Source organism: Solihabitans fulvus, assembly GCF_008386585.1.
Lineage (GTDB): Bacteria > Actinomycetota > Actinomycetes > Mycobacteriales > Pseudonocardiaceae > Solihabitans > Solihabitans fulvus.
In genome coordinates, this window is the sequence record NZ_VUOB01000046.1 from 1 (window position 1) to 42,675 (window position 42,675).

At 74.3% G+C, this 42,675-nt stretch carries 6 protein-coding genes and 1 pseudogene; all 7 read right to left on the reverse strand.

Features of this window, described 5'->3' with window-relative positions; translation table 11 throughout:
• Nucleotides 1-289 precede the first annotated feature (289 nt).
• Entirely contained in the window at nucleotides 290-1,786 is a 1,497-nt protein-coding gene (locus F0L68_RS25150) for an FAD-dependent monooxygenase (protein ID WP_223199114.1), read from the reverse strand.
• Between the two features lie 17 nt (nucleotides 1,787-1,803).
• Nucleotides 1,804-2,535, reverse strand: coding sequence for an alpha/beta fold hydrolase (locus F0L68_RS45525; RefSeq protein WP_438672317.1), 732 nt, complete (start codon nucleotides 2,533-2,535; stop codon nucleotides 1,804-1,806).
• A gap of 87 nt (nucleotides 2,536-2,622) precedes the next feature.
• Nucleotides 2,623-7,260 (reverse strand): annotated as a pseudogene (locus tag F0L68_RS25155) (type I polyketide synthase); the annotation flags it as partial.
• On the reverse strand, nucleotides 7,257-17,099 hold the full coding sequence (locus F0L68_RS25160; RefSeq protein WP_438672315.1) for a type I polyketide synthase: 9,843 nt from the start codon (nucleotides 17,097-17,099) through the stop codon (nucleotides 7,257-7,259). The gene F0L68_RS25160 and the pseudogene F0L68_RS25155, both read right to left, overlap by 4 nt.
• Complete coding sequence (locus F0L68_RS25165) at nucleotides 17,096-23,398, reverse strand: type I polyketide synthase (protein ID WP_149852270.1); 6,303 nt, start codon at nucleotides 23,396-23,398, stop codon at nucleotides 17,096-17,098. Before F0L68_RS25165 ends, F0L68_RS25160 begins: the two co-directional genes overlap by 4 nt.
• Nucleotides 23,398-33,870 carry a type I polyketide synthase gene (locus F0L68_RS25170; protein ID WP_149852271.1) on the reverse strand — a complete coding sequence of 3,491 codons (10,473 nt, stop codon included), beginning with the start codon at nucleotides 33,868-33,870 and terminating at the stop codon, nucleotides 23,398-23,400. Before F0L68_RS25170 ends, F0L68_RS25165 begins: the two co-directional genes overlap by 1 nt.
• A 34-nt stretch (nucleotides 33,871-33,904) precedes the next feature.
• Nucleotides 33,905-42,675 (reverse strand): type I polyketide synthase (locus tag F0L68_RS25175; RefSeq protein WP_438672316.1); only part of this gene is annotated, 8,771 nt, incomplete at its 5' end.

Sequence of the window (42,675 nt, forward strand, 5' to 3'; positions counted from 1 at the left end):
AGTGCGGCCCGATCCGGGGCAGGTATTCGGTATTTCGTTTGTGTCTGAACCTTATCCGATCGGTTTTTCCTCTGTCAAATCGGCCGGTTCGGGTCGATCTGGGCGAGAAGTCGCCGTTCTTCATTCAGTTCAGGTAGTCATTTTTTGCCCGGGTCCGTTCCCCGCAGCCTTTCGGCTTGGGCCCGTTCCGCGCTGGCCTGGAGAAAGTTACACGCGGCCGATCACCGGGTCAAATCGGGGCGTGACCTGCGGAAACGCAGAGAAACCGCAGGTCGCCGCCGATCGAGGTCTAGCGAGGAGAGTTGGAAGTTTCTGCGATGACGCTCAGCGCGCGATCGATGCCGGTCAGTGCCTCGATCGAGGCGCCGCTGTCGGCGACGAAACCGTCCGGGCGGAGCAGCAGGAATCCCGCTCCCCCGCGTCCGGTGAAGTGCTCGTGCGCCAGCACGCCGGGAAAGCGGTCCGCCAGCGCGCGTCCCGCCCGGTCGAGGTCGCCGCCGCTGACCCCGAGGGTGAGCAACCGGAGGCCTGCGGTCGGCTCGGCCGGGTCCGGCACCCAGGTCGGGGTGCGGCTGCCGCGCTGCGGGAGCGCCCGTGACCTGCCGCGACGCTGGTCGCGCGGCGACCGCGTGCCGAACAGGACGTCGGGGTAGCGGGTGAGGCGGCCGGCCAGCATCGGCGCGTACCAGCTGCGCAGCGCGCCGGTCGCGTCGAGCAGCGCCCAGACGGCGTTGCGCACCCTGGACCCGATCGGGCCGACGACCGCCTGCTTGGCCATCCGGCTGGTCGCCTTCACGACCTGTTCGGCCGCCGCCCGCCGCTCGACGCTGTAGCTGTCCAGCACGGCCGGAGCGAACCGACCGTCGATCACCCCAGCGAGCTTCCACGCGAGGTTGCGGCCGTCCTGCACGCCCAGGTTGAGGCCCTGGCCGCCGACGGCGGAGTGCACGTGCGCCGCGTCGCCGACCAGGAACATCCTGCCCTGCCGCAGGGTCGCGGCGATGCGTTCCTGGCTGGTGAAGGTTCCCAGCGTGGTGAAGGTGGTGAACCGCAGGCCGCCGGGGCCGCGCTCGTCCAGCACCCGCTGCGCCGTCTCCTCGGTCACCGGCAAGTCGGGGGCGATCGGCCCGGACACCCGGACGCGGCCCTCCGGCAGCGGCGACAGCAGCATGACGCCGTTCGCGCGCAGGAAGTAGTGCACCTCGTTCCGGTCGAACGCCCCGGACAGCTCGCCCTCGGCCAGCAGGAACGTCGTCGGCACCGCGTCCCCGGCGAACTCGACGCCCGACTGCTGGCGCACCGTGCTGCCGATCCCGTCCGCGCCGATCAGCCAGGCGGCCTCGATCGACTCGACGCCGTCCGGCCCCATCGCGTGCACGACCACAGAGTCGCCGCGCTCGTGCACCTCGACCACGCGCGTGGACTGCTCGACCCGGCCACCCAGCTTCTCCAGCGCCGCGACCAGCAGCCGGCCGGTCTCCTCCTGGGGCAGCAGCAGCGGCTCGTTGTCGGAGCCGAGTTCGATCCGCAGCACCTTGCCGTCGCCCATGTGATAGGCCAGCGCCTTGGCCCGGACGCCCCTCGCCTCGGCGTCGGTCAGGACGCCGAGTTCGGCGAGGACCTCCAGGGTCGGCGGCCAGAGGATGATCGCCCGCGAGCCCTTGGCCGGCTCCGGCTCGGCGTCCAGCACCCGAACCGGGACGCCGAGCCGGAGCAGCTCGCAGGCCGCGACCAGCCCGCACGGGCCGGCTCCCACCACGACCACCGGCTTGTTCTGCACGTCCACATCTGCTCCCTCGTTTGTCAACCGAGCCCCGCCAGCCAGGCGCGCACCGACTCGGCGGTGGACGCGGCGTGCTCCTCCAGCACCGTGAAGTGATCGCCGGGCACGTCCACCACGTCGTGTCGCGCCGGCCAGCAGGCGCGGCCGTCGGCGGCCCGGACCAGCAGGGTCGGCGCGGTCGTCTCGGCGGGTTGCCAGCCGTCCAGCAACCGCAGGTAGCCGCCCATCGCGGTGAGCCTGGTGTCGTCGACCGCGTCCAGTCGCGCGGCCATTCCCTCGAACACCTCGGGTTGCTCGGCGAGGGCGGCATGGTCCAGGGGTCGGCTGTCGATCAGCACGAGCGCGTCCGGGGCGCGTCCCTGCTCGGCGAGCCGTCTGGCGACGGCGTTGGCGAGGAGCCCGCCCGAGGAGTAGCCGACCAGGGCGAAGGGGCGGTCGGTCACGGCGGCGGTCACCGCGGCGGCCAGGTGGCTTGCCGCCGCGTCGACTGTCGCCGGCAGCGGCTCGCCCGCCAGGAAGCCGGGCAGCGGCAGGCCGAGCACGCGGTGGTCGCCGCGCAGTGGCGCGGCGAAGCGCGCGTACTGGTGCGGGCCGGAGGTGGCGAGCGCGGTCGGCAGGCACACCAGGACGCGGCCGTCGCCGTCGACGAGGTCGACCGGGGCGGCCGGCGTGGTCGGTTCGTCCACGGTCGCGCGGAACTGGGCTGCGGTGCTCAGCAGGGCGGTGAACTCGGCCGCGTTGCCCTGCCGCACCGCGCGCAGGAACAGGTTCGCCAGGGAGTTGTCGTCCGAGGTCGGGACCGGGGCCGATCCGCTCAGCTCGGCGTGCAGGCGGTCGGCGAGACCGGCGACGTCGAGGTTGTCCAGGACGAGCGAGGCGCCGAGCCGCAGGCCGGTGGCCGCGGCGAGGCGGGTACGCAGCTCGACGCCAGTCAGCGAGTCGAAGCCGAGTTCGAGCAGGCCGCGGTCGGTGGCGACGGCGTCCGGGCTGGGGTGGGCGAGGACGGCGGCGACCTCGGTGCGGACCAGCGCGGTCAGCAGCCTGCGCCGCTCGGCCGGGGCGGCCTCGGCGAGGCGGTGGCGCAGCCCGGTGGCCGTTGGTCGGGCGGCGGGTGGCGCGGGTTCGACCAGCTCGGCGAGCAGCGGACTCGGCCGGCCGCCGGCGAAGGCCGGGGCGAACAGCGTCCAGTCGAGGTCGGCCACGGTGACGGTGGTGTCGCCGTGGTCGACGGCGGCGCGCAGCGCGGTCAGCGCCCGCTCGGGGTCGAGCAGGGCGAGGCCGCGCCTGCCAAGGCGGTCCCGCCGGACGGTGTCGACTGCTCCGTCGGGGTCCGCCCACGGTCCCCAGGCGACCGAGGTGGCCGGCCTGCCGGTGGCGGCGCGGTGTTCGGCGAGGGCGTCGAGGTAGGCGTTGGCTGCCGAGGCACCGCCCTGGGCGATGCCGCCGAGGGTGGCGGCGATCGAGGAGAACAGCACGAACGCGTCGAGGTCGGTGCCGTCGGTGAGTTCGTGCAGCAGCCGGACGCTGTCCGGTGGCGCGAGCCGGTCCGGGGTGAGCCGGTCGAGCGGGGCCTCGTGCAGCGGGACGCCGGTGTGCACGACGGCGGTCAGCGGGTGGTCCGGCGGGGCTGCGGCGATCAGGGCGGCGAGCGCGTCGCGGTCCAGGCCGCCGATCGTCGCGTCCACGGTGAGTTCGCCGAGGTCGGTGCCGGGCGGAACGGCGAGCAGCAGGTGCGCGGCGCCCTGGCCGGCCAGCCACTTGGCGAGCGGCGCGGCCAGGTGTCCGGTCGGGTCGGCGACCAGCACCGCGCCGCGCGGGCGCCACGGTGTGCGGGCGGGGCGGTCCCCGATGGGCGCGCGGGCCAGCCGGCGCACGTAGGTGCCGGTCGACCGCACCGCGACGTCCTCGCCGCGCAGCGCGGGGAGCGCGGCGGCCAGCCGGGCCCAGTCCGGTGCGGACGCCGACAGGTCGAGGTGGCCGCCCCACGGTTGTGGGTGTTCCCGCGCCATGGCGCGGGCCAGGCCGGCGACCAGGGCCTGGTTCGGGCTGGTCACCGGGTCCTCGTCACCGACCGAGGCGGCCCCGATGGTCACCGTCCACAGTGGAGCGTCGAGGTCGGCGTCCGCGAGCGCCTGCGCGAGGACGAGCGTGCCGGCCGCGCCGCCGGGCACGGCGGGATGGTCGGGATGCGGCCGCTCGTCGAGCGCCAGCAGGGACAGCACGCCGGACAGCCCCGGTTCGGCCGCGTCGCGGAGTTGCCTGGCCAGCCAGGCGCGGTCGGCCTTGCCGGTGTCGACGGCGAGGACGACGCAGCGGGTGTCCCGGTGCTCGAGCGCCGCGACGCACGCGGCGACCTTGGTCTCGTGGTCCGCGGCGTCCGGTGCGACCACCAGCCATCTCCCCGGCCTGCCGTGGTCCTGCGGCTCGGGAATAGGCCGCCAGGCGATTCGATAGCGCCATTCGTCCACAGTGGACTGTTGCTGTCGGTTGCGTCGCCAGGAGGCCAGGGCCGGCAGCACCTCGTCCAGCGCCTCGCCGCGCACGCCGAGGGTGTCGGCCAGGGCGGTGGTGTCCTCGTGCTCGACCGCCGTCCAGAAGTCCGCGTCCCGGTCGGTCGACCGGGCCGGTGGCGCGGTGGTCAGCCAGAAGCGCTCGCGGTGGAACGGGTAGGTGGGCAGGGCGACGCGGCGGCCGCCGGTGCCGGCGAACAGCGCGGGCCAGTCGACGGCGACGCCGCTGGTCCACGCCTGGCCGAGCGAGGCGACGAAGCGCCGCGCGCCACCCTCGTCGCGGCGCAGCGAGCCGACGACGGTGGCCGGCGCGGCGGTGTCGTCGATGATCTCCTGGATGTTCACGGCGAGAACGGGATGCGCGCCGAGTTCGAGGAACATCCGGTGTCCCTGGTTCAGCAGGGTCCGGATCGCGGGCTCGAACCGGACGGGTTCGCGCACGTTGCGGTACCAGTACTCGGCGTCCAGGCCCTCGGGGTCCAGGTGCCCGCCGGTGACGGTCGACACGAACCGGATGCGGCCCGTGCCGGCCCGCACGCCTGCCCAGCCGGCGAGCAGTTCCGCGCGAATCCGCTCCACCTGTGGAGAGTGCGAGGCGAAGCCGGCCTTGGTGATGTGTCTGGCCTTGACGCCCTCCCCGATCAGCTCGGCGACCAGCTCGGCCAGCGGCTCGGTGTCGCCGGAGACCACCACGGCGGTCGGACTGTTGATCGCGCCGACCGTGAGCCTGCCGGCCCAGCGACCGAGCCGGGCGGTGACGGCCTCCTCCGCCAGCGGGACCAGCGCCATGCCGCCCCGGCCGACCAGGTTGGCCGCCAGCACGGCGCCCCGGTGCGCGATCAGCGTCGCGCCGTCGGCCAGACTCAGCGCGCCCGCGATCACGGCGGCGGCGATCTCGCCCTGGGAATGACCGAGCACGGCGGTGGGGCGGACCCCGCAGGCCTGCCACAGCTCGGCGAGCGCGATCGTGCAGGCCCACTGCGCGGGTTGCACCACGTCGACGAGGTCAAGGGCATGCTCGGTCGGGTCGCGCAGCACGTCGGCGAGCGACCAGTCGACGTGCGGGGCGAGCGCGCGTTCGCAGGCGGCGATCGTCTCGGCGAACACCGGCGAAGAGGCCAGCAGGTCGCGGCCCATGCCCGGCCAGTGCGCGCCGGCTCCGGAGCAGACGAACACCACCTGGTCGACGGTCGTGCCGGCGGATCCGCGCAGCACGGTCGGGGTGGACTCGCCGGCGGCCAGCGCGGCGAGAGCGGCCACAGACAGATTCGACCGCCCGCCAACGGCGGCATCCGTTGCGGCAGCGGCACTCTCGGACGCGTCGGCGTCCGTGGGATCCGGTTCGCCGGCGACCAGGACCGCGCGGTGCTCGAACGCCATGCGCGTACTGGCGAGGGAGACGCCGACGTCGAGCGGGCGCTGCCTGGTCAGTGTTTCGCGCAACCGTGCGGCGTTGGCGTGCAGGTCTCGTTCGGTGCGGGCGGACAGGAGCAGCGGGACCGCGCCCCGGATGTCCAGTGGGGCAACCGAGTTCGGTTGCGCGGCCGGCGGCTCGGCGGCGGGTGGCTGCTCGATGATGACGTGCGCGTTGGTGCCGCTCACGCCGAACGCCGAGACACCGGCGCGGCGCGGACTGCCGGTGTCCGGCCACGGCCTCGGCTCGGTCAGCAGCGACACCGCGCCGGACGCCCAGTTCACGTGCGGGATCGGCTCGTCAACGTGCAGGGTGCTCGGCAGCACGCCGTGCGCGATCGCCTCGGTCATCTTGATGATCCCGGCGACCCCGGCGGCGGCCGCGGTGTGGCCGATGTTGGACTTCACCGAGCCGAGCCACAGCGGGTGGTCGGCCGGGCGGTCCGCGCCGTAGGTGGCCAGGAGTGCCTGTGCCTCGATGGGGTCGCCCAGCGTGGTGCCGGTGCCGTGCGCCTCGACGGTGTCCACTTCGGACGGTGTGAGGCCGGCGTCGGCTAGGGCCGCGCGGATGACCCGCTGCTGGGCAGGGCCGTTGGGCGCGGACAGGCCGTTGGACGCGCCGTCCTGGTTGACCGCCGTGCCGCGCACGACGGCCAGCACGCGGTGGCCGTTGCGGCGCGCGTCGGACAGCCGCTCCAGCAGCAGCACCCCGACGCCCTCGCCCCAGCCGGTGCCGTCGGCCGACGCGGCGAACGCCTTGCAGCGGCCGTCCTTCGACAGGCCGCGCTGCCGGCTGAACTCGACGAACCCGGCCGGGGTGGCCAGGATCGACACGCCGCCGGCGAGCGCCAGCTCGCACTCGCCCGCGCGCAGCGACCTCGTGGCCAGGTGCAGCGCGACCAGCGACGACGAGCACGCCGTGTCGACGGTGACGGCGGGCCCCTCCAGCCCGAACGTGTAGGACAGCCTGCCGGAGAGCACGCTGGCCGCGTTGCCGGTGAGCACGTAGCCCTCGACGTTGTCCGTGGCCGTGGTGGTGAGCGTGCCGTAGTCCTGCGAGCTGGAGCCGGTGAACACGCCGGTCCGGCTGCCGCGCACCGTGTCCGGCGCGATCCCGGCGCGCTCGAACACCTCCCAGGTGGTCTCCAGCAGCAGCCGCTGCTGCGGGTCCATGGCCAGCGCCTCGCGCGGGGAGATGCCGAAGAACTCGGCGTCGAAGTCGGCGACGTCGTGCAGGAAGCCGCCGCGCCGTGTGTAGGTGGTGCCGGAGTGGTCGGGGTCGGGGTCGTAGAGCGCGTCGACGTCCCAGCCCCGGTTGGCCGGGAAGTCGCCGATCGCGTCGCCGCCGTCGGCGACCAGCCGCCACAGGTCCTCCGGCGAGCGGACGCCGCCTGGGTAGCGGCAGGCCGCGCCGACGATCGCGATCGGCTCGTGCTGCCGCAGGTCGGCCCGCTCCAGTTCGCGGCGGGCTTCGTAGAGGTCGACGGTGACGCGCTTGAGATAGTCGCGAAGCTTCGCCTCGTCCGCCATGGTGCTCCTCGTCGTGGTGCTCACCGCAGTCGGCTGCCGAGCTGGTGGTCGATGAAGTCGAACAGCTCGTCGTCGGTGGCCGAGGCGACCGTCTCGGCCACTTGCGCGAGGTCGGCCGGTTCGTGGTCGGTCGGGGGCGGGACGTCCTCGACCAGTTCGCCGCGCAGGAAGTCGGCCAGCCGTTCGGGCGTTGGATGGTCGAACACCAGCGTGGTCGGCAGGGTCAGGCCGGTGGCCGCGCCGAGGCGGTTGCGCAGGGTCACGGCGGCGAGCGAGTCGAACCCGAGGTCCCGGAACGGTTTGCCGCGGTCCACCGAGTCGGTCGCGGTGTGGCCGAGGACGGCGGCGGCCTCGCCGCGCACCAGCTCGACCAGCCTCGCCTGCTGTTCCGCCGTGGACAGGCCGGCGAGGGACGCGGCGAGTTCGGCCGTGTGGGGTTCGTCGGGCGCCTCGCCGGTCAGGGCGGCGGCCGCGTCGGGCAGGTCCGCGAGCAGCGGGCTCGGCCGGGGTGCGGTGAACGCGGGCGCGAACCGCGTCCAGTCGACGTCGGCGACCGTGACCGTGGCCTCGGCGTGGTCGACGGCCTGGCGGAGGGCGGCGACGGCCAGGTCGGGCGGCATGGCGGTGAGGCCCCTGCGGCGGAGTTGGTCGCGGCGGGCCAGCTCGGTCGCCTCGTCGCTCGCGCCGATCCTCGCGTCGGACCACAGGCCCCAGGCGATCGAGGTCGCCGGCAGGCCTGCCGCGCGGCGGGCCTGCGCGAGCGCGTCGAGATGCGCGGCGGCCGAGGCGTAGCCGCCCTGGCCCGCGCTCCCCCACACCCCGGCGACGGAGGAGAACAGCACGAACGCGTCGAGCTCGCCGGCCAGTTCGTGCAGCAGTGTCGCGCCGACGGCCCGCGCGCCGAGGCCCGCGGCGAGGTCGGCGAGCGTGCTCTCGGCCAGCGGCGCGAAGATCTCGGCGCCGTCGGTGTGCACGATCGCGGTGAGCGGCACACCGTCGAGCAGGGCGGCCACGGCGGTCCGGTCGGCGAGGTCGCAGGCGGCGACGGTGACGCCGACGCCGAGGCCGGTCAGCTCGGCGACCAGTTCGGCTGCTGGTTCGCCGGTGAGCAGCAGGTGGTCCGCGCCGGAGCGGGCCAGCCAGCGGGCCGCGTGCGCGCCCGGCCCGGTCGTGCCGCCGGTGACCAGGACCGTGCCGCGCGGGCGCCACGGCGCGGCCGGCCGCGCGGCGGCGAGCGGCGCGCGGGCCAGGCGGCGGGCCAGCAGGCCGGCGGCGCGGACCGCCACCTGGTCCTCGTCGCCGGGCTCGGCCAGGAAACGGGCCAGCCGGGGCCAGTCCGGTTGCGGGCCGAGGTCCACCAGGCCACCCCAGGTGCTCGGGTGCTCGACGGCCGCGACCCGGCCGAGGCCCCAGAGCAGTGCCTGGGTCGGGTTGGGTGCCTCGGCGTCGGTCACCGCGACAGCTCCCGCTGTCACCGTCCACAGCCGGGCGGCGATGCCGGTGTCGGCCATCGCCTGGACGAGCGCGAGGCCGGCGGAGGCGCCCGCGGCAACCAGCGGGTGGTCAGGGTGCGGCTGTTCGTCGAGGGACAGCAGGGAAAGCACGCCGGCGAGCCCAGGCTCGGCCGCGTCGCGCAGCTGCTGCGCGAGCAGGAACCGGTCGGTCTTGCCGGTGTCCACCGGCAGTTCGACGCAGTGCGCGCCGGCCGCCCGCAGCGCGGCGAGCGCGTCGTCACAGGCATCGGTGGTCGGCACAAGTACCAGCCAGTCGCCGGAGAGCACGCCGGTCGGCTCCGGCAGCGCGCGCCAGGTCACGCGATAGCGCCATTCGTCCACAGTGGACTGGTCGCGCCGCCTGCGCCGCCAGTCGGCCAGCGCGGGCAGCACCTGGTGCAGGGCGGCGGGATCGAGGTTCAGCTCGTCGGCCAGCCCGGCGGCGTCCGCGCCGTCGACGGCGGTCCAGAAGGCCGCGTCGGCCGGGTCGGCCTGCACCGCAGGCGGTGGCGCGTCGAGCCAGAACCGCTGACGCTGGAACGGATAGGTGGGCAGCTCGGTCGGCCGCGCGGGCACCTCGGCGAACACCGCCGACCAGTCCGGGTGCACGCCGTGCGTGTAGGCCTCGCCGAGGGAGAGCAGCGCGCGGTCGAGGCCGCCGTCCTCGCGGCGCAGCGAACCGAGCGCCACGGCGTCCGCCCCTACCGCGTCGATGGTCTCCTGGATCCCGACCGCGAGCACCGGGTGCGGGCTGGCCTCGACGAACACCCGGTGGCCCTCGGCGAGCAACGCGCGCACGGCGGGCTCGAACCGCACGGTCTGCCGCAGGTTCGTGTACCAGTACGCGGCGTCCAGGCCCTCGGTGTCCAGGAGTTCGCCGGTCACCGTGGAGTGGAAGGGGATCTCGGCGGCGCGCGGCGCGAGCTCGGCCAGCGCCGCGAGCAGCTCCTCGCGGATGGCCTCGACGTGCGCGGAGTGCGAGGCGTAGTCCACCGGGACGAGGCGCGCCCGGATGTCCGCGCGCTCGCACTCGGCCCGCAGCTGTGCCAGCGCGACAGTGTCGCCGGACAGCACGGTCGACGTCGGCCCGTTGACCGCGGCCACCGAGACGCGGCCGGCGGCGAGACGCTCGGCGGCCTCGGCGGACAGCGCGACGGACAGCATGCCGCCGCCGGTTCGCAGCGTGGCGAGCGCCCTGCTGCGCAACGCGATCACCTTGGCGCCGTCGGACAGCGACAGCGCCCCGGCGACCACGGCGGCGGCGATCTCGCCCTGGGAGTGGCCGACGACGGCGTCCGGGTGCACGCCGACGGACCGCCAGTGTGCGGCCAGGGACACCATCACCGCCCACAGCGCGGGTTGCACGACGTCGACGCGGTCCAGGCTCGGCGCGCCGGGGTCGCCGCGCAGCACCGAGGGCAGCGACCAGTCGACGAACGGCTCGAGCGCGGCGGCGCACTCGGCCAGCCGCGCGGCGACGGCGGGCGACGCGTCGGCCAGGTCGCTGGCCATGCCCAGCCACTGGGAACCCTGGCCGGGGAAGACGAACACGGTGCCGCCGCGCCCGGCGACGCCGCGCGCGAGGGTCGCGGCCGGGCCGCCGGTCGCGAGCGCGTCTAGGCCGCGCAGCAGGTCGTCCCGGTCCCTGCCGACGAGCGCCGCGCGGTGGTCGAAGTGTGTTCTGCCGGTGGCCAACGCGCGGCCGACCTCGGCCGGGGTGAGTTCGGGGTGGGCGAGCAGGTGCGCGCGGAGCCGGTCGGCGTTGCCGCGCAGCGCCCGCTCGTCCTTGCCGGACAACGCAAGCAGCGTCGACGAGGCGGTGTCGCGCGCAGGGATCTGCTGCGCCGCCACCTGTTCCAGGATGACGTGCGCGTTGGTGCCACTGACGCCGAAGGAGGAGACGGCGGCGCGGCGCGGGCGGCCCTGGTCTGCCCACTCGCGTGCCTCGGTGAGCAGCGACACCGCGCCCGAGGACCAGTCGACGTGCGGCGAGGGCTCGTCGACGTGCAGGGTCTTCGGCAGCACGCCGTGCCGCATCGCCTGGACCATCTTGATGATGCCAGCGACGCCGGCCGCGGCCTGGGTGTGGCCGATGTTGGACTTGATCGAGCCGAGCCACAGCGGCCGGTCGGCGGGACGGTCGCTGCCGTAGGTGGCCAGGAGTGCCTGCGCTTCAATGGGATCGCCCAGCGTGGTGCCGGTGCCGTGCGCCTCGACGGCGTCGACGTCGGCGGGGGCGAGGCCGGCATTGGCCAGCGCCGTCCGGATGACGCGTTGCTGCGACGGGCCGTTGGGCGCGGTCAAGCCGTTGGACGCGCCGTCCTGGTTGACTGCCGTGCCGCGCACCACCGCCAGCACCGGGTGGCCGTTGCGGCGCGCGTCGGACAGGCGTTCCACCAGCAGCAGCCCGACGCCCTCGCCCCAGCCGGTGCCGTCGGCGGATGCGGCGAAGGAGCGGCAGCGGCCGTCCGGCGACAGGCCGCGCTGCCGGCTGAACTCGACGAACGTGCCAGGGGTCGCCATCACGGTAACGCCGCCGGCCAGCGCGAGCGTGCACTCGCCGGAACGCAGCGACTGCACGGCGAGGTGCAGCGCCACCAGCGAGGACGAGCACGCGGTGTCGACCGTCACCGCTGGCCCCTCCAGCCCGAAGGTGTAGGACAGGCGGCCCGACGCGACGCTGCCGGTGTTGCCTGTGCCGAAGTAGCCCTCCAGGTCGGCGGGCAGCTCCGGCAGCCGGGTCGCGTACTCGTGGTACATCACGCCGGCGAACACGCCGGTTCGGCTGCCGCGCAACGAGAGCGGGTCGATGCCGGCGCTTTCCACCGTCTCCCAGGCGGTTTCCAGCAACAGCCGCTGCTGCGGGTCCATCGCCAGGGCCTCGCGCGGGGAGATGCCGAAGAACTCGGCGTCGAACTGCGCCGCGTCGTGCAGGAAGCCGCCGTGCCGGGTGTAGGAGGTGCCGGTGTGGTCGGGATCGGGGTGGTAGAGCGTGTCGACGTGCCAGCCGCGGTCGCCGGGGAACTCGCCGATCGCGTCCCCGCCCTCGGCCACCAGCCGCCACAGGTCCTCCGGTGTGGCGACCCCGCCCGGGTAGCGGCAGGCCATGCCGACGATGGCGATGGGGTCGGTGCTGGCCTTGGCGGTCGCGGTGGTGTCCGTTGCGGTGCCGGCTAGTTCGGCGATCAGGTGGTCGGCGAGCGCGGCCGGGTTCGGGTAGTCGAAGACGAGCGTGGCCGGCAGCCGCAGGCCGGTGGCCTCGGCAAGGCGGTTGCGCAGTTCCACCGCCGTCAGCGAGTCGAAGCCAAGCTCCTTGAAGCCGCGCACCGGGTCGAGACCGGCCGAGCGCGCGTGGCCGAGCGCCGAGGCGGCCTCGGCGGCCACGAGTTCGTGCACCGCCTTGGCGCGCGCCGCCGGGGCGAGGCCGGCGAGGCGGCGGCCGGCGCCGGAGGTCGCGGCGGGGCGGCGCGGTGGCGTGCGGACGAGTCCGCGCAGCAGGGCCGGCAGCGTGCCCTCGGCGGCCTGGGCACGCAGCGCGGCCTGGTCGAGCCGGATCGGCATCGCGGTGGGGCTGTCCAGGGCGGTCGCCGCGTCGAACAGGCCGAGGCCCTCGTCGGTGCGCAGCGGCACCATGCCGGCGCGGGCCAGCCTGGCCAGCTCGGTCGGGCCGAGGTCGGCGGCCATGCCGTCGGCCCACAGGCCCCAGGCCAGCGAGAGCGCCGGCAGCCCTGCGCCCCTGCGGTGCGCGGCGAGGGCGTCGAGGTAGCTGTTGGCCGCCGCGTAGTTGGCCTGGCCCGCGCTGCCGAACACGCCCGCCGCCGAGGAGAACAGCACGAACGCGGCCAGCGGCAGGTCCTTGGTCAGCTCGTGCAGCAGGTGCGCGCCGTCGACCTTGGGCGCGAGGACGCGGTCCAGCCGGTCCTTGGTCAGCGCGCCGATCGCGCCGTCGTCCAGCACGCCCGCCGCGTGCAGCACGGCCGTCAGGGGGTGTTCGGGGGGCACGGCCGCGAGCAGCGCGGCGACGGCGGCCCGGTCGGTGACATCACAGGCGGCCGTGGTGACGGTGGCGCCCAGAGCGGTCAGCTCGGCGGCGAGGTCGGGCGCGTGCCCGCCGCGGCTGGCCAGCAGCAGGTGCCGGACGCCGCGCGCGGTGACCAGGTGCCTGGCGAACGCGGCGGCGAGCGCGCCGCTGCCGCCGGTGATCAGCACCGTGCCGTTCGGATTCCAGTCTCGTCGTGTGTCCACAGTGGACTGAACGCGCACCAACCGTGGCACGCTCACCCGGCCCGCTCGGATCGCCGACTGCGGTTCGCCCGAGGCGACCGCGCCGGGCAGCGCCCACGTCGAGGCGGCCTGCCCGTCGAGGTCGACCAGCGCGAGCCTGCCGGGATGTTCGGACTGGGCCGAGCGCACCAGGCCCGCGGCGGCGGCCTGGGCGAGGTCCGGGGTTGCCGTGGCGGTCGCGTTGCTGGTGAGCACCACCAGGGTCGTGTCGGCGAGCCGCTCGTCGGCCAGCCAGGTCCTGAGCAGGTCGAGCGTCCGGTGCGTCGCGGCGCGAACGCCGGCCGGGTCGGGGTCGCCGGTCGGGCAGGGCCAGAGCAGCGCCTTCGGCAGCGGCTGCCCCGCGGTCACCGCGTCGGCGACGGCGGCCAGGTCGGGGAACGCCGGCAGGCTCAGGCCGAGGTCGGCCGCGCCGAGCATCGCCCAGCCGTCCGGGCTGGTGTGCGGGGCGGCGAGATCGGTCCAGTCGAGCCGGAACAGCGCGTCGCGGTCGGGCCGCCGGTCGGTCGCGGCGGGGCGCAGCACGAGCCTGCGCACCGAGGCCACCGCCGCGCCAGCCTGGTCGAACGCGTCGAGCGAGACCGCGTCCTCGCCCGCCCTACGCAGCCGCACCCGCAGCGCGGTCGCGCCGGGCGCGTGCAGCCGCACCCCGGACCAGGCGAAGGGCAGCATGCCCCGCCCGGTGTCCGGCAGCGCGCCAAGTCCGGCCGCGTGCAGGGCACTGTCCAGGAGGGCGGGATGCAGGCCGAACGCGTCGGCGGCCGGCTCGGGCAGGTCGACCTCGGCGAACACCTCGTCGCCGCGTCGCCACGCCGCGCGCAGGCCCTGGAACACGGGTCCGTAGTCCAGGCCGAGGCCGGCCAGGTCCGCGTACCAGGCCGAGATGTCCGCCTCGACCGCGTCAGCCGGCGGCCATTCGGTCAGGTCGGCGGGCGCCTGCGGCGCGTCCCGGCCGAGCAGGCCGGCGGCGTGCCGGGTCCAGTCGCCGTCCGCCGGTCTGGAGTGCACGCTGACCGGGCGGCGGCCGTCCTCGTCCGGCGCGCCGACCACCACCTGGAGCTGGACGCCGCCCCGGTCGGGCAGCGCGAGCGGGGCCTCCAGGGTGAGTTCGACGAGTTCCGCGCAACCGGCGCGGTCCGCCGCGTGCAGCGCCAGCTCCACGAACGCGGTGCCGGGCAACAGGATCGTGCCGAGCACGGCGTGGTCGGCCAGCCACGGGTGGCTGTCGAGGCCGAGCCTGCCGGCGAGCAGGAAGCCGTCCTCGTCGGCGAGCGTGACGACCGCGCCGAGCAGCGGATGGCCCGCCGCCGCGAGGCCGGCCCCCGTCACGTCCGTGGTGGTGTCGTCGAGGGGAAGCCAGTAGTGCTCGCGCTGGAACCGGTAGGTCGGCAGGTCGACGCGGCGGGCCCCGGTGCCGGCGAACACCGCGTGCCAGTCCGGGCTGACGCCCCTGGTGTGCAGGCGGGCGACGGCGGCGAGCAGCGTGGCCGGTTCGGGCCGGTCGGCGCGCAGCAGCGGCAGGAACGCCCGGTCGCTGCCCGGCAGGTCGGCGAGGCAGTCCTGGGCCATCGCCGTCAGCACGCCCGCCGGGCCGAGTTCGACGAAGGTTGTGACGCCGTGGTCGGCCAGCGAGCGGATGCCGTCGGCGAAGCGGACGGTGTGTCGGACGTGCCGCACCCAGTAGTCGGCGGTGCCGATCTCGGCGGCCGACACCACCTCGCCGGTCAGGTTCGACACGATCGGGATGTCCGGTGCGGCAAAGGAGATTCCCGTGGCGACGCGGCGGAACTCCGCCAGCATGCCGTCCAGGTGCGCGGAGTGGAACGCGTGGCTCACCCGCAGCCGCTTGGTGCGCCGCCCCCGCTCGGCGAACGACGCGGCCACCGCGAGCACGGCCTCCTCGTCGCCGGAGAGCACCGTGGCGGCCGGGCCGTTCAGGGCGGCGATGGCGACGCCGTCGATCAGCGCCTCGGCGACCTCCGCCTCGCCCGCCTGCACCTGCACCATCGCGCCGCCCTGCGGCAGCGCCTGCATCAACCGGCCGCGCGCGGCCACCAGGGCGCAGGCGTCGGGCAGCGTCAACACACCGGCGGCGTGCGCGGCGGCCAGCTCGCCGACGGAGTGGCCCGCGACGTAGTCGGGACGCAGCCCCCAGGACCGCAGCAGCCGGAACAGCGCGACCTCGACGGCGAACAGCGCGACCTGCGTGTGGCCGGTCTGGTCGAGCAGCGCCGCTTCGGGGGTGCCTGGTTCAGTGAACAGCAGGTCCCGCAGCGGCCGGTCGAGGTGGGTGTCCAGCTCGGCGATGACCTCGTCGAGGGCGGCGGCGAAGGCGGGGAACGTCGCGTGCAGTTCGCGCGCCATGCCGGCGCGCTGGCTGCCCTGACCGGTGAACAGGAACGCGAGCCGGCCACCGGTGTCGACACCAACGACGCCGGCCGGGTCGCCGTTGGCGAGGGCGGCGAGCCCGCGCAGCGCGTCGGCGCGGTCGGCGGCGAGCAGCACGGCACGCCGGTCCAGCGCGGCCCGGGTGGTCGACAGGGAGTACCCGAGGTCGAGAAGATCGATATCGGGACGATCCTCCACAAAGGACAGTAAGCGAGAGGCGTTGGCCCGCAACGCTTCCTCGGTCCGGCCGGACAGCGGGAGCGGCACCTCGGGGAGCCGGGTGTCGACCGGCGGTTCCTCGCGGTCGGGGGCGGCAGGGACCTGCTCGATGATGGTGTGCGCGTTGGTGCCGCTCACGCCGAAGGACGACACGGCCGCGCGGCGGGGCCGCCCGGTTTCCGGCCACGGCACGGACTCGGTGAGCAGCGACACCTCGCCAGAGGACCAGTCGACGTGCGGCGAGGGCTCGTCCACGTGCAGGGTGCGCGGCAGCACGCCGTGCCGCATCGCCTGCACGATCTTGATGATGCCCGCGACGCCGGCCGCGGCCTGGGTGTGCCCGAGGTTGGACTTGACCGACCCCAGCAACAGCGGTGCTCCGGCGCGATCGCCGCCGTAGGTCGCGAGAAGTGCCTGCGCCTCAATGGGATCGCCCAGCGTGGTGCCCGTGCCGTGCGCCTCGACCGCGTCGACGTCGGCGGGGGCAAGGCCGGCGTTGGCGAGCGCCGCGCGGATGACGCGTTGCTGCGACGGGCCGTTGGGCGCGGTCAGGCCGTTGGACGCGCCGTCCTGGTTCACCGCGCTGCCGCGCACGACGGCAAGGACCTCGTGCCCGTGGCGGCGGGCGTCCGACAGGCGTTCCACCATGAGCACGCCGACGCCCTCGGACCAGCCGGTGCCGTCGGCCGACGCGGCGAACGCCTTGCAGCGGCCGTCCGGCGACAGGCCGCGCTGTCGGCTGAAGTCGATGAAGGTGCCGGGGCTGGACATCACCGTCGCGCCGGCGACCAGCGCGAACTCGCACTCCCCCGCCCGCAGCGCCTGCGCGGCGAGGTGCAAAGCGACCAGCGAGGACGAGCAGGCGGTGTCCACGGTGACCGACGGCCCCTCGAGGCCGAGCACGTAGGACAGCCTGCCGGACAGCACGCTCGCGGCGATGCCAGTCAGCCGGTGCCCCTCCACGCCGGCGGCGGCGGTGTGCAGCGGCGGCCCGTAGTCCTGCCGCATCGCACCGACATACACGCCGGTTCGGCTGCCGCGCAGGGACTGCGCGTCGATGCCGGCGCGTTCGACCGCCTCCCACGCCGTCTCCAGCAGCAGCCGCTGCTGCGGGTCCATCGCGAGCGCCTCGCGCGGCGAGATGCCGAACAGCCCGGCGTCGAACTCGCCCGCGTCGTGCAGGAACCCGCCCTCCCGCGTGTAGCAGGTGCCTGGCGCGTCGGGATCGGGGTCGTAGAGGCCGTCGACGTCCCAGCCCCGGTTGGTGGGGAACGGGGTGACGGCGTCGCGGCCGCCGGCGACCAGGTCCCACAGGTCCTCGGGCGAGGACACGCCGCCGGGGAACCGGCAGGCCATGCCGACGATGGCGATCGGCTCCCGCTTCGCCGCGCTCAGCTGCCGGTTCTGCTGCTTGAGCCGTTCCCCCTCGCGCAGCGATTTCCGCAGCGCGTCAACAAGTTTCTCGGTCGGCAGCTCGGTCACGACAGCTCCCCCGCCAGGTCGATCAGGCTCTGCGCATCCAGGGTGTCGAAGTCGATCTCGTCCTCGGTGGCCGCGTCGGCGGTGGCCGGCTCGGCCGGGCCGTCGGCGAGGTCGAGCAGCATGGCGAGCAGGCCGGACGACCGCAGCCGGTCCAGCGGGATCGCCGCGATGGCGGCACGCAGCTCCGCGTCGGCCGGATCCTCGACCGTCGGCCGTTCCGGGGCAAGCTCGTCCGCCAGGTGCGCGGCGAGGGCCCCCGGGTTCGGGTGGTCGAACACCAGCGTCGGCGTGAGCCGCAGCCCGGTGGCGGCGGCCAACCGGTTCCGCAACTCGACCGAGGTCAGCGAGTCGAAGCCGAGTTGCTTGAACGCCTGCGTCGCCGGCACCGCCGTGCTGTCGTTGTGCCCAAGGACCAACGCGGCCTGGTTGCGCACCAGGTCAAGCAGCGCGGCCTCGCGCTCGGCCTGGCTGAGCGCGGCGAGCCGCTGGCCGTGGTCGACGGCGCGGACCGTCCTCCTGGTCGGCTCGCGGACGAGCCCCCGCAGCACGGCAGGCAGGTCCTCGCGCGAACGCAGCGCCGCGTGGTTCAGCCGCACCGGCAGCAGCAGCGCGTCCGGCAGGGTGGTCGCCGCGTCGAACAGGCGGAGGCCGTCGGCGGTGCTGAGCGCGGCCCTGCCGTCCCCGGCCAGGTGCGCCGTCATGCCGGTGGCCTGGTCCCACAGGCCCCAGGCCAGCGACGTGCCTGGCAGTCCCATCCGGCGCCGCCGGACGGCGAGCGAGTCGAGGAACACGTTGGCGGCGGCGTAGTTGGCCTGGCCCGGCCCGCCGATGGTGCCGGTGGCGGAGGAGAACAGCGCGAACAGCGCGAGGTCGGCCCGCACGGTCAGCTCGTGCAGCGCCCACGCTGCGTCCACCTTCGGCGCGAACACCCCGTGCAGCCGGTCCGGGGTCAGCGCCGTCAGCACGCCGTCGTCCAGCACGCCGGCCGTGTGCACGACGCCGGTCAGCGGGTGCTCGACAGGTATCGCGGCGAGCAGGTCCGCGAGCGCGGCGCGGTCGGCCACGTCGCAGGTGGCCGTGCTGACGGTCGCGCCGAGGTCGGTCAGCTCGGCGACCAGCGCGGGTGGCACGGTCCTGCGGCCGGTGAGCAGGAGCCGCCGGACGCCGTGGTCGGTGACCAGCCTCGTCGCGATCAGGCCGCCAAGCACGCCGGTCGCGCCGGTGACCAGGACCGTGCCGTTCGGGTCCGGCGCGTGCGGGACGGTGAGCACGACCTTGCCGATGTGCCTGGCCTGGCTCAAGTATCGGAACGCCTCTGGCGCCTCCCGCACGTCCCACGCCGTGATCGGCGGCAGCCGCAGCACACCGCGCCCGAACAGCGCCAGCACCTCGGCGAGCATCTCGGCGATCCGGTCCGGGCCGGCCTCGATCAGGTCGAACGCCCGGTAGCGGACGCCGAGCCCGTTCGCGTCGCGGATGTCGGTCTTGCCCATCTCCAGGAACCGGCCGCCCTCGGCCAGCAGGCCGAGCGAGGCGTCGACGTACTCGCGGGCGAGGGAGTTCAGCACCACGTCGACGCCGCGTCCCCCCGTCGCCGCGCGGAACGCGTCGGCGAACTCCAGGGTCCGCGAGGAGGCGACGTGGTCGTCGGCGAGGCCGAGGCCGCGCAGCGCGGGCCACTTGCTCTGGCTCGCGGTGCCATAGACCTCCGTGCCGAGGTGCCGCGCGAGCTGGACGGCCGCCATGCCGACGCCGCCGGCCGCCGCGTGCACCAGCACCGACTCGCCGGGCCGCACGGCCGCCAGGTCGACCAGGCCGTAGTAGGCGGTCAGGTAGACCACCGGCACGGCGGCGGCCTGCGCGAACGTCCACTCGGCCGGGATCGCGGCCAGCAGCCGGCGATCCGTCACCGCGAGCGGGCCGACGCCGCCCGCCACCATGCCGAAGACCCGGTCGCCCGGCGCGAGGTCGGACACGTCCGCGCCGGTCTCGACCACGATGCCGGCCGCCTCCGCGCCGATCCGCACCCCGCCCGGGTACATGCCGAGCGCGCCGAGGGCGTCACGGAAGTTCAACCCGGCGGCCCGCACCGCGATGCGCACCTGGCCGGGTTCCAACGGCGCGGTCGCGGCGGGATTCGGTAGCAGCGCAAGGTTTTCCAGGGTTCCCTCCGCCGTCACGTCGAGCCGCCAGGCGCCCTCGGCCGGCGGCACCAGCGCGGGCGCCTCGGCCATGGCCAGCCTGGGCACCAGGAGTTCGCCGCCGCGCACGGCCAGCTGCGGTTCGCCCGTCGCGACGGCCGCCGGCAGCGCGCGCAGCGACTCCTCGGTGGCGTCGACATCCACCAGCACGAACCGTCCAGGGTTCTCCGCCTGCGCCGACCGGACCAGGCCCCACAGCGGCGCGGTCACCAGGTCGGGCCTGTCGGCGCCCGTGGACACCGCGCCCCTGGTCAGCACCACCAGGCGACCGGTGAAGCGGTCGTCGGCCAGCCATTCGGCCAGCTGCCCGAGGACCCGACCGGCGGTGGCCTGCACGGCCGTGGGCACGTCGTCCGACTCGGTCGGCCAGCATGGCAGCAGCACCACCTCGGGCGCTTCTCCCGACGCCGCAAGGGTTTCCAGGCTTTCTACGGCGCGCACGCCGGGCAGCGGCTCGCCGAGCGTCGCCCAGCGGTCGGGCTGACGGATGTCGGCGGGCAGCGGCAACGGAAGCCAGTCGAGGCGGTACATCGAATCCAACGAGAGGCCCTCGTCGGCCGTCAACGGCCGCAGCAGCAGGGAGTCCACCGTCGCGACGGGCGCGCCGGTGCCGTCGGCCACGTCCAGCGCGACCGCGTTCGGGCCCGCCGGGGCGAGCCGCACCCGTAGCGCCTCGGCCCCGCCAGCGTGCAGGCGCGCGCCGGTCCAGGAAAACGGCAGGTGGGCACCGTCGCCGGTGACGAACCCGCCGAGGCCGACGGCGTGCAGCACGGCGTCCAGCAGCGCGGGGTGGATGCCGAACCGTTCCGCCCCAACGGTGTGCGGGGGCAGGCTCACCTCGGCGAACACCTCGCTGCCGCGCCGCCAGGCGGCGCGCAGCCCCCGGAACGTCGGCCCGTAGGCCAGTCCGGTGGCGGCGAGGTCGTCGTACAGGCCGGTCACGTCGATCGGTTCCGCGCCGCGCGGCGGCCATTCGGTGAGGTCCGTGCCTCGGTTGGGGTCGAGCCCGAGGGCGCCGGTCGCGTGCCGGATCCACGGTTCGGCCCGGCCGGCCTCGACAGCATGCGAGTGGACGGCGATCGTCCTGCGCCCGGTGTCCTCGGGCTCGCCGACGATGACCTGCACCCGCACCCCGCCGGCCGACAGCACCAGCGGCGCTTCGAGCGTCAACTCCTCGACGGTGTCGCAGCCCGCCTCCTCGGCGGCGCGGATCGCCAGCTCCAGCAGTGCCGTGCCGGGCACCAGCGGCTTCCCGGCCACGACGTGGTCGGCCAGCCAGGGCTGCGCGGCGAGCGACAGCCGCCCGGCGAGCAGCAGTGCCTCGCCGTCGGCCCGCTCGACGGCCGCGCCGAGCAGGGGGTGTGCGGTCGCGGTCAGGCCGAGGCCGTCCGCGTCACCGGTCGGTTCGGCCGGGGCGTCCAGCCAGTAGCGGGTGCGGTCGAAGGCGTAGGTCGGCAGCGGAACCCGGCGCGCACCTGGGTAGATCGCCGCCCAGTCCGGGCTGATTCCGTGCGCGTGCAGGGCGGCGACGGCCGTGAGCAGCGACTGCGGCTCGGCGGTGTTCGCGCGCAGGGTCGCCAGCGTTGCCGCCTCGGGGGCCGCGTCGGTCGCCAGCGCCGCGAGCGCGCCGCCGGCGCCGATCTCCAGGAACGCACCGGCTCCCCGGTCTCGGAGGGTGGTCACCGCGTCGGCGAACCTGACCGGCTCGCGGACTTGGCGCACCCAGTACTCCGGCAGGCACACCTCGTCCGACACCAGATCGCCGGTCACCGTGGACACCAACGGAATGCGCGGCTTCGCGAAACTCAGGGTCTCGGCGACGGCGCGGAACTCGGTGAGCATGCCGTCCATCCGCGCCGAGTGGAACGCCCGGCTCACCCGCAGCCGCTTGGACCGATAGCCCTGCGACTCGAGTTCCGCCGCCACGGCGGTCACGGCGTCCTCGTCGCCGGACAGCACCGTCGCGGCGGGGCCGTTCACGGCAGCGACCCACGCGCCGTCGCGCAGCAGCGGCAGCACGGCCTCTTCCGGCGCGGTGACCGCGACCATCACGCCACCCTCCGGCAGCGCCTCCATCAGTCCCGCTCGGGCACCCACCAACCGGCAGGCATCCGCGAGGGACAACACCCCAGCCGCATGCGCCGCCGCCACCTCGCCGACCGAATGGCCGGTGACGAAGGCCGGAGTCACGCCCCAGGACTCCACCAACCGGAACAACGCCACCTCGACCGCGAACAACGCAGGCTGCGCTAATCCGGTCCGGTCGAGCGCCTCCGCGTCCCCGCCGAACACCACCTCCCGCAACGGAATGTCCGGCAGCTCCGCGCACACCTCGTCGAACGCGGCGGCGAACACGGGATAGGCCGCACACAGCTCCCGGCCCATCCCCAACCGCTGACTTCCCTGCCCGGAGAACAGGAACGCGAGCCTGCCGGAGGTCGCGGCCGTTCCACGCACCACCGTTGGATGCTCGGCACCCTCGGCGATCGCAGCCAAGCCGGCCGAGAGGCCCGCTCGGTCGGGCGCCACCACGACGGCCCGGCACGGCAGCGCGGCCCTGGTGGTGGCGAGCGAGTAGCCGATGTCGGCGAGATTGTCGTCCACAATGGACAGCAGGCGATCGGCCTGATCAGCGAGCGCGGCGGGGGTTTGGGCGGCGATCGGCCAGATCAGTGCCGCCGGCGGCTCCGCTACATGCGCCGGCTGCTCGACGGGCTCGGCCTGTTCGAGGATGACGTGCGCGTTGGTGCCGCTGATCCCGAAGGAGGAGACGGCGGCGCGGCGCGGCCGGCCCCGGTCGGGCCAGTCCCGGGCCTCGGTCAGCAGGGAGACCCCGCCGGCCGCCCAGTCGACGTGTGGGGTCGGCTCGTCCACGTGCAGGGTCTTCGGCAGCAGGCCGTGCCGCATCGCCTGCACCATCTTGATGATGCCAGCGACGCCGGCCGCGGCCTGGGTGTGGCCGATGTTGGACTTGATCGAGCCGAGCCACAGCGGGGCATCCTCGGCGCGATCAACGCCGTAGGTCGCAAGAAGTGCCTGCGCCTCAATGGGATCACCAAGGGTGGTGCCGGTGCCGTGCGCCTCCACCACGTCGACGTCGGACTCGGACAGCTGCGCGTTCACCAGTGCCTGAAGGATGACGCGCTGCTGCGACGGGCCGTTTGGCGCGGTCAGGCCGTTGGACGCACCATCCTGGTTCACCGCGCTGCCCCGCACGACCGCGAGCACCGGGTGACCATTGCGGCGCGCATCCGACAACCGTTCCAACAGCAACAGCCCGACGCCCTCGCCCCAGCCGGTGCCGTCGGCGGCGGCGGCGAAGGACTTGCAGCGACCGTCCGGGGCCAGCCCGCGCTGCCGGCTGAACTCGACGAACGTGTCGGGTGTCGACATGACGGTCACGCCGCCGGCCAGCACGAGGTCACACTCCCCCGTGCGCAGCGACTGAGCGGCGAGGTGCAGCGCCACCAGCGAGGACGAACAGGCCGTGTCGACTGTGACCGCGGGGCCTTCCAGCCCGAGGGTGTAGGCGAGCCTGCCGGACGCGACACTCGCCGCGCTGCCGTTGCCGAGGTAGCCCTCCAGCTCCCGTGGCACGACGGTCAGCCTGGTCGCGTAGTCGTGGTACATCAGGGCGGCGAGCACGCCGGTTCGGCTGCCGCGCAGGGAAAGCGGGTCGATGCCCGCGCTTTCCACGGCCTCCCAGCAGGTCTCCAGCAGCAGCCGCTGCTGCGGGTCCATCGCGATGGCCTCGCGCGGCGAGATCCCGAAGAGCGCCGCGTCGAAGTCGGCCGCGTCGTGCAGAAAGCCGCCGCGCCTGGTGGTGGACGTGCCGGGGTGGTCGGGATCGGGGTCGTAGAGGGCGTCCACGTCCCAGCCCCGGTCGCCGGGGAACTCGCCGATCGCGTCCCGGCCCTCGGACACCAATCGCCACAGGTCCTCCGGCGAGGACACTCCGCCCGGATAGCGGCACGCCATGCCGACGATGGCGATCGGTTCGCGTTGTCCGTCCTCGACCTCCCGCAGTCGCCGCCGCGCGTCCTGCGCGTCGGCGATCGCCCGCTTCAGGTAGTCGCGGAGCTGAACTTCGTTCGACATCAGGAGTTCCCCAGGTTGTCCACGAGGTTGAACAGTTCGTCGTCGCTGGCCGCGTCCAGCTCGCCGTGGTCGCCGACCAGCTCGACCCGCTCGCCGGTCCACTGCGCCAGCAGGCCGCGCAGCCGGATGGCGATCCGGGAGTGGGTGGTCGCCGTGGTCGAGAACGCGGAGAGCATCAGCTCCAGCCGGTCGAGTTCGTCCATGGCCACCTCGGTCGGGTCGGGGCCGTCGATGGCGAGTTCGACGCCGAGGAAGTCGGCCAGCAATGCCGGGGTCGGGTAGTCGAACACCAGCGTGGTCGGCAGGTGCGTGTCGGTGGCCAGGTGCAGGCGGTTGCGCAGTTCGACGGCCGTCAGCGAGTCGAACCCGAGGTCGGTGAACGACTTCTCCGGCTCGACCTGCGCGGGATCGGCGAAGCCGAGGACGACGGCCACCTGTTCGCGGACAAACCCGAGCAGCGCGTCGGCCCGTTCCGGCTCGGGCAGCGCGGCCAGCCTGCGGGTCAGGTCATCGAGGCCGGTCGAGCCGGATTCGGCGGGGGCCTTAGCCGTCGGCATCCGCACCAGTCCCCGGTACAGCGCCGGCAGCGCCCCGGCGGCCGCCTTCGCGCGCAACGCCGCGCGGTCCAGCCGCACGGGAACGAGCACCGGTGACGGATCCCGCAGCGCCGCGTCGAACAGCGCCAACGCTTCCCGGTCGGACAGCGCCAGCACGCCGGTGCGAGCCATCCTGGCGTGGTCGGCCGCGTCGAGGTGGCCGGTGATCCCGCTGCGCCGCTCCCACAGGCCCCAGGCCAGGGCGGTGGCCGGCAGCCCGGCCGCGTTGCGGTGGGTGGCCAGCGCGTCGAGGTAGGCGTTGGCCGCCGCGTAGCCCGCCTGTCCCGCGCCGCCCGCCGTGCCGGCGAACGAGGAGAACAGCACGAACGCGGCCAGCGGCAGGTCGCTGGTCAGCTCGTGCAGGTGCGCAGCGGCGTCCGCCTTGGCCGCCAGCACGCCGTCGAGCCGGTCGGGGGTGAGCGCACCGACCAGGCCGTCGTCGACGACACCGGCCGCGTGCACGACGGCGGTCAGCGGGTGGTCGGTCGGCACGGTTGCGAGCAGCGCGGCCACCTCGGCCCGGTCGGCGACGTCGCAGGCCACGATCGTTGCCGCCGCGCCGAGTTCGGCCAGGTCGGCGACGAGCTCGGCCGCACAGGGCACGTCGGGTCCGCGGCGGCTGGCAAGCAGGAGGTGCCGGACGCCGTGCGTGGACGCGAGGTGCCGCGCCAGGAGCCCGCCGAGCGCCCCGGTGCCGCCGGTGATCAGCACCGTGCCGTGCGAGTCGAACGATCGTCCGTCCACAGTGGACGGAACGACGCTGGACAACCGGGGCACGGTCAGTGTGCCGGCGCGCACGGCGAGTTGGGGTTCGCCGGAGGCCAGCGCGGCCGGCAGCGCGTGCAGCGACTCGGCCGAGCCGTCGAGGTCCACCAGCACGAGCCGGTCAGGGTGCTCCGCCTGCGCCGACCGGACCAGGCCCCAGATCGGCGCCTGCCCGACGTCGGCCCCGGCGTCGCGGGTGACCAGCACCAGTCGTGCGTCCGCCGGGCGCTCCTCGGCGACCCACCGCTGCACCAGGTCGAGCGTGCCACGCAGCGCGGCACGGCCGTCGACCATCTCTGTGCCGGCGGCGGATACGACGACGAGGTCCGCGTCGGGCGGCGGCAGTTCGGTGACCACGGTGACGTCCAGGCCGGCGCGACGCAGCGCGGCTGCGATCTCGGGATCCCACACCGCCCACGACCGCGGCCGGGGGCCCGCCGGTTCCGGCAGTGGCGTCCAGTCGACTCGGTACAGCGAGTCCTGTCCTGTGCCACCGAGGGAGTCCGCCGTCGCCGTGCGCAGGGTCAGTGAGTCGACGTGCAGCACCGGGCGGCCGGTCTGGTCGACCGCGTGCAGCGACACTGCGTCCGGCCTGGCCGGGGACAGCCGCACCCGCAGGGTGGTCCCGCCCGGGCCGCACAGCCGAACTCCCTGCCAGGTGAACGGCATCGGCACCTCGTCGGCGGTCGCACCGGGGGCCGCGTCCGTCAGCGCGATGGTGTGCAGAGCGGCGTCAAGGAGCGCGGGATGCAGGCCGAAGCGTTCCGCCCCAAGGGTTTGCGTCGGCAGTTCGAGCTCAGCGAACACCTCCGCGCCGCGCCGCCACGCGGCCCGCAGGCCCCGGAAGGTCGGCCCGTACTCGAACCCGGCCGCCGCCAACCGGTCGTACAGCGCCGGGACGTCCTGCCGGTCCGCGTTCGCGGGCGGCCAGTCGAACGAGTCGACCGGGTCGGCCGCGTCCGGCATCAGCGTGCCGGTGGCGTGTCGGGTCCAGGGCTCGTCGGCGGACGCCTCGTCAGGTCGGGTGAACACCCGCACCTCTCGGCGACCAGACTCGTCGGCCGCGCCGACGGTGAGCTGCACTCGGACCGGCGTCGCCGACAGGACCAGCGGTGCCTCCAGCGTGAGGTCGGCGAGCCTGCCGCAGCCCAGCCTGGCGCCGGCCGTCAACGCGAGTTCCACGAAGGCCGTGCCTGGCAGGAACACCCTGCCGACGACCGCGTGGTCGGCCAGCCACGGGTGTGTCCCGGTGGACAGCCGGCCCGTGCCGAGCAGCCCGCCGCCGTCGGCGAGGTCCACGAGGGTGTCAAGCAGCGGGTGCGCGGCGTCGGTGGGTTCGTGTCTCGGGGTTGCGTCGAGCCACAGTCGTTGCCGCTGGAACGCCGTGGTCGGCAGGTCGGTCCGGCGGCCGCCCGAACCGGCGAACACCGTCGGCCAGTCCACCGGGACACCGCGCACCGCCAGCCCGCCAAGCGCGGTGAGCGCCGAAACGGGCTCGGGTCGGCCGTGCCGCAGCGTGGCGACCACGTCGGCGTCGCCGGCCACGGACGCCCGCGCCAACGCGGTGAGGGCGCTGCCGGGCCCGACCTCGACGAAGTCCGTGACCCCCTTGGTACGCAGGGTGGTCACCGCGTCGGCGAACCTGACCGGCTCGCGGACCTGCCGCACCCAGTACTCCGGCAGACACACCTCGTCCGACACGACATCGCCGGTCACCGTGGACACAAACGGAATCCTGGGCGACGCGTAGGTCAGCGACTCGGCCACGGCGCGGAACTCGGCGAGCATGCCGTCCATCCGCGCCGAGTGGAACGCCCGGCTCACCCGCAACCGCTTGGACCGATAACCCTTCGACTCCAGTTCCGCCACCACCGCGGTCACGGCGTCCTCGTCACCGGACAGCACCGTCGCGGCGGGGCCGTTCACTGCCGCCACACAGGCTGCCGGCCGCACCAGCGGCAGCACCTCAGCTTCCGGCGCGGTGACAGCAACCATCACGCCACCCTCGGGCAACGCCTCCATCAGCCCCGCTCGGGCACCGACCAAGCAACAGGCATCCGCCAGGGACAACACCCCAGCCACATGCGCCGCCGCCACCTCACCGAGCGAATGGCCGGTGACGAAGGCCGGAGTCACGCCCCAGGACTCCAACAACCGGAACAACGCCACCTCAACCGCGAACAACGCAGGCTGCGCTAATCCGGTCCGGTCGAGCGCCTCCGCGTCCCCGCCGAACACCACCTCCCGCAACGGAATATCCGGCAGCGCCGCGCACACCTCGTCGAACGCGGCGGCGAACACCGGATAGGCCGCACACAGCTCCCGGCCCATCCCCAACCGCTGACTTCCCTGCCCGGAGAACAGGAACGCGAGCCTGCGGTCCTCGCCGGCCCTGGCGCACACGAGGTTGCCCGCGTCGCGGCCGGCCGCGAGGGCGTCCAGGCCCGCCGCCAGAGCGGCCCGGTCGCCGACGACGACCGCGCGGTGCTCCAGCGCGGACCTGGTGGTGGCCAAGGAGAAGCCGACGTCCACCGGGCGCGCCTCGGCCAGTCGTTCGCGCAGCCGCGCAGCCTGCTCGCGCAGCGCCGGACCGGTGTGCGCCGTGACCAGCAGTGGAACGACCTCGGGCTCCGGTTGCTCGGTCGCGGCGGGCTCGGGGTCGGCCTGTTCCAACACGAGGTGCGCGTTGGTCCCGCTGGCGCCGAACGAGGACACCCCGGCGCGCCTGGCGTGTCCGGTGGCCGGCCACGGGGTCGGCTCGGTGAGTAGGGCGACGGCGCCATCGGCCCAGTCGACCTGTGGGGTCGGCTCGTCCACATGCAGGGTCATCGGCAGCACGCCGTGCCGCATCGCCTGCACCATCTTGATCACCCCGGCCACCCCGGCCGCAGCCTGCGTGTGCCCGATATTCGACTTCACCGAACCGAGCCACAGCGGGGAGCCTTCGGCGCGACCGTCGCCGTAGGTCGCAAGGAGTGCCTGCGCCTCAATGGGATCACCGAGGGTCGTGCCGGTGCCGTGCGCCTCGACGGCGTCGACGTCGGCCGGCATCAGGCCCGCGTTGGCCAGCGCCGCACGGATGACGCGCTGCTGCGATGGGCCGTTGGGCGCGGTCAGGCCGTTCGACGCACCGTCCTGGTTCACCGCGCTACCCCGCACGACGGCCAGCACCGGGTGACCGTTGCGGCGCGCATCCGACAACCGTTCCAGCAACAGCATTCCCGCGCCCTCGGACAGGCCGGTGCCGTCGGCGGCGGCCGCGAAGGACTTGCAGCGACCGTCCGAGGCCAGCCCACGCTGCCGGCTGAACTCGACGAACGTGCCCAGGGTCGACATCACGGTGACGCCGCCGGCCAGCGCCAGTCCGCACTCGCCGGACCGCAGCGCCCGCGCCGCCAGGTGCATGGCCACCAGCGAGGACGAGCATGCGGTGTCCACGGTCACCGCGGGACCTTCGAGCCCGAACACGTAGGCGACCCGGCCGGTGGCGATGCTGCCGGCGCTGCCGTTGCCGAGGTAGGGCTCCAGATCGGCGGGCGGGTTCGGCACCCTGGCCGCGTAGTCGTGGTACATCAGCCCCGCGAACACCCCAGTGTCGCTGCCCCGCAGGGAAAGCGGGTCGATGCCGGCCCGCTCGAACGCCTCCCAGGAGGTCTCCAGCAGCAGCCGCTGCTGCGGATCCATGGCCAGCGCCTCGCGCGGCGAGACACCGAAGAAGCCGGGGTCGAAATCGGCCGCGTCGTGCAGGAAACCGCCCGACCACACCGAGGATCGGCCGGCCCGGTCCGGGTCGGGGTCGTACAGTTCCGCCGGATCCCAGCCTCGGTCGGCCGGGAACTCGGAGATCGCGTCGCCGCCCTCGGACAGCAGCCGCCAGAGGTCCTCCGGCGAGCGGACGCCGCCGGGGAACCGGCAGGCCATCCCCACGATCGCGATCGGCTCGTCGCCGGTCGCGGTCCGCGCGGGTGCCTCGGCGCGGTCGTCGCTGCCGGTCGAGTTCGTCAGGAATCGGGCCAGCGCAACGGGGTTGGGGTGGTCGAACACCAGCGTCGCCGGCAGTCGCAGCCCGGTGGCGGCCGCCAGCCGGTTGCGCAGCTCGACGGCGGTCAACGAGTCGAAGCCCAGTTCCTTGAACGCGCGGGTCGGGTGCACGTCCTCGGCCGAGGCGTGCCCGAGCACCGCGCCGGCCTGCGCGCGCACGAGGTCCAGCACGGCGCGGTCGCGGTCGGCGGCGGGCAGCGCGGCCAGTGTCGCGAGCAGTCCGTCGGCCGGCGCGACCGCCGCCGCTGCCCGCCGCGACGGCACCCGGACCAGGCCGCGCAGCACGGCGGGGAGGGTCGCGTCCTGGGTGCGCAACGCGGCGAGGTCCAGTCGCACGGGCAGCAGCACCGGCTCCGGCGCGGCGCAGGCCCGGTCGAACAGCGCGAGGGCGTCGGCGCTGGACAGCGCGGTGACGCCGACGCGCGCCATCCTGGCGAGGTCGACCTCGCGCAGCGCGCCGGTGAGGCCGCTGCGCTGCTCCCACAGGCCCCAGCCGAGCGCGGTAGCCGGCAGTCCCGCCGCGCGGCGGCGCTGCGCGAGCGCGTCCAGGTAGGCGTTGGCGGCCGCGTAGCTGCCCTGGCCCGGTCCGCCGAGCACCGCGGCCGCCGAGGAGAACAGCACGAACGCGGTCAGTGGGAGGTCGCGGGTCAGCTCGTGCAGGGCGAGGGCCGCGTCGGCCTTCGGCGCGAACACCGCCGCCATCCGTTGAGGTGTCAGCGTTTCGACCAGGCCGTCGTCCACCGCGCCGGCCGCGTGCAGCACAGCGGTCAATGGGTGCTCGGCGGGAAGGTCCGCCAGCAGGGCGGCCAGGGCCGCTCGGTCGGTGACATCGCAGGCCGCGACGGTGGCCGTCGCGCCGGCCTCGGCGAGCGCGGCCGTCAGCTCGGCCGCGCCGTCGGCGGCCGGGCCGCTGCGGCTGACCAGCAGCAGGTGTCGCACCCCGTGCCGCTCGACCAGGTGCCTGGCCAGCAGGCCGCCGAGCGTGCCGGTGCCGCCGGTGATCAGCACAGTACCGTCGGGGTTCCAGCTTACCGATGTGTCCACAGTGGACTGTGCGCGCGCCAGTCGCGGGACGCTGGCCTGCCCGGCGCGGATCGCGAACTGCGGTTCGCCGGTGGCCACCGCGGACGGCAGCGCGCGCCGGGATGCCTCGTCGTCATCCAGGTCGACCAGCACGAAGCGGCCGGGGTGCTCCGACTGCGCCGACCGCACCAGACCCCAAGCGGACGCGCCGGCCGGGTCGGGCGACTCGGCCGGCAGCGCGGCCACCGCGCCCGTGGTCACCAGCGTGAGCGGGGCATCGGCCGGCCGGTCCTCGGCCAGCCAGGACTGGATCGCGCGCAGCGCGTCCCCGGCGTCGGACACATCCAGCAGGGTCACCCCGGGGTCCTGGATCGCGTCCACTGCCAGCGGCGCCCAGTCCAGCCGGAACAGCGCGTCGCCGAGGGTGTCGCCGTGCAGCTGCTCGGCGGAGACGGGCCGCGCCACCAGGGATTCCACCGACAGCACCGGCTGGCCCGCGGCGTCGGAGACAGTGACGCTCAGCGCGTCGGGGCCGGCCGGCGCGAGCCGCACGCGCAGCTCGGTGGCCCCGGTGCGGTGCAGCCGCACGCCGGTCCAGGAGAACGGGAGCCGTGCGCGGTCGAGTCCGGTCGCCTCGCCGAAGAAGCCGCCGAGCCCGACACCGTGCAGGGCCGCGTCCAACAGGGCGGGGTGCACGCCGAACCGCGCGGCTTCGCCGCCGGCCGCCTCGGGAAGCGCGACCTCCGCGAACACCTCGTCGCCGCGCCGCCACGCCGCCCGCACGCCTTGGAACGCCGGCCCGTAGCGGAGTCCGAGGTCGGCGAACCGCGCGTAGAGGTCGGTCACGTCCTCGGGCTCGGCCCCGGCGGGCGGCCACTGGGCCGCGTCCGCGTCGGCGGGCGCGTTGGGGCCGGCCGTCAGGACGGCGCTGGCGTGCCGCCGCCACGGCAGGTCGGCCGGGCTGTCAGGGCGCGAGTAGATCCGCAGCGCCCGCCGGCCGGACTCGTCCCGGTCGTCGAGCACGAGCTGCACCTGCACCGCGCCGTCCTCGGGCAGCCGCAGCGGCGCCTCAAGGGTCAGTTCGGCCAGGCCGTGCCAGCCGATCCTGGCGCCGGCCGTCAGCGCGAGTTCCACAAAGGCGGTGCCGGGCAACAGGATCGCGCCGAGCGCCGAGTGGTCGGCCAGCCACGGGTGCGCGGCGAGCGACAGCCTGCCGGTCAGCACCAGGCGGTCGTCGTCCGCGAGGCTGACCTCCGCGCCGAGCAGCGGATGGTCGGCGGCGGTCAACCCGAGCGCGCCGGGATCCCCGGTCAGGGCGACGGGATCGAGCCAGTAGCGCTGCCGCTGGAAGGCGTAGGTCGGTAGGTCGACGCGCCGGGCGCCGGCGTACAGGTCCCGCCACCGCACCGGCACGCCGTGCGCGTGCGCCTCGCCGAGGGACAGCAGGAAGCGGTCGAGGCCGCCGTCGTCGCGGCGCAGCGACCCGACCGCGACGGCGTCCGCGCCGACGGCTTCGACGGTCTCCTGCACGCCCACCGTCAGCACGGGATGCGGGCTCGCCTCGATGAACGCCGAGTGCCCGTCAGCGAGCAGGGCGCGCACGGCCGCGTCGAACCGGACGGTCTGCCGCAGGTTGGTGTACCAGTACTCGGCGTCCAGGCCCGCGGTGTCCAGCGGCGCGCCGGTCACGGTGGAGTAGAACGGCACCTCGGCGGCGCGTGGGGTGATGCCGTCGAGTGCGGCGAGCAGTTCGGCGCGGATCTCCGTCACCTGCGCGGAGTGCGAGGCGTAGTCGACGGGCACCCGGCGCGCCCTGATGTCCCGCTGCTCGCAGGTGGTCAGCAGCTCGTCGAGGGCGTCCGGGTCGCCGGACACCACGGTCGAGCCGGGGCCGTTGGCCGCGGCGATCGACACCCGGCCGGCGAAGGACGCCACCAGGTCGGTCGCGGCGACCGCGGGCAGCGCGAGCGACACCATGCCGCCCCGGCCGGCCAACGCCAGCAACGCCTTGGCGCGCAACGCCACCACGCGCGCGCCGTCGTCCAGCGACAGCGCCCCGGCGACCACGGCGGCGGCGATCTCCCCCTGGGAGTGCCCGACGACGGCGGCCGGTTCGACGCCGTGCGACCGCCACAGCGCGGCGAGCGACACCATCACGGCCCACAGCACCGGCTGCACCACGTCGACCCGCTCCAGGGTCGGCGCGCCGTCGGCTCCGCGTAGCACGTCGAGAACACTCCAGTCCATAAAGGACTCCAGCGCGATCGCGCACTCGTGCAGGCGTTCCGCGAACACCGGCGAGGCGACCAGCAGCTCCCTGGCCATGCCCGCCCACTGGGAGCCCTGACCGGGAAAGACGAACACGGACTTGCGGCCGTCCTGAGCCAGCCCGGTCACGACGCGCGGCGCGGGCTCGCCCACCGCGAGCGCGGCAAGGGCCGTCAACAGGTCGTCCCGGTCCGCGCCGACCAGCACGGCCCGGTGCTCCAGCGCGGCGCGGCCGGCCAGCGACCAGCCCACGTCCAGCGGCGACAGGTCGGGGCTGGCGAGCAGGTGGTCCCGCAGCGCGCCTGCCTGGGCGCGCACGGCGGCCTCGGTCCGCCCGGACACCAGCCACGGCAGCACATCCGGTGGCCGCACGGCCTCGACCGGTTCCGGTTCGGGGGCCTGCTCCAGGACGACGTGCACGTTGGTGCCGCTGATGCCGAACGCGGACACGCCGGCCCGGCGCGGCGCCCCGCTGTCGGGCCACGGCCGGTTGTCGGTGAGCAGCCGCACCGCCCCGGTCGACCAGTCGACGTGCGGCGACGGCTCGTCCGCGTGCAGGGTGCGCGGCAGGACCGCGTGTCGCAGCGCCGACACGGCCTTGATGATGCCGGCCACACCCGCAGCGGCCTGCGTGTGCCCGATGGTCGACTTCACCGACCCCAGCCACAGCGGCCGGTCCTCCTGACGTCCCTGGCCGTAGGTGGCCAGGATCGCCTGCGCCTCAATGGGATCGCCGAGGGTGGTGCCGGTGCCGTGCGCCTCGACCAGGTCCACCTCGGCGGCGGTGAGGCCGGCCGAGGCGAGCGCCGCGCGGATCACCCGCTGCTGCGCCGGGCCGTTGGGCGCGGCCAGCCCGTTCGACGCGCCGTCCTGGTTGGCCGCGCTGCCCCGGACCACCGCGAGCACGGTGTGCCCGTTGCGGATCGCGTCGGACAACCGCTCCAGCACGATGATGCCGACCCCCTCGGCCATGCCCATGCCGTCCGCCGACGCGGCGAACGCCCGGCACCGGCCGTCGGCCGCGAGCGCGCCCTGCCGGCTGAACTCGACGAAGGTGCCCGGGGTGGACATCACGGTCGCGCCGCCGGACAGCGCGAGCGAGGACTCGCCGGACCGCAGCGACTGCACGGCCAGGTGCAGCGTCACCAGCGAGGTGGAACAGGCGGTGTCCACGGTGATCGCGGGCCCGGACAGGCCAAGCGTGTAGGCGATCCGGCCGGACGCGACGCTGGACACCACGCCCGTGACGAGGTGGCCGGACACGGACTCGGGCGCGTACTGAAGCGGTGCACCGTACTCGTGGTAGTTGCGGCCGACGAACACCCCGGACCTGCTGCCGCGCAACGAGGTCGGGTCGATCCCGGCGTGCTCCAGCGCCTCCCAGGACGTCTCCAGCAGCAGCCGCTGCTGCGGATCCATGGCCAGCGCCTCGCGCGGCGAGATGCCGAAGAACCCCGCGTCGAACTCGGCGGCGTCGGCGAGGAAACCACCCTCCCGCACGGCGGACGTGCCGGGATGATCGGGATCCGGATGGAAGAGGCCGTCGACGTCCCAGCCCCGGTCGGTCGGGAACCCGCCGATCGCGTCGCCGCCCGAGGTGACCAGCCGCCACAGGTCCTCCGCCGACCGAACCCCGCCGGGGTACCGGCAGGCCATGCCGATGATCGCGATCGGGTCACGTCCCTGCTCCTCGACCTCCTGGAGGCGTTTGCGGGCCTTGCGCAGGTCCACGGTGACGCGCTTCAGGTAGTCGCGGAGCTTCTGAACGTCCTCGGCCATCTGCGAAATCCCCCAGTGCGTGTGGTCCGTCGGTTCAGCTGTCGCCGAGTTCCTTGTCGATCAGGTCGAACATCTCCTCGTCGGTGACGAGGTCGAGGTCGTCGTCGGAGTCGTTCGTTGGCGTGGGTGTCGCGCCGCCGCCGAGCGCGGCGAGCAGCAGCCGCAACCGGTCGGCGATCTCGGTCCGGTCGCCGTCGGCGGTGCCAGCCAGCGCGGCCTCAAGGCGGTCGAGTTCGGCCAGCGCCGAGCCGACCGGCGCGTCCGCGACCAGGTGCGTGCGCAGGAAACCCACCACGGCGGCCGGATTGGGGTGGTCGAACACGAGCGTCGCGGGCAGCCGGAGGCCGGTCGCCTTGTTCAGCCGGTTGCGCAGTTCGACCGCGGTGAGCGAGTCGAAGCCGAGCTGCTTGAACGCGCGGCCCGCCGGCACACCGACGGCGGAGTCGTGGCCGAGCACGGCGGCGATGTTCTCGCCGACCAACGCGAGCAGCGCCGCGTCCCGTTGGGTGTCGGTCAGCCCGGCGAGACGTTGCGCCAGCGGTGTTTCGCCCTGCGGTTCGCGACCGGCGGCGAGCAGGTCGGCGACCTCGGGGATCGTGTCCAGCAGCGGGCGCGGGCGGGCCGAGGTGAACACCGGGACGAACCGTGCCCAGTCGACGTCGGCGAGCGCCACGGAGGTCTCGTCGTGGTCCAGCGCCTGACGCAGGCCGGCGAACGCGGTGGCCGGGTCGATCAGCGGAAGCCCCTGCCTGGCAAGGTAAATCGGGTCGACGGCGTCCGGGAGCGTGTCGCTGCCCCACACCCCCCAGGCGACCGAGATGGTCGCGCGGCCGCGCGCCCTGCGCTGTTCGGCGAAGGCGTCCAGGTGCGCGTTGGCCGCCGCGTACGCGGCGTGGTCGCCGCTGCCCCAGACCCCGGCGATCGAGGAGAACAGCACGAACGACTCGACCGGATGGTGCGCGAGCACGTCGTCCAGGTGCGCCGCGCCGGCCACCTTGGCGCGCACCACCTCGGCGAACTCGGCGACGGTGAGCGCGGCCAGCGAGTTGAGCTGCATCAGCGCCGCCGCGTGCACGACCGTGCCGATCTCGCAGCCCTCGGCGTCCAGGCCTCGCACCAGGTCCGCGACGGCTGCACGGTTGGCCACGTCGCAGGCCGCGACCGTGACGTGCACGCCGGTCTCGGCCAGTTCGGCGACGAGTTCGGGCATCCCGTCGGCGGCGCCGCCCCGGCGGCTGGTCAGCACGATCCGGTCGGCCCCCGCGTCGGCTAGCCAGCGGGCGATGTGCGGGCCAAGCGCGCCGGTGCCGCCCGTGACCAACACCGTGCCCGTCGGCCGCCAGGTGCGCGCCGGAGCACGGTGGCCGAGCGGCGCTCGGCTGATGCGGCGCACGAACACGCCGCCGGCGCGCACCGCGAGCTGGTCCTCGTCGCCGGGGTCGGCGAGCAGCCCGGCAAGGCCGTGCCAGCCGGCGTCGGCCGGCAGATCGACCAGGCCGCCCCACAGGTGCGGATACTCCAGCGCGGCCACCCGGCCGAGCCCCCACTGCTGGGCCTGCACCGGGCTCGCCGGCGACTCCGCGTCCGACACGCCGACCGCGCCCCTGGTCACCGACCAGACCGGCAGCCGCGCGCCGCTGTCGCCCAGCGCCTGCACCAGGATCAGGCCCGCTGCGATGCCGCCGGACACCGTCGGATGCTCGGGATGCGGTTCCTCGTCCAGTGCCAGCAGGGAGAGCACGCCCGACAGACCGGGCGCAGCCGCGATCGCGTCACCGAGCTGGTCGGCCAGCGCGACTCGCTCGGCCTTGCCCGCGTCGACCAGGAGTTCCGTGACGGCCGCGCCGCGCGACTCGAGGGCGTGCCGGGCGGCCGCCGTGTCCTCGGTGGCCGGCGCGATCAGCAACCACGTGCCGGACAGTCGCGCCGAGTCGCTCGGCTCGGGAGCCGGCTGCCAGGTGACCCGGTAGCGCCAGCTGTCCACTGTGGACTTGCCTTGTCTGCGTTGCCGCCAGGCGGTCAGGGCCGGCAGCACCTGACCGAGGGCCGCCTCGTCCACGTCGAGGGTGCCGGCGAGTTCCACGGGGTCGGTTGCGGCCAGGTCCGTCCAGAAGGTGTCATCCTCGGGTCGGCGCTCCTGCTCCAGCCAGAACCGCTGACGTTGGAAGGGATAGGTCGGCAGCTCGACGCGACGCGCGTCGGCACCGGCGAACACCGCGAGCCAGTCGACCTCGGCCCCGTGCACGTGCGCGTCCGCCAGGGACAGCAGGAACCGGGCAAGGCCGCCCTCATCGCGCCGCAGCGAGCCGAGCACCACGGCGTCGTCCAGCCCGGCGCTGTCGATCCGTTCCGCGATGCCCACGGTCAGCACCGGATGCGGGCTGACCTCCACGAACACCCGGTGACCCCGGTTCAACAGGACCTCGGTCACCTCGTCGAACCGGACGGTCTGCCGCAGGTTGGTGTACCAGTACTCGGCGTCCAGCGCGGCGGACTCCACCCACGCCCCGGTGACGGTCGAACAGAACGGCACCTGCGGCTGCTGCGGGGTGATTCCGGCCAGGGCGGTCAGCAGTTCGTCTCGGATCTCGGCGACCTGCGGCGAGTGCGACGCATAGTCCACCGGCACCCGACGCGCCCGAACCTCCCGACGCTCGCAGCAGGCCAGCAACTCGTCCAGGGCATCCGGATCACCCGACACCACCGTCGAACCGGGACCGTTCACCGCGGCAACCGACACCCGATCACCAAACGGCGCGATCAACTCTCCGACAACAGCGGCGGGCGCCGCCATCGACACCATGCCGCCACGACCGGCCAACGCCAGCAACGCCTTGGCGCGCAACGCCACCACCCGCGCGCCGTCGTCCAACGACAACGCTCCCGCCACCACCGCGGCCGCGATCTCACCTTGGGAGTGCCCCACCACTGCGGCAGGCTCCACACCACACGAACGCCACAGCGCCGCAAGCGACACCATCACAGCCCACAACACCGGCTGCACCACATCCACCTGATCCAGGCTCGGCGCGCCTTCTTCGCCCTGCAACACTTCGAGCAACTTCCAGTCTACAAAGGACTCCAGAGCGACCGAACACTCACCCAGACGCTCCGCGAACACCGGCGACGACACAAACAGATCCCGCGCCATCCCAACCCACTGCGAACCCTGACCAGGAAAGACGAAGACCGTGCGCGTCTCGTCGGCGGCTCGCCCGCTCACCTGGCCGTCGGCCGCGCGACCGGCGGCCAGGGCGGTCAAACCACGCAGCAGCCCGTCGCGGTTCTCGGCCACGAGCGCGGCCCGATGCTCCAGGGCGCTCCGGGTGGTGGCGACCGAGTACGCGAGATCGACCGCGCGGAGTTCGGGTCGACTCTCCACGTGCGAGAGCAGCGTCGCTGCCTGCGCGCGCAACGCGGTGTCGCTGCCGGCCGACAACGGCACGACGACCGGCCTCGTCTCGGCGGGCTCGACGGCGGGCCGCGCGGGCAGTTCGGGGGCCTGCTCCAGGATGACGTGCGCATTGGTGCCGCTGATCCCGAAGGCGGACACGGCCGCCCGCCGGGGCGCGTCGCCTACGGGCCAGTCCCGTTGTTCGGTGAGGAGGGCGACCGAGCCGGCCGACCAGTCCACATGCGGGGTCGGCTCGTCCACATGCAACGTCCTCGGCAACACACCGTGCCGCAACGCCTCCACCATCTTGATCACACCAGCCACACCCGCAGCAGCCTGCGCATGACCAATATTCGACTTCAACGACCCCAACCACAACGGCCGCTCCACCGACCGACCCACACCGTAAGTCGCCAGAACCGCCTGCGCCTCAATCGGATCACCCAACGTCGTCCCAGTCCCATGCGCCTCCACCACATCAACCTCAGACGACGACAAGCCAGCACCCGCCAACGCCGCACGAATCACCCGCTGCTGCGCAGGACCATTCGGCGCAGCCAACCCATTCGACGCACCATCCTGATTCACCGCAGAACCACGCAACACCGCCAACACCCGATGCCCACTGCGCACAGCATCAGACAACCGCTCAACCAAAACCACACCAACACCCTCAGCCCAACCAGTGCCATCCGCCGACGCCGCAAACGGCTTACACCGCCCATCCACCGACAAACCCCGCTGCCGACTGAACTCCACGAAGGTCGACGGCGTGGACATGACCGTGACACCGCCGGCCAGCGCCATCGTGCATTCGCCTGCCCGCAGCGCCTGGGCGGCGAGGTGCAGCGCGACCAGGGATGAGGAGCAGGCCGTGTCCACGGTGACGGCGGGGCCCTCCAGTCCGAACAGGTACGACACGCGGCCGGTGGCGACGCTGCCCTGGGTGCCGGTCAGCAGGTGGCCCTCCAGCGCCTCGGCCGACTCCGCGAGCCCGGTCGCGTAGTCGTGGTACATCAGCCCGGCGAACACCCCGGTTCGGCTGCCGCGCAACGACTTCGGGTCGATGCCGGCGCGCTCGACGGCCTCCCAGGAGGTCTCCAGCAGCAGCCGCTGCTGCGGGTCCATGGCCAGCGCCTCGCGCGGCGAGATGCCGAAGAAGTCCGCGTCGAACTCCCCTGCCTCGTAGAGGAAGCCGCCGCGTCGGGTGGCGGAGGTGCCGGTGCCCTCGGCCGGATCGAACAGCGCGGCCAGGTCCCACCCCCGGTCGGTCGGGAAGTCTCCGATGCCCTCGCGGCCTTCGGCGACGAGTCGCCACAGGTCCTCCGGCGACCGAACGCCGCCGGGATAGCGGCAGGCCATGCCGACGATGGCTATCGGCTCGTCGGACGGCGTTGCGGATGCCGGAGCCGCCATGTTCTGCGTTTCGGCCAGCAGGAACCTGGCCAGTGCGGCCGGCGTCGGATGGTCGAACACGACGGTGGACGGCAGCCGACGCCCGGTCGCGGACGCGAGCCGGTTGCGCAGCTCGACGGCCGTCAGCGAGTCGAAACCCAGCTCCTTGAAGGCACGGTCGGACCCGATCAGCTCCGGCGAGGCGTGCCCGAGGACCGTCGCCACCTGAGCCCGCACCAGGTCAAGGACCGTGCGCTCGCGATCGGCCTTGGCCAGGCCGACCAGCCTGCCGGCCAACGGATCCGCGCCGGACGGCTGGGTTGCGGCGGCTCGACGCGCCGGGGTGCGGACGAGGCCGCGGAGCACGGCAGGCACCGGCTGGGTGCCCGGCGCGGCGAGGTCGAGTCGCGCGGCGACGAGGTGCGGCGTCCCGGTCCGTTGCGCCGCGTCGAACAGCGCGAGGCCGTCCGCCGCCGCGAGCGGCAGCACGCCGGTCCTGGCCATGCGGACCAGGTCGGTCTCGGCGAGGTGGTCAGTCATGCCGCCCTGCTGCGCCCACAGGCCCCAAGACAGCGACTGCGCCGGCAGTCCCGCCGCGCGACGGTGTTCGGCCAGCGCGTCGAGGAACGTGTTGCCGGCGGCGTAGTTGGCCTGTCCCGCGCCGCCGAGCGTGCCGACCACGGAGGAGAACAGCACGAACGCCCGCAACGGCAGGTCGCGGGTCAACTCGTGCAGCGCCAGCGCGGCGTCGACCTTCGGCCGCAGCACCCCGGCGAGACGGTCCCGCGTCAGCGAGCCGAGCACGCCGTCGTCGAGCACCCCGGCGGTGTGCAGCACGGCGGTGAGCGGGTGCGCGGCCGGGATCGCCGCCAGCAACGCGGTCAGCGCGGTGCGGTCGGCCACGTCGCAGACCGCGATCGTCACCGTGGCACCGAGTTCGGTCAGCTCGTCGTGCAGGCGCGCGGCGGCGTCCGTGTCCGGGCCACGCCGGCTGGCCAGCAGCAGGTGCCGGACGCCGTACTCGGTCACCAGGTGACGGGCGAACAGCCCGGACAGCGCGCCGGTGCCACCCGTGATCAGCACGGTTCCCGTTGCGTCCCACTGCTCCCACTCATCCGAGATCGACCGCGCACCGACCAGCCTCGGCACGGACACGCGGCCGGCCCGGATCGCGAGTTGCGGCTCCCCGGTGGCCAGGGCCACGGGCAGTGCCGTGGCCGACTCGTCCGTTCCGTCGAGGTCGACCAGCCCGAACCTGCCGGGATGCTCGGACTCGGCAGACCGGATCAGGCCCCACACCGGGGCGTGCGCGAGTCCGGGTACCGCGTCGGCCGGTGTGGCCGCCATCGCCCCGGTGGTCACGAAGACGAGCCGCGTGTCGGCGTGGCGCTCGTCGGCCAGCCATGCGGTGACAAGATCCAGCGCCCACCCGGCCACTTCGCCGGGCTCGACCTGCGGGCAGTGCGCCGCCACCACCTCGGGCGCCGGGGCTCCGCCGGCCAGCACCTCGCCGAGGGCGGCAAGATCGGCAAACCTCGGCACGCCAAGGCTTTCGCCCCCGAGGGTGACCCAGCGAACCGGTGGCGCGGTGGGGAGGGGCAGCGGCGTCCAGTCGAGCCGGAACAGCGCCTCGCCGGCCACTCCCCCGGCGCCGCGCAGCCGCGCCACGGGCACCGGGCGCAGCGTCAACCGGGCCACCGAGGCCACCGGCGCGCCGGCCGGGTCGGTGAGTCGCAGCGACACCGCGTCCGGCCCGGCCGGAGCGATCCGGACGCGCAGCGCGGTCGCGCCGGTCGAGTGCAGACGGACACCCGTCCAGGCGAACGGCAGGGCCGTCGTGCCCGGTTCGGCCGCCGGGAGGACGCCGCCGAGCAGCGCGGCGTGCAGCGCCGCGTCCAGCAGCGCAGGGTGCACGCCGAAGCCGTCCGCGCCACCGGCCGCAGTCGGCAGCGCGACCTCCGCGAAGATCTCCTCGCCGCGCCGCCACAGGGAGTTCAGCCCCTGGAACGCGGCCCCGTAGTCGTAGCCGAGCGCGGCCAGACGCGGGTAGCCGTCGGTCAGATCGACCGCGTCGGCTCCGGTCGGCGGCCACGCGTCGAGATCGCTCGTCGGCGCCGTGTCGCCCGTCGCGAGCCGCCCGGTCGCGTGCTGGGTCCACGGCGCGCCGCCGACACCGGCCGACCGGGAGTGCAGGCTGACCGGCCGCAACCCGTCCGAGTCCCGGCCGCCGACCGCGAGCTGCACCTGGACCGCGCCCTGCGCGGGCAGCAGCAGAGGCGCGTCCAGCGTCAGCTCGTCGATTCGATCGCAGCCGGTCTCTTCGGCGGCCCGCAGCACGAGTTCGACGACGGCCGCGCCCGGCAGCAGGACCGTGCCGGCGACGGCATGGTCGGCCAGCCACGGGTGGGTGGCGAGCGACAGCCGCGCGGTGAACAGGTGGCCGTCGGCGTCGACCAGCGGCACGGACGTGTCGAGCAGCGGGTGCTCGGCCCTGGCCAGGCCGAGCTTGGCGGGATCGCCCGCGTTGGCAACGGGATCGAGCCAGTAGCGCTGCCGTTGGAACGCGTACGTGGGCAGGTCCACGCGCCGGGCGCCGGTGAACAGCCGGTCCCACCGCACGGGTACCCCTCGGGTGAACGCCTCGCCGAGCGACAGCAGGAACCGGTCCAGGCCACCCTCGTCCCGGCGCAGCGACCCGACGGCGACGGCGGGCGCGTCGCCGGCCTCGATGGTCTCCTGCACGCCGACCGTGAGCACAGGGTGCGGGCTGACCTCGACGAAGACCGTGTGCCCAGCCGCGAGCAGCGAGCGGGTCGCCGCCTCGAACCGGACGGTCTGGCGCAGGTTGGTGTACCAGTACTCGGCGTCCAGTGTCGCGGTGTCCATCGCCTCACCGGTGACCGTCGAGTGGAACGGCACGTCCGATCGGCGCGGGGTGATTCCGGCCAGGGCGGTCAACAGCTCGTCGCGGATCTCGGCGACCTGCGGCGAGTGCGAGGCATAATCCACCGGCACCCGGCGCGCCCGAACCTCCCGACCCTCGCAACTGGCCAGCAGCTCATCGAGGGCATCCGGATCACCCGACACCACCGTCGAACCGGAACCGTTCACCGCGGCAACCGACACCCGATCACCAAAAGGCGCGATCAACTCCCGCACCACGTCCGCCGGTAGCGCGACCGACACCATGCCGCCACGGCCGGCCAACGCCAGCAGTGCCCGCGACCGCAACGCCACCACGCGCGCGCCGTCAGCCAACGACAACGCCCCGGCCACCACCGCCGCCGCAATCTCACCTTGTGAATGCCCCACCACCGCGGCAGGCTCCACGCCGCACGAACGCCACAACGCCGCAAGCGACACCATCACAGCCCACAACACCGGCTGCACCACATCCACCCGATCAAGAGTCGGCGCGTTCTCCTCGCCCCGCAGCACCTCAAGCAACTTCCAGTCCACAAAGGACTCCAGAGCGGTCGCGCACTCACCCAGACGCTCCGCGAACACCGGCGACGACGCCAACAGTTCCCGCGCCATCCCAACCCACTGCGAACCCTGACCAGGAAAGACGAACACGGTCGAGCCGCGTCCTGCTGTCCCGATGGTCAGGCCGGGCGCGTCGCGGCCGGCCGCCAGCGCGCCGAGCTGCGCGTCGAGCTGGTCCCGGTCGCGACCGACCAGCACCGCGCGATGCTCCAGGGCGTGCCGGGTGCCAAGCGTGTGGCCGATGTCCTCGGGCCGTAGGTCGGGATCGGCCACCAGGGCGTCGCGGAGCCGGCCAGCCTGGGCGCGCAGCGCGTCGGCGGTCCGCGCCGCGAGAACCCACGGTACGACCGTGTGCCGTTCTCGTTGCGGTGCGGCCGGTTCGGGAGCCTGTTCCAGGATGACATGCGCGTTGGTGCCGCTGATCCCGAAGGACGACACGGCCGCCCTGCGCGGACGTCCGTGCTCCGGCCACTCGCGCTGTTCGGTGAGGAGGGCGACCGAGCCGGCAGACCAGTCCACATGCGGGGTCG

Bases quoted from the DNA above. Each gene is read 5' to 3' on its own strand.
- F0L68_RS25165 (WP_149852270.1), bottom strand. From the start codon at position 23,398: ATGTCGAACGAAGTTCAGCTCCGCGACTACCTGAAGCGGGCGATCGCC.
- F0L68_RS25170 (WP_149852271.1), bottom strand. From the start codon at position 33,870: ATGGCCGAGGACGTTCAGAAGCTCCGCGACTACCTGAAGCGCGTCACC.